We start from the raw sequence: 57671 nt of genomic DNA, 5'->3' as shown, positions 1-57671 counted from the left end.
ATTCTCAAATCGGTATTCCCCCTGAACAATCATTTATAGTCAACAGCACCCGTTAGATCGGGTCCCAAAAATCCCTATACTACTTTATATCGATAAATACATTCTTTTTCTCCATAGTCCAAACGACCTTAATCGTAAAAGGAAATACGAACGTATAAGACTTTATTCTCAGTCCCATTTTCAAAAAAGTCCCGGTTTGATTTTGCATTTTGATAACGGACATCTTGCTTTACACATATATAACCAAAAAGCCCAAAAAAATCTTTGGGCTTTTATTGAATTCAACTATATTTTGATCGAGCTCAGACTCGCTCCCTGTACGAAAAAGCGTTCAATCCCTTTCTCAACAGATGGGTCCGGAATTAACGGTGGCGCCTGATGCGGCTTCACTCTGGCATCGATAATGATCTGGTCACAGCCCCAATGTTTATAGTTGTAACTGCTGTTCACACCGTACATATCATGAGACGGATTACTGCGGGTAAATGTCGCCCACAAGAAGTTGCTGAGATTCGCACTCAGGAAAGAACTATCATCACATAAAACAATCATTGGACAAGAAGACAGATCTCCCTTTTCCTTCAGCATGTCCGTAAATGCCTTCATTTCTTGTTCTGTATCCGCATAACTGGTGAACGGCGCACTCTGAATAGCTATAATTCCTGGCATCACGAACTGTGGATTGTTATATCCCCGAATATCCTTCAATGTCTCCGGCACTCCAAGGCACAACTCCCGTTTCTTCTCCCCATAGGCTGCAAATACAACCTTGCTGCCGCTGTTCAACCCGGTTCCCGAGTAATCCAGCGTATCGATCGTTGTATTGGTATGGAAATGAATGTCCCGCTGCAGATCCATTCGTTCCAGGATGTACGTCAGGAATTCCACTTCACGGTGCGTATCCAGCGGTTGCTGATCTTCTGCTGTGATAAACAAGTACTTCGCCAGACTGAGCTGGCCTGTGCCCAGAATACGACTCGCAATGGTCAGCAGCTCTGTTGGCTGTTTTACCGTCTGGTAGGGCGTATAACGCTCACTTCCAATCGCAAAAAGAAGTGGATGTACTCCTGCTGCATCAACTGCGTGGACTTCTTTTACGCCCGGAATCTCCTGTTTAATGGCATCACCCGTAATTTCGTGAATCAGATCCCCAAATGCGGTATCCTCTTGCGGAGGACGACCCACCACGGTAAATGGCCAGATCGCATTTGGCTTGGCGTACACTTTATGCACTCTCATTAGTGGGAACGGATGGGTCAGACTGTAATATCCAAGATGATCACCAAACGGTCCTTCAGGCTTTGTCTCGTCCGGGTAAATATCACCGGTGATGACAAAATCGGCGTCATTGCTGATGCAATATCCGTCCTTATAGCTGTAGCGGAAACGACGGCCGGCAAGTAGCCCTGCGAAAGTCATCTCACTGAGGCCTTCCGGCAAAGGCATCACTGCAGAAAGTGTATGTGCCGGCGGCCCCCCAATGAAGATGCTCACTTTCAGAGGTTCTCCCTTTTTGACCGCTTTGGCCTGATGAATACCAATGCCGCGATGGATCTGATAATGAAGTCCAATTTCCTTATTCAGTTCATAATCATTACCACTTAGCTGTACCCGGTACATGCCCAGATTGGAGTTCATAATGCCTGGCTTGTCCGGGTCCTCCGAATAGACCTGAGGCAGCGTAACGAATGCTCCACCATCCATGGGCCAATGCTTGATCAACGGCAGATCCGAGATCTGAATCTCTTGCGCGGTTACAGGCAAACTGATGGACTTCTGCTTAGGGAGAGCCTGCCAGGCGGCAAGACCTGTGCTGATATGCTGAAATGGCGTCTTAAGTGCCTTCATTGGATCATCCCGGACAGCCATGACACGCTGTACACCTTCAAGCGTTCCACGGAACATGAATTTGCTTCGTTCCAGTGTACCGAACAGGTTCGAAACTGCCTGGAACTTCGAGCCTTTCACATTTTCGAAAAGCAGAGCTGGGCCTTTCGCCTCATGCACTTTCATATGTATCGCTGCCATCTCCAAATGAGGGTCCACTTCTTCCTTCACGCGAATCAAATGTCCGTGCTGCTCCAGATCATTAATGCAATCTTCCATATTGCGATATTTCATTGGATGGCTCCATTCTGTATATAATAAATTGTTATGTTCATATATTCACATAGATGTGTAAGGGTAGCGGATAGAATAAAACGTTGAATCTACTTCACTCTCGTCACACTACTATTGGATTGATGCTCGCATCTCCTCTATCTTATCAAATCATCTGCCACTAAACAAAACAATATATGAAATCGATCACGCAGCACTCACCAAAAAGCAATATTCAGGCAATAGGAGTCCTGTATCATGCGGACCACGATTGCTTAAATATTGCTTTTTGGGCTTTTTTAAGACGTAGCCGAAGGTCTGGGGATCGTAACTGTAAACTGCGTTCCTTCTCCAACCCTGCTCTCCACATTAATTGCACACTCATGTAATTTCAAAATTTTAATCACGATGGAAAGCCCTAGTCCATTGCCTCTAAGAGCACTGCTCCGCGCTTTGTCTACCATATAAAATCGATCGAAAATATACGGAAGGTCTTCCTCGGGTATTCCTTGTCCTGAATCTCTAATGGATACCTTCACAGATGACGTGGACATCTCGATTGCGATGTGAATGACCCCATCGGAACCTGTATATTTTATCGCATTGTTGATTAAATTCTGCCAGACCTGCTCAAACAGATCTTTATCAACGGTAATTTCGCAAGGCAATAAATCCAATTCAATCCTGATATTTTTGTGCGCCCACTGGGGTTCAGCTAATACGATCGCTCTTCTTAACTGTTCATCTAATTGGAAGGTCGTGAGATTAAACGGATGGTGCTCGGAATCCAGTGAGGCTAACCGAAGTAAATTATCGCTCAGCCTGGACAGGCGTAATGTTTCCTCATATATGATATCCAGATGCTCTTTCTGCTCTTCCAATGGGATAACACCATCTTGCAGCGCTCGTGTGAATCCCCTGATTGATGTTAGTGGAGACTGCATTTCATGAGAGACATTGCTGACAAAATCGTCACGCACCGAGTCTATTTTTTGCAGCTCACGGGCCATATGATTAAAGCTCTCCATCAGCTCACCAAACTCATCTGGATTGTTATGCTTCAACCGGACGGATAGATCGCCTGATGCCATTTTCTTAGCTGCAGCAGTTAACTTTTTGATCGGTTTCACAATGTACCCAGACATGAACATGATTAATAAGCTTCCTATGACTAAGACAGTGAGTAGCGATATAAATAATGTACGTTTCACATTATGAAAAATCGATGAAAAATTAATTTTGATCAGGAGCGCATCTTTCTCTTCATTCATCCTGGGAACACCGACGATTGCCGTTTCATCTTTTTTGGACATCATAAACGCTTTCGTCGAACTTTCATCGAATAATTCATGAACCTTATCATCCGGAAAGGAAGCAAGTACTTCACTTTGTTCGTTCACGGAGTTGATGTCCAAGCCGTATCGTGCAAAGATATCCAAGCTTGTTTTCACTTTTTCCGGATCATCAATCAGGTTTATTATCGTAGCGATATCCTCGGCAATCGTAATCATGGAATGATTCGGTGTGTTTTCCTGAGACCGCATATTTAAGATAAAGGAGAGAATTAAACTGACGATCACAATGCCAAAAAAGGTAACTACGATTCGTAAACGCAGGCTTTTCCTCACGATTTTCATACACTCTCCAGACGATATCCAAGTCCTCTTATCGTCGAAATGATCAGCTCGGGGATCGGTTCAAGCCGTTCTCTTAACCTTTTGATATGCACATCAACGGTACGCTCATCACCTTCATAATCGATTCCCCATATATCTTCTATAAGCTGTGTACGTGTAAATATTTGCCCTGGCAAACTCGCCAGAGCAAACAACAATTCACATTCCTTCTTTTTCAATTCAACCGTTTGTGCTCCTGCATCCACTGTCAAATTGCTCAGATCAATCGTTGCACCGCCTATATGAATAACATTTGATGAAATCTTGTTGTATCTCTTCATTAAGGATTTCACACGCAAGATTAACTCTACAGGATCAAAAGGCTTTACTAAATAATCGTCTGAGCCTGCATTAAATCCTCTGACCTTATCCTTGGATTCTCCCTTGGCAGTCACCATCAGAATCGGAATATCCATATAAGATCGAATATCTTCGGTCAGTTCAATACCATCTACATGGGGCATCATCACATCTACAATTGCTAAATCAATTTTGGTATGAGACAAGATGTTCAGTGCTTCTTGGCCATCCGGCGCTTCCACAACTGAAAACTGATTTTTTTCGAGATAAATTCGGATTAATTTGCGGATATGCGAATCATCATCAACCACAAGAATCGTGTTCATTTATGCATTATCCTTTCCGCAATTTTCAATATTCACTACTTGGTTTTATTCATATCGTAAGGATTCCATCGGGTCGAGCTTGGCTGCTTTGGATGAAGGCATCAAACCAGCGATGATACTAATCACTGTACTTACAACGATTCCGAACAAGATATAATATCCCGAGAGATGAATCAGTTTTGCTCCAAACGCATTGTCCAAAAGAATATTTAATACATAACTAATAATTATCGCAAATACTACCGCAATGATACCACTGAATACCCCCAATAGAGCAGATTCAGAAAAGAAAATTCGCTTGATATCCTTCTTTCTTGCTCCAATCGCACGAAGGATTCCGATTTCCTTTGTTCGTTCCACGACACTAATATAAAGCACAACCAATATCATAATACCGGATACAATCAACGAAATGCCTGCAATACCAGACAGAACGATCGTGGCCATGTTCACATATGTCGTGATATTTTCCATGATTTTTGCCGTCTGGGAGCCTGAGAAGCCCGCATCTACAGCAGCAGCATTAATATCATTGACATATTTCATATCGGTTGCATATGCATTAACCTGAATTGGCCCAATCGTTATTCCATTGTCCGTATACATTTGCTCCAACGTCTGTGATGAAATGTAACCCGGTGATTGCTGCATGGGTGATCTTTGATCTGACGCTTGATATATACCTGATATGGTTATTTCTTTCCCCAAAGTTACCGGTTTATTATTGCCATCCATCTCATTGATATATAGAAACACAGACTTGCCGATCATCGATTCAGCTTGGTCATTTCCGCTTAATTTATTCGCCGTATCGAGGGGTAACAACATCTCATTTTCTACCGGAAGCGTACCCTTTGTTATCATTGCTGGATCAAAAGCATCCGTTAACGTCGTTAACTGCGTGAGTGCCACACTTTGCTTTGCATGAACCATAGTCGATTTGCCTGTAATGGTAGTGATCGTCGCTACATGATCCACATTAGGGAATTTGCGAATGGTCTCAATATCAGCTGCTGTGAACGGTTCACCTGTTGCCATCAAGGCTTCCGGGCCTTGCATATCTTTGGCATCTGCACTGGGCTTCGTTATATCCACGAGTAACGGGTCCATGCTTGAATTGATTTCGTCGTTCATATATGTCGTTATTCCATTACCCAAGGAGAGCATCAGGAGTACGCTTAAAATTCCTATCGACCCACCTAATGCTACCAGTATATTTCGCTTGCCGTTGAGTTTCATGTTTTTGAGAGCCATTTGGAAAGAAGCCAGTAAGCCCAGGTTTCTCGAAGCACCACGGCTACCCTCATAGGTAGTCAAGGAACGATCTTTTAAATGGATATCATCCTTAATCCGCCCCTCCTCAACCTTGACTATACGTGTACCGGAATCGGCCACTTTCTGCGAGTGAGTTACCGCAATGACCAGCATCCCTTTTTGCGCAATACTGTCCAGCAAAGCCAGAATTTGATCCCCGTTTTCCTTATCCAGAGCACCCGTTGGTTCATCCGCCAAAATAATGTCTGGATTGTTCGATAATGCACGAGCAATGGAAACCCGTTGCTTCTGTCCACCCGACAGCTGGTTGGGCCGTTTATTCAGATGATCCTTCAGTCCGACCTCGGTCAAAATATCTATAGCACGCTTGTTGCGTTCCTTTTCACTAGTATCCGTCATTTGCATAGCAATCGTAACATTTTCCAGTACAGACAGATGTGGGATCAGATTGAAATTTTGAAACACAAAGCCGATATTATTCTTGCGATAATCATCCATTTCCTTTTCCGTCATGGTACTTAAGTTCTTACCACGAACAAGGATCTCCCCTTCAAAATCGGAGTCCATTCCACCAATAATATTCATAAGGGTTGACTTTCCGCAACCCGATTCACCAAGGATCGAGACGAACTCTCCTGTCTCAAAGCTCAAATTCACATCGTGGAGCACGGGTACCTTTTCCTTACCATACAGCGTGTATGATTTCTTCACATGTTTAACTTCTAATATAGTCATCTTGATCTCTTCCTCTCCAAGTCATACACCCTGTCTATCTATTGAACATTTCACATTCTAACAAATTTGTGTGAACTGATAATGAACTGGACAAGTCGTGTCTGCCTGGCAAAAGAAAATACACCTGCAAAGACTTGAGTTGAACCATATCAAGTCACTGCAGGTGTCAAAAATTAAATCCCTTCAACAATACGCTTCGCCCGAACCTCTACCTGACGGAAAAGTTCTTCCTCATCTATCGTTAGCAGCTGCCTGCCTCTCATCAACACCCGACCATTCACAATGGTGGTATCTACATCGGCGCCGTTCACGCTGTATGCAAGTAATGATTCCAGCTCGTGAACCGGCTGCAAATGCGGTTTCTTCAGATCAATCAGAATCAGGTCGGCCTTGCGCCCAATTTCCAGCACACCCACTTCATCCTGAAGGTTCAACAGACCTGCACTTCCCCGTGTAGACATGTATAGTACCTCTCTTGCCGACAACCGGGTAGGGTCACCATAATCCAGCTTTTGCAGCCAGGTCGCAGCCTTGATCTCTTCAAACATATCGACGGTTGTCGCACTTCCTGCCCCGTCGGTTCCAAGACCCACGTTAATTCCCTGTGCAATCATCTCCGTAATTGGGGCAATTCCGCAGCCAAGCTTCAGATTGCTGACCGGATTGTGTGCTACTCCACCACGCATGCCTTTCAGTCTGCCAATATCTCTACGATTCAGGTGTACGCCATGGGCAAGCAGTACGTGTAGTTTTTCGAACATACCTGCCTCTTCCAAATACTCCGTTGGCGTCATGCCATAGCGTTCACGAATCTTCACAACTTCCTCTTTCGTCTCAGCCAGATGAATGTGGATAGGCACATTCTCCTGTTCCGCCATCGCAATGACTTCCCGCAAAGGTTCTACTGGGCAAGTATAAGGAGAATGCGGGCCATACATCGTCGTAATTCGACCCTCCGCCTTCCCCGACCAACGTTGTACCAAATCGACCGCTTCCTGTAATCTGCGCCCTCCGTCATCCTCCACGAATACCATTCCGCGTGTGAGCGATGCCCGAATGCCGGTTTCCGTCACCGCTTCTGCGATTTCATTCATGTGAATGTACATATCAGCGTAAGCTGTAGTTCCTGAACGGATCATCTCGGCGATGGATAATTGTGCTCCCCAGTATATATCTTCGGGTGTCATCCGGGCTTCTGCAGGCAGCATCTTACGGTCAAGCCAGTCCATCAGCTTCAGATCATCCGAGAATCCCCGCAGCAGACTCATCGGTGTATGCTGGTGAGCATTGATCAGGCCCGGCATGGCCAGTTTATGTTGACCATCCATAATGTCATCACCCGGTTGAGCCTGAATGTGGGGAGCAATCTCTGCGATACGGTCGCCTACAATGCGAATATCCCCCTTGAAGGGGGAATCGGTGTCTTTCATCGTTAAGATTGTGGCTTGCTGGATTAATATACTCATTCGTTTCACAACTCCTCTAGGTTTGGATTGCCTTACTTCCAAATCCGAGGATAAGCCTTCACGTAACGGCAAGGTCAAGATTAAGTTAATTTTTGAGTCGTCATTGTTCTGAAACTTTGGATAAAAGGTTTGGGATCTATGTTGACCATATAAGGATAGACTCCGGTGCTGGTATGTAGATAGAAAAAACCACCTTCATTCCCCATTCTCCGAAAGGACATGTCGAACACTTCCGTAATATTAAACTCACGGTATTTCGTTACAATCTTGTCCGAGTACAGGATCATGGACCGATCGCTCTGCAGTATTTCCTGTGCGAGACCCGTCACTTCTCTCTGTACTTTGTAATATGGCAATACAGCAATGCAGTTCATGATCTCCCTCCGTTCTAGCATGATTATTTGTTCCATCATATCAGATCGGAGAGCCTGAGCAAAAAATGATCCAACCACATAGATGATTTACGTGATCTTCGTTGTTACTCTCAATGGAAAACGAAGTGCTTCCTGAATGTTCTGCAAGGACAGGCATTGTTCAATGTGGAAAACACCGTGCGGCAGTTCCGTCCGATACATTCGCTCCGCTACCGCCGCCGCAACTGCTGCTGTTGCATCTGCTTCACGTTCGCCAATCAGCAGCTGCTCGACATGGACTGGTTTGCCCTTTTTCCATCCCATTGCATCTACCTTAACTGCAAACATCGGCTCCCCTCCGGGAATAACCCCAAATGCCTTGACCGTACCCTTACGAAGGGAGGGAATACGCAATAGTGAGAACAGACCAATACGTTTGAAGATGGCCATGGATCTGGTCATCCAACGGGAATCGAGACATAACCTGGTGGACACCGTTGGAATACGAAGTGTACGAGCAACGACGTGTTGATCCGAAAAGTTAAACCGATACGCTTTCCTGCGGCCCAGGTCTGCGCCAAAATCAATCCATTTACCATCGTGAAAACTTACCACTTCGGCTGGCTTGCCCTTTTTCATAACCTGATAGGCAGCATTCATCTGATCCACAGTCCACTCCACCGCGGCTTTTCCGTGTTTCTCACCCAGTCCCAACATGACAGTGATGTCCGCTTCGTCCACTTGGTCCATATGGGTACCTGCTTCACGCACAAGCAGATTGGTCATACCAGGCGACAGTCCCACACTGAGCATCGCTGTTGCTTTGGAACGCTGCATTTTGGAATGCAGCCGTTCGACCTGACCCAGAAAATCATAATTGGCCGAAATATCGATATAATCTGTCCCTGCTTTCGCACAAGCCTCGACAAATCGGGTATCTGTCTGGTCCACACACATGATCACCAGCTTGACTGATTGAAGCATACCAGGATTAATGGCTTTTCGTACATCCAATTGAAGCGGCTGGACTATACCACCCGTAGATCGGCTGAATTCCTCAGCCCGGTTCATCCGTGTACCTGCCGCCCATACCTTGCCGGGAAACGAGCGTCCCAATTGCGTACATATCATTTGCCCCACCTGACCATATCCGCCAACAACCCAAATCTGGTCTTTCACAGACTCTATTTTAGTTTCGTTTCGCATAATATCCCTCCACCCAGAATGCTCCGAAATAACATGTAATGTGCGAGAATCCGCATTCTTTCATCAGCTCTACCATTTGTTCAGATGAGATGGGATCCGACTCTCGGCCTAGGGAAGCTGCAAACCGCTCCCATTCATCAGGCTGAATGCCACTACTTAACATGTGATCCTGCCAGGCTTGCATCATGGTTGGATATACAGGCGAATGAAGATCGGCATTCACTGCCGCAATAATGAGTGGCGCTCCAGGCTTAAGTCTGGCCGCAAGGTTGGACAGGAACCGTCTTTTGGACTCGATCCCCTGAATAAAATGCAGCATTAGCATGCTTGTCGCCCCGTCGTATACAGCCTCTTCCGGCAACGCTTCAAGCGTCATGGATTTAAGTTGCACTCTGGCGTCGACTCCCGCTTTCTGGACTCTTCTCTCTGTTAACTGAAGCATTGGCTGAGAAGGATCTACTCCGGTAAACGTCCATCTCTTATGGCGAGAACCAAGCAGAGCTATTTCCTTACCTCCACCGGCTCCGACAATTAGTATTTTAGCTTCGTTGTTATCCGTGATAGAAGCGGCAAGCAGCCGCTCCATCAGATCATGCATATGAGAATAACCCGGAATTTTCAGGGCTATCGATTGTTCATAACGGTTTTCATCCGCCGTATCCCAGCTCATAGGTGGTTGATTGTGGTCCATTGATACTACACTCCTCGTGAATTCAAGTTAGACTTGACTCTTCGTTCGTCTAATTTCATTATAAAAGGATACGCAGAGCGTACAATCCCAGAACAATGGGATATCTGCATGAGGAGAGGAGAGAGAGCTTTATGACATCACGTATGGAACGGAACCAGCGACTCATTACTTCTCTCGAAAAAGGAACCTGGACCTCTCGCACCTACCGGGAAGCTGTACTGAAACAAATTCAGAATATCGTTCCCTATGACGCGTATTGCTTCACAACAGTTGATCCACAGACTCTTCTCTCAACAGGTGCCGTGACGGAAGACGGCATTGAAGCCGTTCATGACCGGCTGTTCGTTAATGAATACATGGAAGAAGACATACATAAGTATGCTGATTTGATTCACAGCGGCGACTATACAGCGATCCTTCATGCATCGATAAGCGAAAACCCTGTATCAAGCGTTCGATATCATAACATCCTTCAACCAGCAGGTTTCGGTGATGAACTTCGAGCTGTACTGGTCAGTGCCGGAGCCTGTTGGGGGTATCTAACCTTATATCGCAGGACGGAAGAACCCGTATTCACGGAGGAGGAGCGACTGAGCATTCAGGCTTGGACACCTTCTATTGCATTGATGTTACGATCCACAAGTCTGACTCTTCTGGACGAGATGAAGAGCGGAAGTCCCTCGGACCCAGGTATTATGATCACATCGGACGCTTTCGAGCTGTTATCCGTGAACGCTCCCGCTCAATATTGGCTATCGCAATTACGTTTACTGGAGCATGTGGGACCAGATGTATTGCCACGTCCAGTCCGTGCTGTAAGTTCGCATTTACAGCGTCAGATTCGTACAGATTCCGATTTGATGGTTGTGCAAGAACCTATCCTTCATTCGCCTTCCAAAGTCTGCATTCAACTCCTGGATGGTCGTTACCTTGTGCTTCATGCCAGCCGTATGCAACAGCTTTCAGGTCCAGATCAGATTGCGATCAGGCTTGAACAGGCTATGCCACAGGACTTGCTGCCTTTACTCGCCGAGAGTCATGGGTTGTCCATTCGGGAACGGGAGTTGTTAGGTTACGTGCTGCGCAGCTATTCTTCCAAAGAAATTGCTGAAGCAATGCATATATCAGCCTACACGGTACAGGATCATTTAAAATCCATTTTTGCCAAAACAAACGTATCCTCCCGCCGTGAGTTAATCTGGTATTTTGTATCCCGTTTCCAGTTGTCTGATGAGCCGGCAATTTGAATGTTATAACCTGGACATACAAAAAGATGCCTTGTCCCATGGGACAAGGCATCTTTGCGCTGCATGATGGTGAAGAACATCCGTTATATCAACACATACTTTAAATTTATATGATTCTAGTGCACCAATCTCATGAGTGAAAACTTAGGACTTAGCGGGCTTCGCAGGTTTGATGTTTTTGTTCTTTACCTCTACAGCCACGGGCTCTTGCGGATGTTCTACCGGATACAATTTGCGGAACAATAACGTCTGCAAGACCAGGAATGAACCGCCGATCGTCCAATACAGCGGCATCGCTGCAGGTGCGGAAAGCGAGAAAAAGGCCATCATCAATGGAGAGATATATCCCATGATTGCGAATTGTTTTCGCTGTTCCGGCGCCATATTGGCTTGTGAAACTTTGGCTTGAATCAGATAAATAATAGCTACCACGACTGCAAGCACATAGTCCGGCGCTCCTAATTTGAACCACAGAAAGGAGTGGGATGACAACTCCGGCGTAAGCCGGATAGCCGTGTAGATACCTGACAGAATGGGCAATTGAATCAGCAGTGGTAAGCATCCGATATTCAGCGGATTGAACTTGTGCTTCTTGTACAGCTCCATCGTTTCCTGTGAAAGCTTCTGCTTATCAGCTGGGTCGTTTTTGCCCTCATACTTTTTCTTGAGCGCATCCATCTCCGGCTTCATAGCATTCATGATCACTCGGGTACCCTGCTGAGATTTTGCTTGTCGCATCATCAATGGCAACAACGCAAGACGGATAACGAGGGTGATCACAATAATAGCTACCCCATAACTTCCATTAAATATCGTTGCGATGTGCTGAATGAGATACGACAGTGGAAATACAACATAATGGTTAAAGAACCCTGGTGTTGATGAATTAATCTCTGAGACGTTGTTACTGCATCCAGCCAGTAGCATAACTGCAAATAGAATTGCAATCAGGCCATAGATCCGTCCCTTGCCAGATGTAAAAGTGAACCCCTTGCTTGTCTTATGTTCCATATATATCCTCCTCGTTGATTTGTAGAACGTACATTCAACGAGGAATGGCAATCTGGTTCATCTTCATCCGGGGATTCTCTTCGTCTGACGATTCGACTTAAAGCTTCAGGTCTGTGTTGTCCGTCCAAAGACAAGGTTGGCAATCCAGGTTCCAGACCACCTCCGGCGCCACCTTCCATCCAGTACTCTGTAATGCCGCAATGCAGATGGGCAATATACGCGTAACTGACTGTGAAAATGAGTCCGAGTGAAAATATATACGGTATCAATTCCTGAAGTTCAAACAAGGGATTCACCCCCTTTATAGGTTAGTTTTTATAGTATAACACTTACATATTGATTTTGCATAAATTCATTGCTGGAAAACAGGTAGATGGATTCATTCCCTTCTCAATTTGGACAATTCTAGCTGTGCTCTATGTCTCGCCGTATTAAAAGAAGCCCACGAACTGTCTGTTTCATCCAGGACGAAGCTCGCTTGACGCTCCAGCATTTCCCCTTTCAAATCCGGGTACTCTCTCTCAGCAAACTCTCGCAGTAGCGGAACGGCATCAGCAGATAAACTCGCCAAGTAGGATGCATCAATATGGCCTGTCTGATGATATCGTTTAATATTAAGCTCTGCAATCCGATTATCCATACCCACATAGTTGACAATCACATAGGCTGCAAGGGATAGTACGATATAGCAGCGGATCAACGGCATAGACGTATAACGAATTCGAAGAGCGGCAATAAGCAGAAGCAGCGCCAAAAAAATCATAAATGCATGTACGAGAAATCGAATGTAGGTATAACCATAAGCCTGTTCATACAGGTTGAGGCGTATAAACGCCGAGTACAGCATGATTGCGGAACAACTCACCAGGACAAAGAGCAGCACCTGATGCACAACAGAACCTATTTTGCCGCTTGAACGCGTGAACTGAAGGGAGATGATCAGGATGAAAAAATTAATGCCTGTTACCAGTATCAGCTCCACAAATCCACTTCTTGCATACTCCGCGTAGGACAAGTCTGACGGAAGATGCCCCTCACCCGCCCCAAAAAGATAAGAAAATTGTACAAGCACAAACAGAACATATACACAGTTGATAACCAACAGCATCGTGCCCACAATGATGGGGTCCAATCTTATAGGTTCACGATGAACTTGAGTAGAGATCGTCTCAGGTGAGATCTTATTTGCTGTCTGACCCTCTATCATTGAGTTCGAGGAAGGATTCTCATGTATGGAATTCACGGAAACGTCTTCTCGCTCTTCGATTTCTGAAGCAACCGTAATTGCTTTTCCATTTTTCCAATGTGCATTTTCTCTTTTCTCCGCTTCATATTGCATAGGCTGTACGAATCCCCATACGTAACTGAACAATAAAACGCCCGCGATGAGAATCCAGATCACTCTCGGAAAACCTGGTGTTAGTGTCAGTTGATTTAACCATACCGGAAAACCGGATAAATACTGATTAAAAATCCCATCTGCTGAGGAGAGCAGTGCTACGACCACGATGAGAATGGGAACGGATGCTATAAGACCAATGAGTACTTTGAAGGCAACCGTTTTCTGCGTTTTACCTAGCCCTCGTCCTCCTGTTTTCATAACAATGCTGGCGACCGTTCCCCAATGACGGATGGATTGTGGCAGCAAATGGTCCATAGCGGTACCGATCAATCCAATGTCCCACCATTGTCTCTGTTTTCTGCCAACCAGATAAGTCATATGTAAGATAATAAGGCCCGGTATGACCAGAAAATTAAGGATACGCAGCGGTTCATTGTCGTATAACAGAAACGTCAGCGCCAGCATCAGCACCACTCCAGCCATAAAAGCATCAATGATGGACAATGGCCGCAAGCGGTCCCTGGCAAATAAGAACATAAAGCCATAAAAAAGGATAACAAAGATGGGATAAGAAACGCCAACCTCCTTGCCATAGAACAAATACTGATGAATGATAGCTAACATTAATGCGGATAGTAGCGTAATTAAAGCGCGGTTGGGTGAAGCCATTATTTTATCAATCATGGGAAAAACCTCCATTAACTTTCTAGACTTCATTCTAGATGATAAAATAAGAATATAAATAGAAATTAAAAACGATAAAACTTCTTATTTTATTATATTGTGTCAGCTACAACCTCCAGGAGGGATCAAAACCTTGAAATTACATCAGCAATATTTGCTGCTTCATAGCCGGTTTGGTCACATGTTAGAACATGAAGTAACGCTCTCTGACCTCGCCGAACTGCTCGATTGTACACACCGTAACACGTTAACGATCGTCAAAAAAATGGTTGCCCACGAATGGATTCGGTGGGTGTCCCAGCGCGGACGTGGACGGCGTTCTACGCTGACCCTGCTTGTTCCGGCTGATCAAATTGCAGCTGCATACATGATGCAGGCCATGAATCGCCGCGAGTTGCAGCAAGCTGCTGAACAGGTTGGTGCTTTCTCCAGTTCTACAACAATGCAGGATCACCTGAACAAGTGGCTGCTTGGATATTCTGGACACCATACAGAAGCTGGCAGCCATAATGAGCGAATTGATACGCTCAGGTTACCGATCCGCCAACAGCTGCATGCCCTTGATCCGCTTTATATCAATTTGCTGGCTGAATCTTTTGTCACCAGTCATGTGTTCGACGGGCTGGTTCAACGTAATGAACATGGAGAGATTGTTCCCTGTCTGTCCCACACCTGGGATGTCAGTTCAGATCGGAAGACATGGTTTTTTTATTTGCGTAAAGGGATTACTTTTCACAATGGACATCTGCTGACAGCCTCAGATGTGGTGTATACATTTGAACGACTGCAATCCTCAGAACGACGGACATTATACCGCGATGTGAGCAAACAGATTCTATCGATTGAAGCAGCAGATCCCTTGACCGTTTGTTTCAAGCTTAAAGCCCATCACGAATTGTTTTTGCCCTTTCTTTCGACAAGCCGTGCGGCGATTGTTTCACAAGCCACGTTCGGGCAACATAAAGATGGAGACAATGAACCTGATCTACCGATTACCATGCCAAAGCCTGTAGGAACAGGCCCTTTCAAGGTCACAACCTGGGATAATCACCTGTGCAGACTTGAAGTTTTTCCGATGTATTTTCAAGGCAGAGCCCATCTGGACCGGGTAGATATTCTACAAATTCCGTGGAGTGCCCCTGAACATTTGGATGAAAAGCAAGATATCGAATCTCCCTTCTTCCACCTTGTTCATAATCCATCCTCGTCTGAGGGTAGGGACTGGACACAGATTAGTGCAGGTGTGATGGTACGCAAATTAGTTACTTGTAATACGCAAAAAACCGGACCGCTAAGCGATCCGGGTGTAAGAGCACATGTTCAGGCGTGTATTACTAAATTGTATGTGAATGACATAAATGAAAGTAATGAAGGTGATCCAGGAGATGCTGATAAACTGTTGATGAATGCAGAAGAATTGACTTATTTGTCTCAGCACCCTACTTTTGATCTACCTATACCCTTGCACATCACAACCATTCCTCAGTATCGGATGGATGCTAGACGTTTGGCATCGTCATTGGAAATATACGGCTTCACATGTACTGTCCGCATTGGCACGATGGAGCAATTCAAAGGGAACCTGAGACTGGAATCCGATCTGATTCTCTTCTCCCTGATTCGGGACCGAGACGAAGAATTACGCAGATACGATCTCTATCTCACTTTATCTGAACATCTGGAGGACTCTTCCAAGAAGAGTATACAAGAGATGCTGCAAACCGTTGTTGCTTCGCAAATATCTGCAGACCGAGCTGCCGAACTGGACCGGATTGAACAATTTTTGGTGCAGCAGAGTTTATTGTTCCATTTAACTGAAAAACCTGTGGAGACTGCCTACCTGCCTTCCGTTCGTGGCCTCTCCTTCAACAGCCAGGGATGGGTAAACCTCAGGCACATCTGGTTCCCGTGAATAATCATTTAACGAGCATTACAATCCCTTCGTTTCAAGATGCGGTAATGATTTTGCATGCTTATGAACTGGTCATTGGGTCGGCATCCACCTTCTGCCGTATTTTTTCATTTTTCTTGGAAATGGTATCCTTCCGACGGTACACACCGAGAAGTAAACCGAGCATGGCATATTCGAAAAGCAGGTGATTTCCATATCCTATTAAAGGAAAAACAATGCTAAGAATTGGAGCCTTCCCGGTAGTCATCGCCAACGAATAGATGATTTGCAACGCAAACATGGATGTGATACTGAAAATTATCATTCGACCGAAATCATCCCGAATGTGAGGAAGGATCTTCACCATACTGGCAACAAACCAGATGATACCCACCAATAACAATATTCCGGCTGACCAGCCAAACACATCAATGAGCAGCACACCTGGGTAATCTAAATAACTCGTTTTAAACATGTCGAACGTTGTATCAATTCCATTCCCCCACCAGCCGGCTGATTGAATAATTTCAATAATGGAATTGTTGCTATAGCCACCGTAAGGGTCATCCTGAAGATTCAAAACGACAGAAAGCCTCTTCAGGCGTCCGTATTGATCTGCAAAAAACAATAACAATACAAAAATACTTCCTGTTACAACAGCACCTAAGGCTGTATAAAGCCATTTTCGCGTGAGCCAGCCAAATAAAATAATGGACATTGTGCCAAACAGAAACATGCGAACCCAGTCCGACATTTGAAACAATAGCACTACAGGTAACGCTACCAGAGCAATGTAGGTCAATATGGATTGCATATTGCAGTTTGAACGAAGCTTGTCCTGCACAATTGCCCCTATGGCAAGTGGCAAAATCCACACTGAAGCAGTGGTAAGGTCTATTACAAATCCAAGTGGTGCAATCAGGAATCTGCTCATACCATAAAAATCCGTAGATATCATTGGATTAATCCACAAAAGGGCATTAAGCAGAATATAGATCCACCAAGCAGCTTTTTTCAACTTACGATAATCAAAGTAAATAAAGAACAACATCAACATTACACCTATAACGGTATACACCACATGCCCCCGATATAAGGACTGATACTTTTCATCTGCGACATTCGTCGTAAAAATCCATATCAGTAACAGGCTAGTTATAGACAAGCCAATTAATCCAACTAACAACCCCCAATGCATACGATGACGATGCAATCTATGCATACTTTTGCCCACCACTGCAGGATCACCCATCTGCTCTATGGCGTATGCAGCTGCCTCTTCTTGGCTCAGTCCCTCTTGCTCCTTGTCCAACATCATTTCTTCCATGTGGTTGCCAAGCTCATCACGCAGATCAGTATGTACTTCACGTGCCTTAACCTGACTACACAGTTGATCAAGATAATGTTTAATCTTCTCATGTCGATCCGTCATGTTAAGCCTCCCTCTCCAAGCACCCGATCCACGGCACCGCGGAATAAAAGCCACTCGGCTTTTTTATGCTGTAACGCCTCCACACCCTTGTCACAGATGGAATAATATTTACGTTTCCTCCCTTCAACCTCCATCCAGTAGGACTCCACCCATCCCTCAAGCTCCATCGCGTGAAGAATAGGATATAACGTACCTTCCTTCAAACTAAACACACCTTCGGATTGACGATGGAGTTCCTTGATCAATTCATAACCGTAAAGCGGCTGTTCCTTCAATAATGTAAGAATCAATGTCTCCGTGCTGCCTTTAATCATTTGTTTGTTTACCTGCAAAGCTGCCACTCCCTTTTGTTCATGCTTCCACGTTTAATAACAATAACCACTTTTTTAAAACTTCAACATGAACCTAATAAAACACTTGGCTACATACATCGGAAATCTATGCATAGTAAAACTAGGTATAATATTACCTGATTCTTCCTTTTCTGTCTAGCTATCAATTGGAGGCGTTTATGATAAAATAAACAAGTCATTTCACACCAGGGGTGTCATCATGAAATCTCTTATTCGTACTCACACATTACATATTCTTTCTATCGACTATGAGGAGGCAATTCAAACCATGAGCAAACTGATTTTCTTTCTTGGCGGGGCCGGGAGCGGCAAAACAACCCTTGCCAAAGCCCTCTCGCGTAAACATAAAACTGCTTTCTTTGATATGGATATCCTGCTGCGTCCAGCTGCTGAAGCAATCATGACCCTGCAGGGACTCGATCCATCCGATCGGGATTCACCGGAATACAAACGGCTGTGTCGTGACTTGGGATACCGAATCACGATGGATGCTGCACTGGACAACGTGCAATTGGGTATCGATACGGTGGTTGTAGGGCCTTTTACCAAAGAAATCGGAACTCCGGACTGGATCGAGCAGGAACTCGCGCGGATTGGACGTTCCCTTGATGATACGGATGTACGTGTGGCCTATATTTATCTTGCAAATGAAGCGTTATATCGTGAACGGATTACAGCCAGACAATCCCCGCTGGATGAGTGGAAGCTGGAGAACTGGGATGCCTTCACAGCCTCACTTGCCCGTAAACAAGTAGCCTGGCCGTTACCTGCCTCAGCCGTGGCTTATATCGATAATTCCGGTGAGAGCCCTGATATCGCTTTTGCTGAAGTCGAACAACGAATGTACGAATAAAATATGAAATGGAATGGAATGGAATGGAATGGGATGACCGTTCACTTCTCCAATCTCTTTTCATGCTGCTTATACGCTCAATAAAACTAATCCACACCCAAAAAGGGGTATTTGTCATGTGACCCGCGCAGGTCCAACGTGACAAATACCCCTTTTTACAATGAACTATGGTCAAACATCTGAACCTGACTCGTTACAAAAACTGCTTCATAATATACTCTTGCTCCAGAGGAGTAATAACGGTGCGATCCACGGGTGGACCTTCTGTCAGATACTCTGCCACTTCAGCCACACGATTGGATTCCAGTTCCGCTGTAAATACAAGATTGGCCATCCCTAATGTCTCTACCTGTGTTCCCCGCGCTTTAGCGTGAAGCATAAATAAGGTATATAAATCCGGTGGTTTCAACTCCGTCATTGCCCAGGCGATCAAAGCCAAGTCGGCTTTGTTGTCCCCCACCGGAGGATGCGCTTTAGGCTGTCTTTTTAGTCCAAGATCGCACCACAAAATGCGCCGCTCCTGCATATCAATAATGGCTGGAATACAATTACGGGAATCTGCCGTCAGATCAATTCGCTCCTGCACCGTGGAAGGTTCAAATATTTCATCCGACTGTGGCGCCTGACGCATCATCCAGCCAGCATAACACTCCGGCAAATCCTGGATAGCATTATCCTTGAATGTGTTAACCATAATTATAATATAACGTGCGCCTAACCTAGAAAGGGAAGGCAAATGCAGATCCATATACTTCGCCGCTCCATCTGGTACAGTCACCATAAACCCGCTATTTGCAGCTACATATTCATTTGATTGCAGAGGGGTCCGGGGTGTTTGGTCCACATAACGCCAATCCTCATCATACAGTACACCGGACAGATCGGAATTCACACATTCGATTCGCTCCTCACCGCCTAAGCCTTCTCTCCACGACAGAAAAAAACGAACGGTATCTCCTGTGGGTAACGATATCCATGACGCACGCGATAGAGCCCGAAGAGATTCGCTTTCCCTGCGTTTTCCCGATGGAACTGAAAATTCTTGAAGTCTTTCATCAATGTAGACATTACCGAGTGGTGGAAGTACGGCAAACCGTTTCAACAGTGTATGTTCTACCGCCGATATCATCGCATGAACATCCTCAACGTTGAGGGGCGGCAGCGGCTGAGTGGAGACATACAGATTTGCCGTGTTGCCTTGAGGGAAAAAGCTCCTCCTGACCTGAAACTGCATCCGTGTGCCGAAATGAGCCATCACTTGCAGTAGCGCCCTTGTTGATACCTTCTCTTCCACAGTTTCCATTTTGCCGATCACTTGCTGTACCGGAATACCTGAACGTATCATTCGGTCCAGTTGACCAACCATCTCTCCCGGACGTTCGACGAGCGTCTCCAGAATAAGCATGTTATCCTTCTGTTCAAATGCCCGCTCTACTCTGCCATGAAAGGTAAGTGGTCGTTCCCCACATCGCAACTGGTCCAGCGCCACTACTGCTCTTGGATAACGGTGACGATATTCACCCGGATGCAGTCGCTCGGCCAATCTCTGCCAGCGCCCTTTATATCGAAACAAATCCTCCAACGGGTCCGAAGCACTCTCCAATAAAGCAAGTATTATCCGACGTTCAGATCGGGTAAATGAACGGAAGCGGGTATTCTTCTTCAGACTGACATCTCCATTAGAACACGCTACAGCCAACCGCAATATATCTGTTGCTGTGTGTAATTGCCGCTGGAGTTGCTCCACCGAAGCACGCCCCGCCTTTAATAAAGCCGCGCAATACACGGCTGCATTTTCCCTAACAGGTATTTGGCCTGCCTCTGGCTCAAATGCGGCCCAGCCTTCGTACTTTGTTGCAAACCAGATCAACTGCTCTCTTGCAACTGGCGTTAACGAAGCTTTTGCTGTAAGCAGGTCCATTCCCACTTGGTAAAAATCTGCTTCACTGCCGAGATGAATTACACGCAGCCGCAGCTTGTTGAGCAGTAATATGCGCTGCTCCTGTTCATGAGACTGCTGTCTCCAAGAATGCATCAGAGCATTTAAATAAAATTTACTCTCCTGAATATTCATTTTTCGCTTGGGAAATCTCGGATACATGAGGGTTTCCTTTAAATTGATTCCTTTTATCTGTCGAAGCTCGTCCATCAGCCGTTCGAACCAGGAAATGAATCTATCACGTTCCCAGCTGCTCAGCACATCCATCAGTTTCGTCGAAAACGTATATCCCAGCGATTCCAAATTTCTCAGTGCAGTCGCCAATATACGCACAGGCAGCTTGCCCTCGCGCTCTGCGATGATCACTTTCAAATTCCTGCTGAAATAGATTGAGAATAAGTCCATCACTTGTACTCTCCCACATGACGATAATATATTCAGCATTGGTATAACTTGGCCTAACTCGTGGCGATTCTTCATATGTATGACACAATCCAAAAAACTAAAAAAATCAGGGAAGCGGTACCCCTAATACCATTGTAAGAGTTCAGAAGGAAGGGATACCATAGCCTGATTAATGCATATTATATCTTATAATTGCCGATTAGAGAATATCACATCGGAAAGAGAGCGCCAGAAACCACTTAACCCGAAAGGTAAGATTATTCTGACCGCTCTCTTTTTGTTTATTTTTCACCGCTATTCTCTTGCCGATTATCCGTGCTGACGTGCCGCTTGACGTCCGGCGATACGAGCTGTAATTAACTGATGACTCTCATCAATCTCTTCCGGTGTGCAGGCTGCCTTCAACTCATATACTTTGACTGGAGAACGATCAATGATGTCCAGAAATGAATCAAAAAATGCCATGTCCTTACTATGTATATAAGGACACCAATGATCCGACAAACCTACCGTCTCATGAATATGGACCCCGACGACATGGTTTATCAATTCATTTGCTTCGCGTACATTATTATAGAGCCCCATACGGTCCATCATCATACCGTGACCAATATCGTACCACAAACCGAGTGGTGCACCTTTCATACCGTGGATAATCGCGCCCGCCTCCTGCAGCGTCGGCATCTGGTAACAGCGTGATCGAGTTTCAATGCCAAAATTCACTCCGTAGCCGCGCTGTTCAGACAACTCACACACTTCTTCCAGACTTTCCTGAATCCGTTTCAGGTAATGTGTGCTGCTCGCCTCACGCTTCTCCAGCATCTCTTGCCACAACGATTGATAGTCCGAGGAGTCTGGCCCTAGATCGTGATATATCTTTTTCAATGCTTCATCAATGTTATATTCAAACGGCACCTCGCCTGGATGCACGACGACTGCCTTCGCACCATACCGGTGTGCATATTCAGCTGAACGGAGTAACAATTCAACGGCGCGCTTACGACGAGGCTCATCGTCGAAACCGAGCAGAACCGAGTCGGTTCCATAATCCGGATCAGCTACATGCGGAAACGTGTTGTGCACACTGGATATACCGATTTCCCCCCGCTCAATCATCGGTTCGATCGTTTGCAGCATTTCGTCCGTCACGTTATAGTTCAGCTCCACCTGTCTGAACCCTAGAGATTTGATCTCCTCAATCATGCCTTGACCCGTAGTATGACGTTTGATGTTCCAGCAAGTCGAAAATGAATATTCCTTTTTGTCGGTAAACATGGCGTTGTCCTCCTAATATGCAATGTTCAACCCGTTCAATGTCTGATGAATCTTCTCTATTTTTAAATCAGCCTAGCTGATGTTTAATTCAAATCTCATTTTGTTCGCACTTGCCCCAGGTACATAACGATAGATGATTTCAGCATGATTCACGTAGAAAAGTACAGAAGGCTCTGGAGCCTCGGCTTTCACGTCACACACCAAACCCGGGAAACGCCATTGTTCTTGTAAAATGTCCTGCTGCCGAATGGATGGTCCTCTGATCTCAAAATAAATCTCGATCTCATCCGCCGTGTCCAGATCTACCTCAATAACTAACGAATCTTTCGTCACATCAGCTTCAAATGTTAACCCACGCAAATGGGTGTTCCATCCCTCCCCCACTTCACGACGAGCCAGTCGAAGATCATAACGTTCACCAGTCTCCGATTGCCAATGAATAGTCGCAGGGTACATCTGCCCGTTAGTGTTGCGGCTGCCGGACATCGCACCCATCATTCGATTCGCGCCAATCCAGGCTTTGGCTGTACATAAATTGCGATTGGCATGAGGCTCATCACGTTCGCAAAGCTCCATGAACTGTTTTTGCACAAGTCGATCACCCTGATGTGCCTGGAAATAAGGCACCGCTTCAACCGGCACATCTACACCCACAAGCGCTATCAAAGGGTCATGCCCTGATTCACAGTTGATCCCTGCAAGATGCTCATACCCTTCTCCGAACAAAAGGTAAAGAAATACGCCTATCGAGCTGTGCTCCCTCATCTCCATGTCATATGCCCTTGCAAACGGTCCGGACAAATTCTCCAGGTTGGCATTATAATAGAGTGCAATGTTATTCCACAATCCAGCCTCTATCTTATGCCCTATCTCGGTCAACCGCTCCGTGAATGCATATTTTCTCCACATTCCCAGTACAGACAGATCAACCCCGTAATAGGTTGTTGTGTTGAATTCGGCAAAAGTACCACCAAATTGGTCGAACTCTCGAAGGAAGGCTTCAGCCTGTTCATCCGAATGACGAATCCATTCCGTACGGTTGAAGCGGTGTCCATAATAATGGGTAATGAAGATATGCATCAGTTCAATATTGGTATTCATCGGGATGGCGTCCGACATACGACGATCAATGGAAGCCTGCACGGCCAGTTCCATTGCTTGATCCATTCGTTCCAGCAGCGTTCCTGGCACAAGAGTGGCGAATTCTGCGGTCATGATGGCACACACACACGCAATAAACTCACGCCAGTTCGGATCATAACTGATCCAGACGGGTGGAAGTATCTGATTCACCGCATCATGAAAAAGCTGTTTCATCCGTTTTCCATCTGCCTGATCAGTCAGAATTGAATCCGCATCCTGCAGATCATGGATAAACTGTGCAGACACCTTTTCAAAGGTACGTTCCAGGAAATATGCCGTGCCTGGCGCAAAGGATTTCCAAGCGTAGTGGCCCACAGGTGGATGAATTGCATCCGGTCTGGTCCGAAAGGTTCCGTGATAAATTTCATCGGGTGCATCATATTGCATATCAAGCACCTTGTGGAACACCCGAACAGCGCGCTCCACATCACCCGTTTCATTTCGCACCAACAAACCGAGTGCATAATGCGCACTTGACCTTGTGCTATGTTGCGATGAATTCTCTTCAAAACTCCTCATCAAATCCAGTTCCTTGTCATAGAAGTTATCCATCATTAACATAGACTGGTTTACAAGAAACTGCTGTTCTTTGGACATCTTTTCAACCATTCGCTCTGTCATGATTCCATTTCCCTCCTGAGAGTTTAGCCTTTTACCGCACCTACCATTACACCACTAATGAAGTAACGCCTTATTCCAATGCCTCTTGCTGAAGATTCAGCATCGTCTGTTGCAAGGCTATCTGCACTGCTCCAGTCACTACAGCCCGCTCGCCCAGCTCTGAACAGATCAGTTCCGGCTTCACCGGGAACTGATCAGATACGATCTGTCTGAGACACGGCAACAATACGTCCCCATTTCCCCCAATACCTCCGCCAAGTACAACGAGATGTGGAGCAAGGACGACACAGATATGCCGCAGAGCCGATGCAATCATTTGGCTGTATGGTTTCAGAATCTGCACAGCCTGTGTTTCTCCACTTCGCGCAGCTTCGAACAGATTCTCAGGAGTGAGATGTTCACGAAGATCTTCTATACCAGAATGAGGGTCTTCAAGAAGACTGGCATCCAACTGACACTTGGCCAGTTCCATCAAACCATCAGCAGACAGGACATCTTCCAATCGACGCCCCCCTTCCAACAACATCTCCGCGAGCTCGCCTGTCAACCCGCCCATGCCTCGTAGCAATTGCCCGTTCACCATGATGCCTGCACCTGTTCCAGTGCCGATGGAGAAAAAAACAAACAGATTGGAATCCGCTGCTGCTCCCCTCCTGAACTCACCAAGTGCGGCCAGGTTCACATCGTTCTCCAGAATCACTTCACACGGGAAGACTCCCGACAATGATTCAAGCGAGAGCAACTTTTCCATTCCCTCTAACGGGGCAACGATTCGATCAACATCTCCAGATTCGGGCAGTACAACACCTGGAATGCCAAAACCAATACATCGAATCTGCTCCCAATTCAATTGATTTTCTGTCAGTAATTCATCCATATGGCTTCGTAGCACATCAAGGATTGCCATCCCTGCTCGATCATCAGTTTGACCGGATAACGTTGGATACGTTCTGTAATCCATAATCTCACCATTCAGATTAGAGAGTGCGATCCGAATTCGGGTTGCCCCAATATCGATGCCACAGACATAATAAGCCGTTTCGTTGAATCGAATGAGTGTCGCTTTACGACCCTGGGCATTGTCGGCTCTACCCGTTTCCAGCACCAGGTTTCGTTCAATCAGATGTTCAACCGCCGACGACACCGTAGGTTTGCTGAGTCCCGTATGACGACTGATATCTGCCCTGGACATCCCACCAGAAGCGATCAGCGCATCCATGATCAGATTCTCGTTCAGATTGCGAATATATTGCGGTGTGCCAGCCATTTTATCGCCTCCTTCTATAGTTAGTTAAGTTTCTTAACGAATTAAATTTAATATATCATCGGCTTTATAACGTGTACAGCTTTTTGTCTGTATAGGATCAGATGATTTTAAAAATCAAAGCCTGATCTCATCGCGGTCCTTTAATTTCAACTTTGCACCCTATAAATCAAAAAAAGCCGCAGGTGATAAACACCGCAGCTCCTTACTTCCTTATATATACGTTTTATTACGATTTGGACAACTCAATGAACCCTTCACCAAATACGTCACGCACATCATGGATCGTTATGAAAGCAATTTCATCCTCCGCTCGCACAATCTTCTTGAGCATTGGAACTTCTTGTTTGCTAATGACAATATATAAGATCTCTTTCGGGTTCTTCGTATAATAGCCATGACCAGACAGGACGGTGACTCCCCGATCCATCTTCTCAATGACCTGTTGAGCAATGGCATCCTGTTTCGTAGATATAATGGTGACTGCTTTTTTTGGATTGAGCCCTTCAATAATGAACTCCATCGTTTTCGTGCCGATGAACAGCATGACAATCGTACACATCAACCCTTGCGGCCCGATAATGAAGAACGACGAGAACGCCACGATCAGATCGAAGAATAACAGCCCATAACTGATGTTCCAATCCAGATATTTGTTGGCAAGTCGGGCCAGAATAACCGTTCCCGCCGTAGTGCCGCCTACTCTAACAATCAAGCCGATACCCAGACCGGCAAATAATCCACCAAAAATGGTATTGATCCAGAGCTCGTCCGATGCAATCGTCCAGCTCTCGGTCAGGTGCAGGAACAACGAGTTGAACACCACCGCAATAATGGTATACACCGTTGTGGTTCTGTCCAGAAACTTGTACCCCACAATCAGCAGAATACCATTCAGGAGCAAGTTCATCAGTCCTGGAGACCATTCAAAAAGGTAATACAAAATAATTGTAATGCCCGTAACGCCGCCTTCAGCCAGATCATTCGGGATGACGAACAGGTTCACTGCAAGTGCAAACAGAAATGCACCCGCCATAATAAATAGAATATCCGTTATTCTTTTCTTCATCATGCACTCCATCCAATCCATCAGAAAATCAACCTATCAACCAATTTCATAAGTTGTCATAACCACTCAATGATAGATTCTACCATGCCATGAGCAAAATTTGTATACATAATACAAATTGTTGCGCGAATTGTACAAAGGAATCTGAAATTGCTGTTATTTTAGGCTCTACAGAGCCTATTCACTTCACCACCCATGACAAATGTCATGGGTCATCATTGATATTCATCATTACAGTGTACTGACACTTATGACTTACTGCACTGGATGCATTCTTATACAATGATAAAAACGCCTCACTTGGAGACATCTTCCCAGGAAGCGTTCGGTTATAACTGATTACAGTTATTGACCATCGAAGGAGGACATAAGTCTATGAGCAGAACCAAAGAAATGGCCCTTAAAAAAGAAGTAACCCCTTATGAGAAAAATAATCTTCGCCTGAGTATTCAACAATTAGTGAATTCCATACTGCCATTATTATTATTATGGGCCGCAGCGTACTATAGCTTGTCCGTGTCCTACTGGTTGACATTTCCGATAGCCCTCGTAGCCTCGGGATTTGTTCTTCGAACGTTTATCATCTTCCATGACTGCTGTCATGGTTCATTCTTTAAGAGCAAACGTGCCAACGACATTCTCGGCACCATTACAGGTGTATTAACGCTCACACCGTACCTGCAATGGAAAAACGAGCATTCCATTCACCACGCAACCAGCGGCAATCTGGACAAACGTGGAGTTGGCGATATCTGGGTGATGACAGTTGAGGAATACAAAGCCGCTTCCCCTTGGGGTCGTTTGTTCTACCGGATTTATCGTAATCCGTTTGTCATGTTCGGTATTGGACCCATCTATGTGTTCCTTTTTGCCTACCGCTTTAACCGTAAAGGCGCAAGACGCAAAGAACGTATGAATACTCACCTGACTACAGTGTTGATCGTAGCGCTCTACGCCTCCATGTGCTGGTTGATCGGCTGGCAGGCTTTTGTTCTGGTGCAGGCACCCGTCTTTTTCTTCTCCGGCTTCTTCGGCATCTGGCTGTTCTACGTACAGCATCAATTTGAAGATACGTACTTTGAAAATGAAGATGAGTGGAGTTATGTGAAGGCTGCTGTAGAAGGTAGTTCATATTATAAATTGCCTAAACTGCTGCAATGGATCAGTGGCAATATCGGGTTCCACCATGTGCATCACTTGAGCCCACGTGTACCCAACTATTATTTGGAAGAAGCCCATAACGCAACACCGCCATTGCAGAAGGCTACAACGATTACGCTGCGTTCCAGTCTGGCTGCCCTGCGATTCCGTCTGTGGGACGAAGAATCCAAGCAATTTGTCAGTTTCAGAGAGATCAAAAACTTAACTCGCAAGCCTTACGTTCAACCGCCTATTCGAGTAAACAACCAAGCGAGTCTGACAGAGAAGCCTTAACTCTGTCGGATTCGTTTTCTTGTATTCAAGCTAAAGTCGTGCTACAGTCAGGCTAAGTTTGAGTACAATGCAAGTCCGAGGAGGAGAATTTTCATTCAAAAGTGGATGCAGCTCTTTTATAAAAATACAGGTTTGAATCCGTATGTATGGCTCGTCTTTTTCATCCTACCCTTCTATTATATTTCACAATATTCCAAATTGTGGCCCATGGTGGCGGGAATTTTCATCATTCTGTTCTTCTTTGTTTGTTATCTGCTTGCCTTCATCACAAAGGGCTGGCAGGTGTATATGTGGATTGGACTGTTGATCGCCATATCGATTACGATGACCATCGCCTATGATTATGCCTATTTCTCATTGTTTCTTGCTTTTTTTATTGGGAATATTAAAAATAAAGCTGGTTTCTTCACCCTCTATTCGGTGAACCTGGCAGCCAGTTTTCTAACCATTAATTATAGTTTCATCAAACAGAGCACCCTATTGCTCAGTCAGTTCCCGTTTGTATTCATTACTCTTATGGCATCCATACTGCTTCCGATCAGTACGTATAACAAAAATAAGCGTGAACAGCTGGAAGGCCAACTGGAGAACGCCAACAAACGGCTGGATGATCTTGTGAAAATGGAAGAGCGGCAGCGTATCGCACGTGATCTGCACGATACCCTTGGACAAAAGCTCTCTCTCATCGGTCTGAAAACCGATCTGGCGAAGCGTCTGCTTCGCATGAATCCTGATCAGGCCGAGATTGAACTGAACGATCTGAGACAGACGGCAAGTACCGCACTAAAGGAAGTTCGGGAAATGGTAACGACCATGCGTGGCACACAACTGGTGGATGAACTGTTTCGTGCCGAACAGATTTTAAAGGCCGCTTCCATTGAATATGTACTTGAAGGCAATCCGAAGTTGCAGGATACGTCACAACTAAACGAAAATGTACTCGGCATGTGTCTGAAAGAAGCCGTTACGAATGTCGTCAAACACAGTCAGGCAGCAGTATGCACCATCCGTATCGAGGAAACACTGTCCGATAATATAATAACGGTGCAAGATAACGGGGTCGGAATCGAACGTACCCGCAAGCAAGAACGGCGCGGTACCGGAATCTTGGGGATGAAAGAACGACTTGAATTTGTGAACGGTTGTCTGGATATTCGTTCGGGAGCAGACATGGAAGGTACAGGCATTGTCATCCATGTTCCCAAGCTGGTCCGCAAACCGATAAAGGAGGTTGAACAATGATCAGGATCGTAATCGCCGAAGACCAGCGTATGATGCTCGGAGCCTTGTCTTCCCTGCTCAATCTGGAAGAGGATATGGAAGTGGTAGGTCGCGCAAGCAATGGACAGGAAGCTCTTGCTCTCGTCAGAGAGCTTACACCAGACATCTGTCTGATGGACATTGAAATGCCTGTCAAAAGTGGCCTGGAGGCCGCTGAGGAACTTAAAGGCCTGAACTGTAAAGTCATAATTTTGACAACCTTTGCCCGGACCGGATATTTCGAGCGTGCTTTGAAAGGCGGTGTACGCGGGTATCTATTAAAGGATAGCCCGATTGAGGAACTGGCCGAAGCCATCCGTCAGGTCATGAATGGTAGACGTATTTTTGCACCCGACCTGGTAGACGAGGCTTATGTTCAGGAGAACCCGCTGACCGAACGTGAAAATGCCGTTCTCGGCCTGATGGCAGACGGTAAAAATACAAAGGAAATAGCCGGACATTTATTCATTACAACCGGTACGGTGCGAAATTACATCTCTATTATCCTCAACAAGTTAAATGCAAGTAACCGCATTGAAGCCATCACCCGTTCCAAAGAAAAAGGGTGGTTCAAATGAAAGTACCGCTTTAACCCAATGAAACATAAATAAGCAAGGCACACCGTACCATCGGTGCACCTTGCTTATACAAGGATAGGCTGGTATGGAGCATTCGCTCCGCGCCAGCCTGTTTCCTTTTGAAGCTTTATTTTGGATCCATGTTTATTTCACAGAAACAACCATACCCAAAGCTTCCAGTGGCACCTGCTCGGTCTGGAGCTGATGAATCTGCTTGCCGTCTTGCCAGGAGATCGTTACATTGACGCTTTTACCACCGCTCGGATACTCCACGTTAACGAATCCCTTATCCTTTGGTGCAGGCAGTGTGTGGGACTCCAGGTATTCAACCATTCTCTTCGCAATCCCCGGATTATTCATGTTATCTTCGGAAACGGATCGAATTTGAAGCGTCCATCTACCTTCTGTCCAAGTCAGATACTGACTGCCCGCCGCGCCTTCAGTCATCCCCTTGATGCCATGTCCCAGATCCACAGTCATGTCCTTAGGAATGTTTTTCAAATCTGTCTCAGGGAAAATATCGGTACTGTTCGGATCTTTATACGTCTTCACTTCATAGGATGCCAGAACAGGCACCTTGCTGCCAGAGGCCGTCAACGAAGCATCATTCACCGCAACAGACTGGTCAGTGGAATAAAAGTTGATGTGGAACGCATCTGAAGTATTCGATGTGATCGATGCAGTCAGATGTTTTCCCTTTTCCAGGGAAAATGAAGTAGGTAACGAAGCGTTCTTCATCTTCAGCTGACTGCGAATGTCCTGAATGACATCGTTCGCACTTTGCTGGGGTTGACCGCCACTGCCCGTTTCCGAATTCGATGTCCCGCTTCCTGCAGAACCTTCGGTCTCCGTTGTTCCTGTGGTATCTGTTCCGCTATCTTTCGTTCCATTGGAGAAATCGGCTCCTCCACTGCCTGACTGAGCCTGCTCGCCAGCCGCGGGGGACGTGTTGTCCGCTGATGATGGTTTGGTAGCCTGGCCACCACACCCCGCAAGAGCAAGCAGCACTGCTGTCGTCACAGGGATCGTCATCCATAATTTAGGTTTGTTCATGTTGTTGTCCTCCTTGAAGCTGTTATTGAGATTAGCTTATTTTTTTACCTAGCCATCATTTTAACGTTTGTCATTCCAGAAATTCACGGGCTGTTCTTTCTTCGTCAGCACTTCAAACTGGTAGCCTTCTGCTTTCAGTGTTTTTAACACTTGCGGAAGTACTTTCAATGTCGCTTCCTGGTCGTGCATCAGTACTACAGGGGTGGTTCCGTTCTTTTGCACATTATGGATCTGCTTCATCACGCTGTTGTAGACTTTCTGATGATCCTTCTTGTATTTCCAATCTTCGGAATCAACATTCCAATCCCACAGATGGAATCCACCCTGCCCCAGTAGAACATTGCGATATGCGGATTTGAGATACGGCTTGCTGCCGTACGGAGTACGAACGAGACTGGTTTTGACACCTGCCACTTTATTCAAGCTTTCATTGGCCTGCTGCATCTCTTTCAAACCACTGTATGCGGATTTATAAAATTTACCGGGAACATGCGTTACGCCGTGCAAGCCCAATCCATGTCCGTCTGCAACAATACGCTTGGTCGCCTTCTGAAACTTCACCATCTGAGGTCCCAGCATGAAGAATGTCGCCTTGGCGTTGTACTGATCCAAGATATCCAGTAATTGTCCCGTGTGGGCGGTCGGCCCATCATCGAAAGTTAGATATATGATCTTGGAGCTCGCTTTATTTCCGGCATTCTTGGATGCGGATGGTGCAGCTGAAGCCGATTGCGGCAATAGCAATGGAATAATCAATAGAATAGCAAGTGCAGTGATGAACGTTTTACGAATATGTAGCATAATAAAAGTCTCCCTTATGTCTTGTATTTCCCCGGGTGTCTATGTTTCTCTCATTGCAGCCCTTGGCGATAATCCTAATACTATCAAAAAGAGTGCGTCCCATTCTCGCTTCAAATGCTACGTTCGAGTTACACTTTTGTCAGATTACCCAAAAAAATAAAACGAATTTGATAGATTTGCTCGAAAAAGAACATCCGTCGGGATAGATCCATATTGACATATATTCTATTAACCCAAATTGTGGTTTCTGATAGATTCATTTCTGGAATTTAAATGAAGCAAGCGAAGAAGCTTAAAATGGTATAACAAAAAAGCCTGCTCAAGAGCAGACTTTTCATATGTAGATCAATTTTCTTGTCGTTCGGATCAATCCTGATTGCTTTGCTTCGTCTCCTCTTACTCTGCAGGAGCTGTAAACGAACGTTTACCAAATTCAGCGTCCAGCATGTAGAAAGCATTGCTGTCTTTTTCGATGCGGCGCAGCTTCTGGATGATATTATCAAACAGAGCTTCCTCTTCGACCTGCTCATCGATGAACCATTTCAGGAAATACATCGTGGCATGTTCACGCTCATTGAGAGCAATGTCAGCCAGATTGTAGAATTTCTTCGTATTTTGCTGCTCGTGTGCATATCCGTGTTCAAACACGTCCAGCATGGAGGAATATTCATTCTTCGGCTCTGGCAATGCAGCAAGGGTTGCACGTTGTCCGCGGTCATTCAGGAATTTGTATATTTTCATCGCATGGAACCGCTCTTCCTCAGCTTGTACGATGAAAAAGTTGGCAAATCCGTCCAAGCTTTCGCCGGAACAGTATGCGGCCATCGCCTGATATACGTGAGCCGAATAAAATTCGAAGTTCATCTGTTCGTTCAAAGCTTCTGTCAACTCTTTACTCATTAGGGATACACCTCATTCTTTCTCTAGGGATGGTTTTATTTTATCATAACGTCCACACGACTGATATCGAAATTTCTACAAAATTCGCCAATGACTGATTGCATCTCTTCCTATATAATTACATAGTTCTCGCTCTAAAATTATTTCATTCTGGAAGGCAGGCCATTTTATTTCATGAACACATCTTCTTCGCAGCTCAAAAAAACGATAGGCATGCCGCAAGCTGTTGCGCTTTATATAAGTGCAGTTCTCGGTTCAGGTGTCCTGATTGTACCCGGACTTGCTGCCGAACTCGCAGGACCGGCTTCACTTCTCGCCTGGGGAGGCATGGTGCTGCTCATTCTTCCGCTTGCCCTGTCCATGGGATTACTTTCGGCCCGTTACCCCGACGCAGGCGGTGTATCACACTTCGTTACCCTCGCTTTTGGACAACGGGCAGGAGCCATAGTTGGCTGGTTCTTTCTAATGTCCGTTCCCATCGGTGCTCCTGTAGCTGCCCTTACAGGTGCAGGCTATATGACAGCTGCGCTGGGACTCGGGGAAGGATACAGAACAGCGATTGCCGCCCTCATGCTGGCGGTTGGACTGATCATTAACATCGTGGGCATGCAGGTCGCCGGAAAGGTACAGATTGGGGTTGTGCTGGCGATTCTTATCGTGCTTGTCATGGCATTTGTGTTCGCAATTCCGAATATGAAATCCATACATTACACACCCTTTATGCCGAGTGGCTGGGTCAGCGTGGGACAGGCTGGAGCCATTCTGTTCTGGTGCTTTATCGGTTGGGAAGCTGTATCTCACCTGTCTGAAGAATTTACTGATCCCCGCAAGGCCGCTATTAAAGGCGTAACGATTGCAGCCATCATTGTAGGTGTGCTCTATTTCCTGACTGCACTGGCAACTGTCGGAACTCAAAGCTATCTTCATGGCGGCGCAGATGTCTCCCTTGTCTGGATCATAAGTCAGGCTCTCGGTTCCTGGGGAGGATTACTTGCTGGACTGACTGGCATATTTATTTGCACCGCTACGGTCATTGCATACGCTGGTGCCGCATCCCGTGTTGCCTATGCACTGGCAAGACAAGGATCTGCCCCGCAATGGATGTCCCGCTTATCCAGTCGGTACCATACACCCATTGCTGCAATCGGCTTCCTGGCCATCTGTTTTACTCTGGTGTTGTGCATATACGGATCAGGTCTCGTGTCACTCACGACATTGATTCAGCTGCCCAATGCAACCTTTATTCTCACATACCTTGGCGGATGCGCAGCCGGAATACGTTTACTCAAGGGCAGTCGTACTGGGGTAACCATCAGTTGGATTTCCTTTGTGGCGACGGCCATTGTGTTCCCTTTTGCCGGGTGGGCCGTTCTCTACCCTGTGGTGATCGTTGTCCTCTATGGCCTAGTCAGCCGCAAACAACAAGACAAAATATAAACAAAAAAAGCTCTGCCGGTATGGCAGAGCTTCCTTTATTCATCTTGAATAAATCATTATACCAGGAACGCTTTGGAGATGATAACCAACAGGATGAACAGAACCAGAATGGCACCTACAGAAGTAAAACCTCCGTATCCGTAGCCTCTTGCTTCTCCACCTAATACTTCGCTCATTGACCGTACCTCCTCTGCAACAGGTATGGGTTATCTTATGCAGGGAGAATAGATTTGACAGGGCTGATGCCCTGTTTCAGATCCAGTTTATCATTTTTTCTTCTTTTCAATACCGTGGAGAATCAATACGCATAATATCAAGGAACGGCACTTTGGCCGTAAATTCTTCCTCTGTATACTCCACATGCACTAGCCGGGTACGTGAATCCAGCTTCACAATAACCCCTTGAACCTGATCTTCCTTGCCCCATACGGTCAGCAACACTTCCGAACGTTCATGAAACGCTTCAACTAATTGGTTCCCCAGCTCTTCCAGTTCAAACTCGTCCCGGGTAGGTCTTTTTGCAACTTTTGCTTTTGCCAATGTAGCGGCCTCCTCTATAGCTAATCCGACGTCCCGAATCCACGGGTTATTTGCCGAGGTCATATTTAATTAGTATACCATTCATTCCCGTTCGTGTAATGTCGGGACTCCATAATGAAGCAAAAAAAACCTTACATTTACAGAGAAAGCTATTGTTTCCCTTCATTCATCGCCATCTTCAACAATAATGGTGTATACATTCGAAATGGACTTTCCTGAATGCCTCTGACCGTTCCACTCGTAAGTATACATTGCAGTTACGGTACCCTGCTGGATTCCCAGTTGTTCAGCGGAGGATATTTGTGCAACGTAAGTAACCCATCTCTCCGCTCCAGGTTCCATCTCACCCAAATGTAAATATCTTGGTGAAGAATACTCTGAAATGATCGCTCGATCGGATACTTCTGCTTCCCCAATCCATTTGGCACCTGGAGGGAGCACATCACCCAACTGCACCCGTGCAGACCAGGTTCCTTTATTGGTCACATGTACATGAAAAGTTACATTTCCTCCCCTTTCAATCAAGTCGGGCTTCACTTCCACATGGACCGAAATGATGGGATGCTTCAACTGAATGACAGCCGAATTGGAGGTAATAATTCGTTGCACAGAACGAGAATCTGGCAAACGAAAGGTATAGCTCAGGCGAGCCTGATTCATCAGTTCGAAGACTCCAGGCACACCCTGATCCTGCTCTGCAAGATTCACTTCAAATTGGATATTAACCGTAGATCGTGCAGTCAACGTTCCGATATTAATGCCTTTGACCGGACTTGTTCCACGCCGCTTCACACCGTTCCACCCGAGGCTTCCCTCAACATAGCGCATACCTGACGGAAGAAAATCTGTCACGATAGCATCTACTGCAAAAGAACCTTCATTGTGTACCGTTATTTGGTATTGAACGGTATCCCCAGGAGTTGCGATGGATGGATTCACACTTTTCGCAATCGATATTCGAGGTTGAATGACGTTCAAAGTTGCTACGTTCGAGTATACAATCTCCAACGTGTCACCTGAAACGTACTCTAGAGTTGCCTGAATTGTTAAATTTTCAGCTATGCTTCCTCCCGTGACCTGTACTCGAAATTGAATTGGAACAGATTCTTCGGGTAGCACCTCGCCTATCATAATTCCGGAGTCAGGCGTCGTCTCGGGAACAAAAATCTCATTCACAATGACACTTCCCGGTAGAAATTCAATACCTTTGGGTAATGGGATCGTTACCCTGGCATCGTTTCCTATTATAAAACCCGGGTTACTCACCAAAAGGTTGTAAGTGACAATATCTCCGACAAAGGTTTGCACACGATCTGCATTCAAAACCAACGACAGACTTGACGACACCAGGTTTACTTCTACCACGTTGGAGTTCTCTTCCCCCTCAACCATTCGTCCATCCGGCGTCACAAACGTATAACGTATCTTCGCTTGATTCACCAGTTTCAAGGCCTGAGGAAGACCGACGATGATCACCTGAAAATGAATTCGCAACGTCGCACCAGGTACGATTTCCTGCGCTGGAATCCCGCTCTCTGGCGAAACTCCCGGCAGCGGAGTGCCATCCAGGAGTACACTGTTGGGGAGAAGTGAAGTTTCCGACGAGAGCGAATCCAACACATGGACCATGGCAGCACAATTACCCGAATTCACAATTTCAATCAGATAGGTCAGTGTCTGCCCCAGAGCAGCCTCAGCAACATTGCAAAACTTGTGAACCTCCAGCCTGGGACCGATCCATGGTGTAACTACTGTATTAGAGTAGGCCACCTGTTCCAGTTCAGTCGTACCCGAGCTGAATCGAACCAGTGACTGATTCTGTAGCATGTGGGACAACGGACCGGAAGATTGGCTCATATCACCACGACCTCCACTCTGAATGTAACGGTAACCGAAGCACCAGCAGCAATCGAACCAAGCGTTATTCCTGTATTCGGATTCCCAGTAGGCCTTGCCACCCCATCCACCGTAACACTTCCCGCCACAAATACGGTGCCTGTAGGTACAGGGTCTACCATAACCACATTATTGACCACCTCGATGCCACTATTGGTTACAACAATAGTATAGGTGATCACATCGCCAACAACAGCATCAACTGCACTCGCGCTTTTGACCACAACGACATTGGGTGCAGATACAGGAATCACCAGAACGTTAGAGGATACCGTGCCCGTCAACTGACGTCCATCCGGCGGACTAAATGTATAATTCGCTACCGCCTGATTGACCAGCTGCTGATTCTGCGGCAATGAATCCACAGTAACTTCCAGCGTGACCGTTACATTAACGGACCCTCCTGGAGGTATTGCACCAACAACGATCCCTGATTCCGGATTCGCCCCAGGCTGTGGAACACCATCAATCAGGACGCTGTTTGGAAGTAGGACTGCTCCATTCGGAATATTATCCGTAAGTGTCAGATTGGCTGCTAAATTCCCACTGTTGGAAATGGAAAAAGAATAGGTGATGATGTCACCGATGGTCGCATTGGACGTACTCGCTGTTTTGGTTACGGCAATAATTGGCTGATAAATTGGCGTTACCACGGTATTCGAATAGGCAGCTCCCGAGAATACACCCGATGTGAAACTTACCGATGACTGACTGCTCACTTGCGGTGGTGCAGGCAGCGTGTTGACCCGAACCGCATACGATACAGATACAGATGCTCCAGGTGCCAAAGAACCAAGAGCTATACCCAGTGTCGGGTTAGCCGAGAGACGCTGAACGCCGTCAACCAGGACACTGCCCGTGACAAAAGTAACAGCCGAACTAATTGGATCAGTTAAGACAACATTGTTGACAGGATCAATTCCGTTATTGGTTACGACCATCTCATATACAATCGTATCACCCACTACAGCATCAATTACCGGTGTCGTCTTGACGACACTGACATTTGGAGCAGACACCTGAATATTGAGAGCATTGGACGTAAGACTGCCTGCCAGTGTTCTTCCATCCGGCAGCGTGTAGGAATAGGTTGCTGAAGCTTGATTGGTTATGGCCTGGCTTAAAGGGAGGGTGATGATCACGACCGAGAACGTGACTACAGTTGTTGTGGAGACTACACCCAGTGGAATCCCTGAAGCCGGATCGGCTCCTGGTGCTGAAGCCCCATTAATAATGACGCTATTCGGCACAAGTTCTGTTCCTGCCGGAATGGTATCCGTTAACGTGACAGATGCCCCAAAGTTCCCTGCATTGGTGATCGCGATGCTGTAAACGACAGTGTCCCCTACCGTTGCAACAGCATGGTCTCCCGTTTTGACTGCCGACAGAATCGGTTGGTATACCGGGGTAGTGACCGTATTAGAAAATGTAGTAGCTGAAAACACACCTGATGTAAAGCTCACCGTAGACTGATTGTTTAATACTGCACTGGATGGGAGTGCTGTAACCTGCACACTAAACACAACGGTCACGGTAACTCCAGGCGCGATGGAACCAAGCGTTATTCCGGTTGAAGGATTAACACCCGGTCGAGGAACACCATCAATAAACACGCTGTTTGCTGTAAGAACAGTACTTGCCGGCAATGCATCCGTGAATACCACATTACTGACAGTCGCTATTCCGTTATTAGTTACTGCAATGCTGTACGTTACGACATCACCAACAGATACAGCCGTAGATGTCGTAGATTTCACTACATCGACATCGGGAGCCGACACTGAAATGGTAAGTATATTAGACAAAACAGAACCCGTGATGTTGCGTCCGTCAGGCAGCGTGAAGGAAAGAGCAACCGAAGCCTGATTCACCAGCTGTTGCGGGGTCGGCAAAGTATCAATAACTACGGAAAAGGTAACCGTTGTTGTTGCCCCAGCAGCAACAGTGCCCGCCGGAATGCCTGTTGCAGGATTGGCTGCAGGTAATGGCTGACCATTTACAATCACACTGTTCGGAACAAGAATGGTTCCTGCAGGGATATTGTCCGTCAGGTTAATCTGGGCACCATAGTTCCCCTGATTGTTGACGGTAACTGTGTAACTTACGGTATCCCCAACGGTAGCATTTTGTGTACTCGCCGTTTTTTGTGCGGAGAGAATAGGTTGGAACACCGGTGTTACCACAGTATTGGAGAACGTTGTGCTTGAGAATGCCCCAGAGGTAAAACTCACTGTGGATCGATTGCTTAATTGTCCACTTGACGGGATCGCATTGACATTGATACTGAAAGTGACAGTAGCGGACGTTCCGGGAGCGAGCGTACCTAGCGATATCCCCCCTGCCGGATTGGAAGCGGGCTGCACTACCCCATTTATAGTGACACTACCTGCAACAAAAGAGGCCCCCGCAGGAATTGGATCCGAAAACTGAATATTGTTCACCGGTTCTATTCCGCTATTCGTTACCAAAATGGAGTAAGTAACTGTATCCCCTATGGCAGCCGCAGTCGAAACTGTACTTTTAACTACGGCAACGTTTGGCGACGAGACTGGAAACGTCAGTGTATTTGAAGTGGCTGTCCCTGTTAGCGTTCGCCCGTCAGGAGGTGTGAATGTATAAGATGACGTCGCAAAATTGCTAAGTTGCTGTGGAGATGGAAGCGAATTTACAACAACCGCAAAAGTAACAACAGCTGTCGCTCCCGCTGCCACAATGCCTACCGGAATCCCCGTTCCTGGTGTCGCTCCAGGCTGTGGCACACCAGATACCACGAGGCTGTTGGGTACAAAAGTTGTGACAGCAGGAATCGTATCCGTCACTGTAACGTTTGCCTCCAGATTGCCTGTGTTACTGACAGTTACTGTGTATACAACTGTGTCGCCTACGGTCGCATTTACTGTATTTGCTGTTTTGATGAGTGAAATTTGCGGTTGTATAACCGGAGTCTGTGTTGTATTGGATGATGATGACCCCGAAAATGAACCGGATGTGAAGCTGACCGTCGACTGATTGTTAATCTGTGAAGGGATCGGCATAGTAATCGTCACCTCAAAAGTTACGGTAACCTCGGCTCCTGGAGCCAACGTACCGATTGGAATGCCGGCGGTCGGATTGGAGAGCGGGAAGGAAGTCCCGTTCACAATGACGCTTCCGGGTACAAATGGGGTATTCGGAGGAAGAGGGCTGACATATACCACATTGTTAACGGCTACTGTTCCGTTGTTACGAATAACAGATGTGTATCGAATGACATCCCCGACCACGCCGTAATCTACATTGTCACTGTTTACGATCGTGACATTGGGCAAGGATACGGGAATATTAACGGTATTTGATGACGAAGAACCGGCAACTGTTCTCCCACTTGGAAGAGTGTAAGCAAATGATGCAACCGCTTGATTAGTCAACTGCCTTGAATTAGGCAAACTTGTGACCGTGGCAACAAAGGTGACCGTTACGTTCGAGCCTGCAGCGATCGACCCCAAATTAATTCCTGTTACCGGGCTAACACCTGGTGTAGGTACGCCATTAATAATGACGCTGTTTGTACTGAATACAGCCCCGGCAGGGATCGGATCAGTCAAGGTAACCGTTGCAGTAATATTGCCTGAATTGTTGACTTGGATGGAGTAATTAAAAGAGTCCCCTACCGTTAAATTCGAGGTACTCGCAGTTTTTGCTACTTGTATCACTGGTTGGTATATAGGTGTATTCACCGTGACAGATGATGAAACGCCATTAAAGCTGCCTGATGTAAATGCTGCACTTGCCCGGTTGCTGACTGAACCTGTGGACGGAACGGATGTCACTCTTGTTTGATAGGTCACCGTAACACTGCTCGAGCTGTTCAATACACCGACAGCAATGCCCGAAAGTGGACTTGCATTTCTTGCAGCAGTTCCATTAATTGTGACACTGCCGGAGACGAATTCCGAACCGGTTGGCGAATCCGAGATCACCAGATTTTGTACCGCACTGCTCCCTGCATTTGTTGCAACAACCGTGTAGGTCAGTACATCCCCTACAGTGGCGTCCGGCGTGCTTACTGTTTTGCTTATGGATATATTGGGGCTTGATGCAGGTATGCGAACGACATTGGATAAACTGCTTCCTGAGAGATTTCGTCCACTCGGAAGCTGGTACGTATAACTAGCGGCCCCCTGATTCTCCAGCGTTGGCGGCGATGGAAGTGTCGTGAGTGAAGTTCGGAATACAATCGTTGATGTTGCTCCTGGCAGCAAACTTCCCAACGTTATCCCGGTTAATGGGCTGGCCCCAGGACGCGCAGTCCCATTCACGGTTACCGAATCCGGGATAAACGTCAAACCTGAGGGTATCGTATCGGTTACATTTACTTGAGTCGTTATGGTTCCGTTGTTCGTTACCACAAGTGTGTATGAAATCTGATCTCCCAGTGTCGCATTGGTTTCGCTCGCCAACTTGTTAATGCCGATTGCCGCCTGGTATACAGGGGTTGTAATGGAATTGGAGTTGGAAATCCCCGTGAACGCACCTGAGCTATAAGACACGGAAGCCCGGTTGACCAGCGAACCTGAAGCGGGCAGCGACTGCACATTAACCTGAAATGTCACCGTGGCAGAACTTCCGGCTGCCAACGTTCCTAGCGAAATTCCACTGCTCGGATTGGCCGATGGTGCGACAGTTCCTCTGACGGTCACACTGCCAGGTACGAATGTAGTTCCAACAGGGAGAGCATCCGTGAGTACCACATTGTTAATCACCTCGATACCGCCATTGGTAGTAACTACGGTGTACGTATACGTCTCTCCAACTGCAACATCAGTGACTGAAGCCGATTTTAATGTTGTTACATTGGGCAATGTAACGGGAATCGTCAAAGTATTCGAGGCTAATATGCCGTTAATAGTTCGACCATCAGGAGAGTTAAAGGAATAGGAGGACGTGGCCTGATCCACCAGGGTTGGAGGCGTTGGCAAGCTTGTTACAAGTACTTGAAAGGTTACAGTATTTGTACTTCCTGCCGCGAGACTCCCCAAATTAACGCCAGTTGCAGGATTCGCGCCAGCGATCACATTTCCATTCAGTCGGAAGCTGCCCGCCACGTACGAGCTGCCGCTCGGGATGTTATCTGTTAATGTAACGTTGGCAGCAACATTCCCCCCGTTGTTTACCTGAAGCGTATACGTGACCTGATCACCCACTGTGGCATTGGTTGTACTCGCCGACTTCACTATGGACAGGTTCGGTGAATAAACAGGAAGAGTAGAGTTATTGGACGGTATTACTCCCGTAATCACTGAACCCCCAGCAACACTTTGGAACGTAAAGGCGGCATTCGCTGAATTCACCAATTGTAATATGCTTGCATCCTGGGCAATGAGCGCACGATAGGTTACAACAATACTGCTAGAGAGGTTTAATGAACCAAGCGGAATGCCTGCAGTGACATCGAGTGTTGGGCGGGACACACCAGCGACGGTTACACTCCCTGGAATGAAGGTGAGACCTACAGGTAATGAATCAGATAGCACAACGCTGGCGGCACTGGCTGTACCTGCATTACTGACAGTAACGGTATAGAGAACGCTGTCCCCCGCTACCGCACCGGAAGCAGCGGAAGCCTTGGCTACTGTAATTTTGGGCGCATTAATATCAACCTGAATCGCATTGGCGTTGACAATGTAAGCATCCCCGGAGGTCGTTAACGTTAACACCGCAGAAGACTGGTTGTTGATCAGTCTCGCTGACACATCCACATTGGTAATATCCCAGCCTTGACGTCCGCCGATAATATTGGTACCTGGGGCGCCGTTCGTCTGGTTCCGCGTGCCGAAAGTCCCTGTTGTATTAAGCGTTCCTGTATCGCCATTGATTTGGGAAGCAAAAAAGTTTGCAGCCAGGTTGTTTGGTCCAGACAACGCAACCGAAGTTGCCGAGGTTGGCCCGAATAATGCCTGATCCCCGGTCCTATTCGCGTCCCCCTCCTGCGCACTGAACAATGCCCTTCCTCCCAATGCACCTGAAAGCGGAGTGGCAAATCCAGTCAGTGTGGTAACCACTGGCGCCGAGGTAGATTGGACAAGTACACCACCTGCACGCAAGGACATGTTGCGAAAGGGCAGGCTGGGGTTCTGATAAATGACTCCAAGTGTCCAGCCTGCATGATTGGCTGTAGCATCATTGGTGATGACAATCGTTCCTACAACTGCTCCGATGGTATATGTACCGGCTCCCCCATTTTGTACAAGCGAAGTAACATTGGCTGAACGCACATAACCAGAAGCGCCGTTCCCCAAATCAAATTGATTATAAGTAGCCGGGTCAGGAGTAACACTGGATGTACCTGCTGGTGTAATAAACGTAACCGGATTGTTGATTGCAGCACTCAGATTGACTGTCCCATTGATGTAACTTCCACCCCAGATCAATTCTGCATACAAGACAGTGCTGCCAGCAGGAAGAACAAGTATCGCCGCTGAACTGTTGCTCTGGTACAGACTCGTGGTTCCTAGCGGATAGGTTCCGTACTGGACGGAGGCATTCGTTGTCGTAAAAGCTCCAATACTGTCCTGTGTTCCGGGTACTCCGGCTGTGTCCGAACGACTCAGTCCGAGCGTATTTCCTGTAAATGTAATTGCTCCCGTAGCATTAACGGTTGAACGAACGATAAGAGGAATGGATCTCACCTCCCCTTCATCATAATTGGAATCATATGAATTGGAGCCTTCACACACAGTCTATGAGCCTGATTTGGATTTTTGTTTGTCCTACAAAAGAACTTTATGCGCTTTGTCGTTATGTAAGGTTTGTTTTCATAAAAATAATTAAATGATTTGCGTTTCGTGCAATGTGTTTTATAATTAAAATATACGAGAGCGGCGTCTGTCGTATCATTATGATGCAGTCAGCGGTGATATATTGAAGAGTCCACATTCACACAGCAACCATATCCCAACCGAGTACGAATTCAAGCATTCCAAATGGATCAAAAAAATGCTTCGTGCTTACTGGGTCGTCGTTTTAACGCATGTTGTCATTCAAATAGGCTGCTTTCTGTTTCTCGATTATGATCGCACTCCGGAAGACTTCATGATCCATGTATTGTTTTTGCCTACGTTAGCCAGCGCTTTCGCCATTCTGATTGCTAGTTGGGTGGAACGCCGTTTCAGCTTTTTCTCCTTCTATTCCATGTCCATGGCCAGCACGGTGATTGCCTGGACCATCATTCGTGTCAATTACGATATCCGCATTATACTGGCCATATGTCTGTTGCCGATCTTTGCTTCGGTTCTGTTCTTCAACAAGAGACGGGTATGGACGGTGTGCCTCATGCAGATGATTGGTTATATCATCGTACTCTGCGACCCAGACTATCGGCTGTACTTATCTTCGTTTGACATGGTATCCATTCCGGCATTTCTCATTGTAGGTACATATGTTGCACAGTTAATTGTTACGAGCGGCGTTGAGGTACTGGATGATCTGCAGGCCAGTATGCTCGCCAAGCAGGATCTGATTGTCCGAAACGCAATTATGACCAAGCAGTCCAAGACAGACGGGTTAACCAATCTGTATAATCAAAGCTCCTTTAAGGACTACTATGAGAAAGCGTTTGAGTATGCCAATAATGGCATGAGTCTACATTTAGCTCTGATTGATATTGATAACTTTAAGTCAATTAATGATACATATGGGCATCGAGTGGGAGACGCCATTCTGGAGAGAGTCTCTCTGGTCATTCAGGAGAACATCACATCAAGCGATATCGCGGCGCGTTACGGTGGAGAAGAATTTGCACTGTTAATGTTTGAGCAGCCTTTCGAGCAGGCATATGCCTTGGTGGAACAGATCCGCAAGAAGATCGCACGTCTCGTTCATAAGGAGCTTGAAGGCGCTTATATTACGGTAAGTGTCGGACTCAAAAGCTACAGCGCCCATCTGTCCAAGGACAAGCTGTTTGAGGAAGTGGATGCGTGTCTCTATGCCGCCAAACGAACGGGGAAAAATAAAACGATGACGTCCCTTGATCTGGTTTAGTCCTCAAAAAAACGCAAAAAGTAGTGCTGCTCACCGGGAACCGGCTGTACAGCACTACTTTTTTTTACTGAAATCGTCACTCCGAATTTATCGGTTCACTCTGCCCATTCCCAGCGATGTGTATTTTGCTCCAGCTTTGGGTGGAGCTTAACAGGCTCTCCATCAATAATCAGTCGTACTTCTTTAATCCAATCTTTGAACGAATCAAATGATGCAAACTGATTTGCCATCTCCACCGTGAGATACAAGAAATGGGGAGCCGGATATTCCTCTGCCATATGACGCAGGGCTGCTTCGATCGGCGTATACTTCTTTCGCTTGCCTTCCCAGCCTTCGACCCGTACGCGGGAGGATGCATGCTCCCTTCTCCAGTTATGAAGACGGTCTTCCCTTTTGTAAAAAGGCTGCACACCATCTTTGCTCATCCGCTTCACTGTATTCTCATGCAGCGGATAAAGCACAAGTTGCACAAAAGACCGTGTGTCCGCAATAGCAGCGGCACGTTCAAGCTGCTCATCCGTTACGTGCTCAAATGAATCATAGAAAATCAACGTGCCTTTCCGGGTAGCCGGCGGTGGTTCATAGCCATAGGGTACATTGGTATATTTTCCAGACATCTCATCGCTCCTTGCCTGTATGCTGAACAGTGACCTGCTACGTTACATTATATTATTCTCTACCTGTGTTCTTCCATTCTGGATAGAATGTCATTCTATTTTTGCCTGCACGTTTCGATTCATACAACGCCTCATCTGCCATGCGAATAATTTCACTCGGATTACCACTGTTGGCAGGATATTCAGCACCGCCAATGCTGCAGCCAATATGAATCCGCTCATATTCGATAATAAACGGCTTGTTTAGTATCTGTATAATATCTTCTGCATAAGCACGTGCTTCTCCTCTAGAATCTTCTCCCACTGAGCGGAAAACAATGAGGAACTCATCTCCGCCAAGCCTGACTGTGATCCCCTTATCCTGCTTAAAACTGGATAAACGCTGTGCCACTTTTTGCAGCAGAATGTCTCCGGTCTGGTGACCGAGCGTATCATTCACGCTTTTGAAGCCGTCCAAATCAATATACAGGAAAGTCAAGGTATGATCTGTACTTTCCGATTCGAGTGATTCCTCCAAATATACTTCCAGCGCAGTTCGATTGGGCAGACCCGTCAGTTGATCATAATGCGCAAGATTTTGCATGACCACCAGCTCTGAATCCTTATTCCTTAGCGAATTCAGCATATCCCTGAGGGAACGCGACAGCACTTCAATTTCCCTGAAGCCCCGATTTTCCGGAATCTGTACTTGTTCTCCGGCACCAAGTCGATTCGCTACCTGAGTCAGCCTTGCAATCGGAGCGGAGATTTGGCGGGAGATTAGCCAGCCAATCAGCGCGAACAGAACGGTAACAGCCAGTCCTGCCCATACATTGAACCAAAGCATATCTGATACGGAAGAAAACGCCGTTGATTTGAGCTGACGAATAACTACGGTCCATCCAAGACCCGGATAATCCAGATGGCCCTGACTGGTTGCAAATCCTGTAACATATTCTTGCCCGTCTGGCCACTCTTCTATGGACCAGGTGCTTTTATTCTGCCTCGCCGTTGTAATACCCGTTAGTTTCAGTGGTTGGCCAATCCATTCTTTTGGACCAAGCAGCACCGTATTTTCCTTTTGGCTGACAATAAACATCTCAATGTCCTTTTCCTCATGTTTCAACGGTTCCAGGACACTTTCCTCTACTTCCTTCGCCCAAGCCCAACTCAAATGTGCGGCCAGCACGCCAGCAATCTCTCCGTTCTTGTATTTCACCGGAAAGCTGATATCGACAAATTGCAGTGGTTCGCCAGTTGGGTTGGGAAGCAGCTTCGCCAGAAGGACAGCATCATGAACATCTCCAATAAATTTACCCTTGATGCCCTCCTGGTACACAGGTCTATCCGATAAATTTTCACCATGCAATATGCCGTCTGTGGAAGCCAGCACTTTTCCTTTTGGATTTATGAATCCAACCCATGAGAAAGTGGGAAAGCTATCTTGAAGCTGATTGAGCAGCATCTGCATTTCGGCAGGTTCGAAGCGGTCCTCCAGGGCAATCATTCGCCCCAGCAGTTCCAACTCCCCTGAACGCGTCCACATGAAACGGTCCAGCTTGTCCGAGGTCTGAGAAGCTGTGCTCGTCAGCGAGTGACCAATTTCGGTTTCCACAGCGACAGAGGATTTCTGGCTGAGAATATACCCAATCGTCAATGTGACTAGCAGGGATAAAACGCCAAAGGTCATGGTTAGTACAGTTTTAAGTTTAAATGACATCATTGCCTCCAATAAACGGTGAAACCAGCTTGCTTTTTTCAACATCATTCCTGCTGTTAAGAACTACGGGATGTCACCTGTTCGTTTTTATCTTTATCGGAAATAATGTCTTTTTTCATTATATAGATCCATACAATATGGGGACGCTATTCGCACCGTGTTTCTTCCATTCAAAGAATAGTCACGATTCTGTATATACATACTTGGGTTATGAATATAGAGAGCAAGCATGCTCACAGAGCCATATGGGCACTGTTTGCCACAACAAAGAGCATTAGAAATTCAGTCATTGGGGGTGTAATGTTGAGCCTGCTTCATGTTGTTGTAATTCTGCCTTTTGCCGCTGGGATTGTACTCGCCATGCTGCATCGATTCTTCCGTAAAATACATATGGGATGGCTGGTTTTACTTGTCCCGGCCCTATTATTTGTTTATTTTGCGAGCCTCGTACCCGCCGTGTCTCAGCGGAATACGGTATCCGGGTATATCCCCTGGATTCCGTCACTGGACATTGGATTTAATCTATATCTGGATGGTCTAAGTTTGCTGCTGACACTGTTAATCACCGGAATAGGAACACTGGTGGTCCTCTACTCCATTTTCTACATGGATACCAAAGAAGCCTTAAACCGCTTTTACTTGTATCTGTTGATGTTTATGGGAGCCATGCTTGGCGTGGTGCTGTCAGACAATATGATTGTGTTGTATGGATTCTGGGAGTTGACCAGTATTACGTCTTTTCTGCTGATCGCTTTTCACTACAAACGTAAAGAATCCACCTCAGGCGCACAGAAATCGTTCCTTATTACCGTATTTGGCGGATTCGCCATGCTTGCCGGATTCATGCTGATGTACCTCATGACGGGTACGTTCAGCATCCGGGCAACCATTACGGAATGGGGACAGATTCAGGATAGTGCACTGTTCTTGCCTGCTCTTGTGCTGATTCTGATCGGAGCTTTTACGAAATCTGCACAGTTCCCGTTCCACATCTGGCTGCCTGACGCCATGGAAGCTCCAACACCCGTCAGCGCCTATCTGCATTCGGCGACCATGGTAAAGGCGGGGCTGTATGTCGTCGCCCGGTTTACACCCATCTTTGGTGGACAGGGATTATGGTTCTGGCTTGTCACCGGGGTTGGACTGCTCACCCTTTGTTATGGATCATTCCTTGCCGTGAAAAAAAATGACCTTAAGGCGATCCTGGCCTATTCTACCATCTCACAGCTTGGTCTGATCATGTCTCTGCTCGGCGTTGGCTCTGCGGCCATCTATTTCGGATATGGCGAATCCTCCGCGATGTACACGGTTGCCATTACGGCAGCACTGCTTCATCTGTTCAATCACGCTACCTTCAAGGCGGCACTGTTCATGGTCGTTGGCATTGTGGATCATGAGACAGGCACGCGGGATATAAGGAAACTCGGCGGACTTGCTTCATTTATGCCAGTGACCTTTACGGTAGCGCTCGTCGGAGCACTCGCCATGGCCGGAATTCCGCCGTTTAACGGATTTCTGAGCAAGGAGCTGTTCTTCCAGGCTATGGTGGAAGTAACACATCTCCGCATCTTTGGACTCGGATCATGGAGTGTACTCTTGCCTGTCTTCGCCTGGCTCGCAAGTGTGTTCACTCTGATCTATGCGCTTATTATTGTGTTCAAAACGTTCCTCGGTCGCACCCGCAGCGAGATCCCTGCCGAGAAGCTGCATGAAGCTCCCGTTGGCATGTTGATCCCTCCGGTTATTCTTGGGTTACTCGTGATCATATTCGGTCTATTCCCGAATTTGCTGGCTGGATCATTAATTGAACCGGCGATGGCTGCTGTACTTCCATCGCTGCTGAACGGGAATGAGCACTTTGATGTTCATTTCTCCCTATGGCATGGCTTCACACCGGAATTAATCATGACTCTGGGTGTAATCGCCCTCGGTATTACATTGTACAAACTGCTGCCGCGCTGGAGAACGATTTATGAGCACTACCCACAAGGGTTAACGATAAACAATATGTACCATGTCATACTCGATAATCTTCAGCATTATGCACGCAAATGGACGGAAGCCTATATGAATGGCTCGGTTCGTAATTACCTGGTATACATTTTCTCGTTCACCGTTGCATTGCTGGTTTATGCCTTTTTCCGCTCAGGGGAAAACATCACCTGGAATTTCAAGGGCAACGCCCCGTTCTCTTTCTATGAAGCAGTACTGCTCGTCGCACTGATTGCAGCAGCGGTTTCGATCCCTTTTGCCAAGAACAGACTATCTGCAGTCATTATGACAGGCGCAGTGGGTTACCTCGTCACTTTGCTGTTCGTGCTGTTCCGAGCGCCGGATCTGGCATTGACCCAGATGATTGTCGAAACGGTATCCGTTGCACTGTTCCTGCTCTGCTTTTACCATCTGCCTGAACTGCAACGGGGCAAATCAAGCCGCCGCTATCTTAGTGTGAATATGGTCGTTGCCATTGCGGTAGGCGTGGTCATGACCTTTGTTGCATTAGCTGCGAGCGGAACCGCGTCACTGGAGAGCATTTCCGACTTTTTCATTCAGGAAAGCTACAATCTGGCTGGCGGCAAAAATGTCGTCAACGTGCTGCTGGTGGACTTCCGTGGTTTCGATACCCTTCTGGAGATTATGGTACTCGGGGTAGCTTCATTGTCCATCTACTCCATGATTAATCTGAATCTCGAAGCGAGGGACCTTGGTGCTAGACTGAAATTCCGCAAGAAAGAACAGACTGAAGAAACCGAAGAAGATACGGATGACAAATCGGACAATACGAAAAAGTATGGCAACCGTGAACGCAGCTCGTCAACGTGGGATACCGTTCCACTCCAGAGCAACGATGTGTTGTTGCAAACGACGACCAAAGTTGTTGTCTTTATCATTCTGACTTTCGCGCTGCATTTGTTCTTCGCAGGACATCATAACCCGGGTGGCGGGTTCATTGGCGGTCTGGTCACCGCTGCGGGTCTCGTGTTAATTGCGCTGGCATTCAGTACAGATACTGTACGCAAAGCGTTACCTATCGATTTCCGCACCATGACGGCCATCGGGCTGGGCATTGCCTTATTGACTGGAGCAGGCTCGTTTTTGTTCGGCGCACCTTTCCTGAGCCAGACCTTTGGTTACTTTGAGCTTCCAATACTCGGAGAAACGGAACTTGCAACCGCGATGCTGTTTGACCTCGGCGTATACCTCGCCGTCCTGGGCGTCACCATGACTATCATTCTACAGATCGGGGAGGATCGCTGATATGGAAATATTGATGTGTGTGGCCGTTGGCATTTTGTTTGCAGTCGCCGTCTTTTTAATCTTATCGCGGAGCCTGCTCCGAATTGTGCTCGGCATGTCCATACTCACTCACGGGGTGCATCTGCTGCTGATTACGATGTCCCGTCTCAAAACTGGAGCACCGCCGCTGCTTGGGGAACACGCTGAACGCTACGTCGATCCACTTCCCCAGGCGCTAATATTAACATCCATTGTCATTAATTTCGGACTTACCGCCTTTTTCTTTGTACTCTCCTATCGATCCTATTTGAAGCTGAAAACAGACGATATGGAAGAAGTAAGGGGGCGTCCTTATGAATAATCTCGTTGTTCTGCCCATTCTGCTGCCACTGATTACCGGGGTTATAGCCCTTCTGTTCTTCCGGCGGATAAGCATCCAGCGGGTTGTGAGTGTTGTTGGCCTTTTGCTGACAGCAGCCGCTTCAATCATGCTGATTACTCAAGTGGCACAGTCCGGCATACAGACACTCAATATGGGAGGTTGGGAACCACCCTACGGGATTGTACTTGTTGCAGATATGGTATCGGCCTTGCTCGTTGTGGCCGCTTCGATCATTGCACTGGCGTGTCTGCTCTATGCCTTCCGCAGTGTGAATAAGGAACGGGAAGAACATCATTTTTACCCGTTCTTTCATTTCCTGATTGCGGGCGTGAACGGTTCGTTTCTTACCGGAGACCTGTTTAACCTGTTTGTCTGCTTTGAACTGATGCTCATCTCTTCTTATGCGCTGATTGTATTAGGAGGTACGGAAAGACAACTACGGGAAACGATCAAGTATGTCTTGATTAACATTGTTTCTTCAGCGCTTTTTGTAGCTTCGATTGGCTTCCTCTATTCTGTTACCGGCACATTAAACATGGCCGACTTGTCCAATCGGATCGCCGAAGTTGGGCAGAGTGGAGTCATCACCTTGATCGCTGTCCTCTTCCTGATCGTATTCAGCATTAAGGCCGGACTGTTCCTGTTCTTCTGGTTGTCCGGCTCTTACGCAGCCCCTCCGGCAGTGGTCACCGCCCTATTCGCCGGTTTGCTGACCAAAGTTGGCCTGTACGCCATTGTGCGAACATTCACACTGATTTTCTATCACGATCCGGACTTCTTCCACACCCTTATCGGCTGGATGGCTGGAGCAACGATGGTTCTAGGGGTAATCGGGGCAATTTCCTATCGTGACGTCAATAAAATTCTAATCTACAACGTGATCGCAGGGGTGGGATTTGTAGCCTTCGGGATGGCTGCTGCCAGCCGTCCTGCACTGGAAGGTCTGCTCTTCTACATGCTGCATGATATGCTCATCAAAACACTGCTATTCCTGCTCGGGGGCGCTCTGATCGCGGTCGCAGGCACCTCCAAGCTCGACAATATGGGCGGGCTGATTCACCGCTATCCACTGCTTGGCTGGATGTTCTTCATCAGCGCACTTGCGCTAGCAGGTATTCCGCCGTTCAGTGGATTTCCTGGGAAATTGTTGCTATTTGAAGGCGGGTTGCAGGCAGGTCTGTACGGACTGACAGGCATCGCCGTCCTGTCCAGCCTGCTGATGTTGTATTCGGTTCTTCGCATCTTCATCCAGGCGTTCTGGGGTGAACCGCCGACAGGCGCAGTGAGAAGACCTTATGCCGTGAACGGCCTGCTCATCCCTGCCGGAATTCTGTTTGTGTTCATCATCGCGATGGGCGTGGGGGCTGAGGGCATGTTCCAACTGACCTCCCGCGCAGGCGACATTCTGCTGCATCCCAATGTTTATATTGATGCAGTGTTGAAGGAGTAGATGCGTATGGCCTTTCAGATTGTACTGAATCTGATCATTGCTTTTGTATGGATGTTTTTGAATAATGCGTGGAATGGTGTTGGCTTTCTCACGGGTTATCTGCTGGGTCTGCTATTGATTGGGAGCATGAGACGGTTCTTTCCGCAACGCTTCTATATCGTTCGTGTCTGGGCGATCATCAAGCTGATTGTCTTACTGTTCAAGGAACTGGTGCGGGCCAGTATTGAAGTTATTCGCCAGATTGTGAAGCCGAAGCTGGATATTCGACCCGGCATATTCACCTATCAGACACAGCTGTCCTCTGACTGGGAAGTTACACTCCTTTGTCTGCTCATCTCACTGACGCCAGGTTCCCTTCCACTCGAAATTTCAGGGAATCAACGCAAATTGTTTATTCACGCACTGGATATCAAAGACGAACAGAAAATGAGTGATGATATCAAAAATACGTTCGAAAAAGCCATTATGGAGGTGACACGATAATGTTATCCTCACTGTTATTCATTTCCTTGCTTATTCTTTCCCTCGCTATCCTGGGTTGTCTCTACCGGGTGCTGAGGGGACCCTCCATGGCCGATCGAATTACGGCACTGGATACGATCGGCATTAACGTCATTGCCATCGTTGCTGTTCTATCCATGATGCTTCATACCCAAGCTTATCTGGATATCATTCTGTTGATTGGCATTCTTGCTTTTCTAAGCACAGTTGCATTTGCACGATATATTGAACGGGGGGCGGTATTCAAAAATGAAGGAGATCGTTGATGGAACCGCCGGAATTGTCATTGGGCTCATTGTATTGCTGGGCGCACTATTAAGCGCATTTAGCGCATTCGGACTGATCCGACTGCCAGACGTATATTTACGGGCACATGCTGCCACCAAAAGCACTACACTCGGCGTGCTTTGTGTACTAAGTGGAACGTTCCTCTTCTTCTGGTATTTCGATAACTATATCAGTGCTCGGGTATTACTTGGCATTGTGTTTGTATTTATCACAGCACCAGTAGCCGGACATCTCAACGGACGGGCTGCCTATCGCACAGATGTACCCCTATGGGAACAGAGTGTCCAGGATGAGCTTGAACCACTTTTGAAAGGTAAAAAGGTCAACCATGAAGCCAAGGATATGATGGAATAGTCACCAGGTTTACAATCAAATCCCCCCGGGACATGCCGCGGATTATGCGACCGTCCCGGGGGGATTTCTGGGTTAAATGCTTAAGCTTAGTCCAATCTATGTTTGTGGAGCAGTGGAACGTAGCTATATTTTAACCGAATCAGAATCCATTCAGTCCCTGTCTTTTCAGATCCGCAGCAACGATTCGTGCAAGCTGGGCAGCCCCTTCACGATTCGGATGCAGCGTGTCACCTGACATATACAAGGCCAATGTTGCAGCCGGTCCTATGGAAGTGAAATATGCGGAACTGAGTTTGTTCAGTTCTACAAGCGTTACTCCCTCTTCCTGAGCCAGTGCACGTGTAGCTGCATTGTACCAGCGATTTTCCGCAGTATGCACATTCGCTGAATTGAAATCAGTTGCCCGACCCTGAGGTGTCGATAGAACGACGGTGGCTCCTTTATTTTTGGCCTGACGGACCATGTCACGCATGATCTCTTTAAACTCCGCTTCCGTGGTATTGTTCTTGGCATTGGTATCATTAATCCCTAATTGCAAAATAAAGTAGTCCCCTGGCTTAATATACTTCAGAATCGCTTCCATCTGTCCATCATCGCGGAAGCCTCTTGCAAATTGACCACTAGAGGCCATATTGCGAACCTGAAACGTACTGGTATTCACGTAGGAAGGAAACAGCTGTCCCCAGCCACCCTGTACACTGCTGCTGAGCGGATAGTAATTGCAGACCGTTGAATCGCCGCCAATATAGATCGTACGGTTCGTCACCGTCTGATTCGAAATTTTCCGGATTTCAAGTGCGCTGAGTGTAAATGCAGTGCCTTGTTTCCCTTCCGTAACCAACAGATTTAACTGTCCATCCGTCACCGGAATTTGGAATTGATCGGTCGCCCCATTACCCGTCATATTAATGATCTGGTATACGCCTTCTGCCGCCACACTCGATCTGGCTGTATTGCCCAGGACTACCTTCACCTCGTAAAGACCGTTGGACAGATCCACATTAAACGTATTCGTACTCTTCGTTCCAAAAGTTACAAACTGTACGGCATCGCTTGCAACACCTGTTCCAGAGGCAGAAACATTACGCATATTGGCAGGTGTATTGAATCCATAACCTTTCGCTGAAGTGTAGGCCTCCGTTGCCGACACACCTGTGTAACCGTTCTCAACTGCACCCGCGCCAAAGTCAAATTTGTACTCATTCGCGGCAGCTTGGACGACCTGTCCTCCATTAGCTGCCAAAGCCCCTCCAATCAGACTAGTAAACAGGGTAAAACAGAGCAAATACCGCACGGATTTTGACCATTTCATAACTAAACTCTCCTCTCAAAGCTTCATTTATATAGGATTGCCCTACAGAACGTTATCCAGCCAGTCATAGGCTTTCGCTCCACTGATCTCATGACCTCCTGTAAAAAAGTCTGCATCGAGCCATTTCTGTGCTCGCGCCTGTTCATAGATCTCTGTCAATCGTGCATACGCTTCTTTTGCTGTTGGCAGCGGAAATACCTGATCTTCACTTCCGGCTTCAATAAATAGCGGCCTCGGTGCGATCAGCCCTATGATATCCGGCAGCTCTGCCTCCCTCAGAATTCCTGGAATGTAATTGTCGAGACAATGATTTCTATCCAATATGCTGCCGTGGAATGTACTTGCGTAGCCGCTCACGACAGCCGCACGGCAGCGTTCATCCAATGCAGCAGTGAATGCCGTCACGAGTCCGCCACCCGAGATACCCATGCTGCCGATACGTGCCGGGTCAGCTTCAGGACGTGTGGTTACATAATCCAGCACACGCATCGTTTCATAGATTCGGTGCCCAGCAAGCGTCTGCCCTGTCATGAGCAGATGGGCGGCAATTTTGGTACAGGAGCTTGCGCCGGGTGGTGCGTTTCGATCCTCCTCCAGCCTGCGGTCACCAAATCCAAGCAATTCAGGCGCCGCAACCACATATCCACGCTGTACAAGAGCGACGGCAAAGTCTTTATGCAAGCCAGGCTCTCCACTACGCGGTGAACCGTCGGGTTCCATACCTGAGATCTCCCTGCTGCCATAACCGTGACCGTGGCAAGCTATAATAGCTGGGCGCGATGCTTTGGTAGCGCTTACTACATTTGGTATTAGCATATAAATGGGCATACGCAAACCAGCATAGGTCGTAATCTCAACCCGCTCCCGTATGTAGCCATCACATGAGGTGCGTTCGAGCAATACGGGATTCAGCTCCGCCGCCACGGACGGGAACCCACCCAGCCGATCAATAATCCGTGCTCGCAACTGGCTGCGCCATTGCTCAAGAGATTGCCCCCTCTGATAGGCGGAGCGACCACGCGGGCTTGTTTGTTTTTGCAGATAAGATTCAATGTCTGACATTACCGTTTCTCCCTCCTGTGGATTCAATTGATATATAAATTGAACTAAAGAATATTTACACTTGCCACTCCGATGACAGAACAACCTTCCGATCGCTTTTATGCCCAGATTTTTTGAATTCCCTTTTTCAAAGGGGAACATCCGGTGATAAAGGCGAGGTGTATGCTTTCCGATGCAGCTTTCTTTCTTCCATAAAGCTTGCAGCTCCGCTTCTTCAGGTTATTTCTGTTCTCTCCGTTCTCGTGTACATGTTTTGTTCAATTTATATAAACGTATGTAAAAAGATATATGTTGGACTTGTCCAGTCTATTATAAATCACAGTACAGTCGGTAAATTGAACATTATTGCCTGTTTTGCGCTGAATTCACACTATTTTGATGAAAAAAAGGATGTTCTCGCGTACCTGATCTTCAGGCTCCGAGAACATCCTTCTTAATCTGGCCTTTTATTCCCTATGCCCTGGTAGCCACCAGTTCCATCTGCCCATCAGTTTCATGAGTGCAGGTACCAGCACCAGGCGGATCATGGTTACATCAATGAACACCGCCGCTGTTATTCCGATTCCCAGCTGTTTGACACCCGCTACGTCAGCAAAGGCAAACGGTACAGTCACTGCCAGCAGAATCGCTGCCGCCGATGTAATGAGACGTCCAGTTGAAGCCAGTCCTTGCTGTACGGCCAGATCACTATCCCGTGTTCGTCTGTAAACCTCCTGGATGCGAGTCAGCATAAATACGCCATAATCCATCGAGATACCGAAGACAAGCCCGGCAATGAATACAGGAATCATAATAGCAATAGCAGATGGTTCCATGCCAAGATGGCCCTGATTAAATACCAGTACGAGCACGCCGAAGGAAGCAGCCAAGCTGAGCAGATTCATCAAAATGGCTTTGATTGGAATGAGCAATGACCGAAATGCTACGAGCAATACGAGATAATTTGATACCACAACAAACACCAGCACTTTGGGCAGTTGTCCAGAGATCTCTTGCATGATTTCATGTTGCATGACTGCTTCTCCCCCATAACGCAGGGGTACGAAGGGATTGGAGTTAGCGTTGCCCTTTGCCCTCATCTGTTCCAGCCAGGATGCTGCCTCATCGGAACCCGGTGCTCCGTGAATGGTAGCCACCATACGAATAGAGTAGTCGGACACATATGAACGCTGCCATGCAGGCTGCTGAGATGTGGTTTCTTTCAGCGCTTCACGTAAAGATGGTGATGGAATGTTCATTTGAGGTTTGATATGAGCTTGACCTGAGAGCTTGTCCGGCAGCATGATTCCCCATGCGGACTCAACAGCCACCACATTCGAATCCTGCTGAAGCTCTCGCATTTTACTCAACGCCATCCGCCAGTGGTATGAGGTCAACGGCTCTGAAGTTCCACCAATTACAATCTCTACAGCAGAGACGTTCTTTTGTCCAAAAACGCTCTGGATCTGCTCAGTCGCCTGCCGAGACTCCATCCTGTCAGGCAAGGAAGAAGCATCGGGGATGGCCAACTCCAACCGGGTAACCGGTAGAACAAAAATAAGCAGCGTACCCGTTCCAAGCAGCGCCATCCGAACCGGCCGTTTCATAATCATGCCTGACCAGAATGCCCAAATCGAGCGTGACGGCAACGATTGTTGATGCTGGCCCTGTTTTGAAGAGAAGGAACGCCCGGAATGTTGTCTAAAGATTCGCTTAGAAAATAGGGATAGTATTGCTGGCAGCAGTGTTATATTCAGCAGAACCGATATGATGAGCACAATAATGGCTCCAAGGGATACACTCAGGAACATCGGCAATCTAATCCAGAGCAGACCGAGCAGTCCTAACAGCACACAAGCCACAGAAAAAAATACGGCTCTTCCCGCTGTACGCAGCATTCTCTGGAGAACCTCTTCGTCACCCAAACCTGGCTCTTCACTATTCTGACCTTGCTGGAGTTCTTCCCTGTATCTGCTGAGAATAATCAGAGCAAAGTCTGTGCTGAGCGCCATTCCCACCATCGGAATAACGTTGATCACAAAGTTGGAGAGCGCCAGATGGTAACCCATCAGGGATGTAACTCCCATTGCCGTTATGACGCCGGATACTCCCATAATGACTGCAATCAGCGCTGCATAAAGACCTCTGAATGCAAAACACAAAATGATGAAGGCAAGCGGCAATCCCACAACCTCTGCACGTTCCAAATCTCGAA

At 46.8% G+C, this 57671-nt stretch carries 45 protein-coding genes (2 of these 45 cut by a window edge); 14 read left to right on the top strand and 31 right to left on the bottom strand.

The window, feature by feature from the left end:
- From BMY78_RS08965 to BMY78_RS08925, 9 genes are all read right to left on the bottom strand, one after another.
- On the bottom strand, window positions 1-8 hold the 5' portion of the coding sequence (locus BMY78_RS08965; RefSeq protein WP_090896920.1) for an HD-GYP domain-containing protein. It extends 1084 nt beyond the left edge of the window; only the first 8 of its 1092 coding nucleotides appear in the window; it begins with the start codon at window positions 6-8; the stop codon falls past the left edge of the window.
- Window positions 9-285: 277 nt separating this feature from the next.
- Window positions 286-2121 carry a UbiD family decarboxylase gene (locus tag BMY78_RS08960; RefSeq protein ID WP_090896915.1) on the bottom strand — a complete coding sequence of 612 codons (1836 nt, stop codon included), beginning with the start codon at window positions 2119-2121 and terminating at the stop codon, window positions 286-288.
- Between the two features lie 278 nt (window positions 2122-2399).
- On the bottom strand, window positions 2400-3737 hold the full coding sequence (locus BMY78_RS08955; protein WP_090896912.1) for a HAMP domain-containing sensor histidine kinase: 1338 nt from the start codon (window positions 3735-3737) through the stop codon (window positions 2400-2402).
- Complete coding sequence (locus tag BMY78_RS08950) at window positions 3734-4402, bottom strand: response regulator transcription factor (protein ID WP_090896909.1); 669 nt, start codon at window positions 4400-4402, stop codon at window positions 3734-3736. Before BMY78_RS08950 ends, BMY78_RS08955 begins: the two co-directional genes overlap by 4 nt.
- Window positions 4403-4447: 45 nt before the next feature.
- Window positions 4448-6412, bottom strand: coding sequence for an ABC transporter ATP-binding protein/permease (locus tag BMY78_RS08945; RefSeq protein ID WP_090896907.1), 1965 nt, complete (start codon window positions 6410-6412; stop codon window positions 4448-4450).
- A 173-nt stretch (window positions 6413-6585) separates the two neighbouring features.
- The gene (locus BMY78_RS08940) at window positions 6586-7878 is read right to left on the bottom strand and encodes an amidohydrolase (protein WP_090896904.1); all 1293 of its coding nucleotides are present in this window, start codon (window positions 7876-7878) and stop codon (window positions 6586-6588) included.
- Between the two features lie 80 nt (window positions 7879-7958).
- Window positions 7959-8252 (bottom strand): hypothetical protein, encoded by a 294-nt coding sequence (locus BMY78_RS08935; RefSeq protein ID WP_090896901.1) that lies wholly within the window; start codon window positions 8250-8252, stop codon window positions 7959-7961.
- An 87-nt stretch (window positions 8253-8339) separates the two neighbouring features.
- Complete coding sequence (locus tag BMY78_RS08930; protein WP_090896898.1) at window positions 8340-9437, bottom strand: saccharopine dehydrogenase family protein; 1098 nt, start codon at window positions 9435-9437, stop codon at window positions 8340-8342.
- Window positions 9421-10128 (bottom strand): class I SAM-dependent methyltransferase, encoded by a 708-nt coding sequence (locus BMY78_RS08925; RefSeq protein ID WP_090896894.1) that lies wholly within the window; start codon window positions 10126-10128, stop codon window positions 9421-9423. Before BMY78_RS08925 ends, BMY78_RS08930 begins: the two co-directional genes overlap by 17 nt.
- 131 nt (window positions 10129-10259) lie before the next feature.
- Here BMY78_RS08925 and BMY78_RS08920 point away from each other — a divergent pair, with 131 nt between their 5' ends.
- Window positions 10260-11375 (top strand): helix-turn-helix transcriptional regulator, encoded by a 1116-nt coding sequence (locus BMY78_RS08920; protein ID WP_090896891.1) that lies wholly within the window; start codon window positions 10260-10262, stop codon window positions 11373-11375.
- Window positions 11376-11519: 144 nt separating this feature from the next.
- Here BMY78_RS08920 and yidC read toward each other — a convergent pair whose 3' ends face one another.
- From yidC to BMY78_RS08905, 3 genes are all read right to left on the bottom strand, one after another.
- Window positions 11520-12386, bottom strand: coding sequence for a membrane protein insertase YidC (gene yidC / locus BMY78_RS08915; RefSeq protein ID WP_090896888.1), 867 nt, complete (start codon window positions 12384-12386; stop codon window positions 11520-11522).
- Complete coding sequence (locus tag BMY78_RS08910; RefSeq protein ID WP_177185688.1) at window positions 12323-12673, bottom strand: hypothetical protein; 351 nt, start codon at window positions 12671-12673, stop codon at window positions 12323-12325. Before BMY78_RS08910 ends, yidC begins: the two co-directional genes overlap by 64 nt.
- A gap of 92 nt (window positions 12674-12765) precedes the next feature.
- Window positions 12766-14412, bottom strand: a complete 1647-nt coding sequence (locus BMY78_RS08905; RefSeq protein WP_177185687.1) for a DUF4153 domain-containing protein — start codon at window positions 14410-14412, stop codon at window positions 12766-12768.
- A 133-nt stretch (window positions 14413-14545) separates the two neighbouring features.
- Between BMY78_RS08905 and BMY78_RS08900 the strand changes: the two genes are divergently transcribed.
- A complete protein-coding gene (locus tag BMY78_RS08900; RefSeq protein WP_090896880.1) occupies window positions 14546-16324 on the top strand; it encodes an ABC transporter substrate-binding protein in 1779 nt (592 codons plus the stop codon).
- A 61-nt stretch (window positions 16325-16385) separates the two neighbouring features.
- Here BMY78_RS08900 and BMY78_RS08895 read toward each other — a convergent pair whose 3' ends face one another.
- Both BMY78_RS08895 and BMY78_RS08890 read right to left on the bottom strand, forming a co-directional pair.
- Window positions 16386-17735: an FtsW/RodA/SpoVE family cell cycle protein gene (locus BMY78_RS08895; RefSeq protein ID WP_090896877.1), complete on the bottom strand. Its 1350-nt coding sequence runs from the start codon at window positions 17733-17735 to the stop codon at window positions 16386-16388.
- The gene (locus tag BMY78_RS08890) at window positions 17732-18067 is read right to left on the bottom strand and encodes a PadR family transcriptional regulator (RefSeq protein WP_167434819.1); all 336 of its coding nucleotides are present in this window, start codon (window positions 18065-18067) and stop codon (window positions 17732-17734) included. Before BMY78_RS08890 ends, BMY78_RS08895 begins: the two co-directional genes overlap by 4 nt.
- A 289-nt stretch (window positions 18068-18356) precedes the next feature.
- Between BMY78_RS08890 and BMY78_RS08885 the strand changes: the two genes are divergently transcribed.
- Entirely contained in the window at window positions 18357-18941 is a 585-nt protein-coding gene (locus tag BMY78_RS08885) for a P-loop nucleotide/nucleoside kinase family protein (RefSeq protein ID WP_090896873.1), read from the top strand.
- 193 nt (window positions 18942-19134) lie between these two features.
- On the opposite strand, the gene BMY78_RS08880 is transcribed toward BMY78_RS08885, so the two are convergent.
- The 5 genes from BMY78_RS08880 to BMY78_RS08860 form a co-directional block, all read right to left on the bottom strand.
- Window positions 19135-21285, bottom strand: a complete 2151-nt coding sequence (locus BMY78_RS08880; RefSeq protein WP_090896871.1) for a hypothetical protein — start codon at window positions 21283-21285, stop codon at window positions 19135-19137.
- 309 nt (window positions 21286-21594) lie between these two features.
- Window positions 21595-22560, bottom strand: coding sequence for a sugar phosphate isomerase/epimerase family protein (locus BMY78_RS08875; protein WP_090896868.1), 966 nt, complete (start codon window positions 22558-22560; stop codon window positions 21595-21597).
- Window positions 22561-22632: 72 nt separating this feature from the next.
- The gene (locus tag BMY78_RS08870; protein ID WP_090896865.1) at window positions 22633-24324 is read right to left on the bottom strand and encodes a hypothetical protein; all 1692 of its coding nucleotides are present in this window, start codon (window positions 24322-24324) and stop codon (window positions 22633-22635) included.
- Between the two features lie 70 nt (window positions 24325-24394).
- Entirely contained in the window at window positions 24395-25591 is a 1197-nt protein-coding gene (locus BMY78_RS08865; RefSeq protein WP_090896862.1) for an ROK family transcriptional regulator, read from the bottom strand.
- A 226-nt stretch (window positions 25592-25817) separates the two neighbouring features.
- Window positions 25818-26657, bottom strand: a complete 840-nt coding sequence (locus tag BMY78_RS08860; protein ID WP_090902208.1) for a YitT family protein — start codon at window positions 26655-26657, stop codon at window positions 25818-25820.
- A gap of 375 nt (window positions 26658-27032) precedes the next feature.
- On the opposite strand from BMY78_RS08860, the gene BMY78_RS08855 reads away from it, so the two are divergent.
- From BMY78_RS08855 to BMY78_RS08845, 3 genes are all read left to right on the top strand, one after another.
- Window positions 27033-28091, top strand: coding sequence for a Delta(5) desaturase DesA (locus tag BMY78_RS08855; protein ID WP_090896858.1), 1059 nt, complete (start codon window positions 27033-27035; stop codon window positions 28089-28091).
- A gap of 93 nt (window positions 28092-28184) precedes the next feature.
- Entirely contained in the window at window positions 28185-29333 is a 1149-nt protein-coding gene (locus tag BMY78_RS08850; protein WP_090896855.1) for a sensor histidine kinase, read from the top strand.
- Complete coding sequence (locus BMY78_RS08845) at window positions 29330-29929, top strand: response regulator transcription factor (protein WP_090896853.1); 600 nt, start codon at window positions 29330-29332, stop codon at window positions 29927-29929. The genes BMY78_RS08850 and BMY78_RS08845 overlap by 4 nt, the downstream gene beginning before the upstream one ends.
- A gap of 144 nt (window positions 29930-30073) precedes the next feature.
- On the opposite strand, the gene BMY78_RS08840 is transcribed toward BMY78_RS08845, so the two are convergent.
- The 3 genes from BMY78_RS08840 to BMY78_RS08830 form a co-directional block, all read right to left on the bottom strand.
- Complete coding sequence (locus BMY78_RS08840; RefSeq protein ID WP_090896850.1) at window positions 30074-30982, bottom strand: hypothetical protein; 909 nt, start codon at window positions 30980-30982, stop codon at window positions 30074-30076.
- Window positions 30983-31042: 60 nt separating this feature from the next.
- Window positions 31043-31783, bottom strand: coding sequence for a polysaccharide deacetylase family protein (locus tag BMY78_RS08835; protein WP_090896847.1), 741 nt, complete (start codon window positions 31781-31783; stop codon window positions 31043-31045).
- Between the two features lie 396 nt (window positions 31784-32179).
- On the bottom strand, window positions 32180-32683 hold the full coding sequence (locus BMY78_RS08830) for a ferritin (RefSeq protein ID WP_076291009.1): 504 nt from the start codon (window positions 32681-32683) through the stop codon (window positions 32180-32182).
- Between the two features lie 174 nt (window positions 32684-32857).
- Between BMY78_RS08830 and BMY78_RS08825 the strand changes: the two genes are divergently transcribed.
- On the top strand, window positions 32858-34120 hold the full coding sequence (locus BMY78_RS08825; protein ID WP_090896842.1) for an amino acid permease: 1263 nt from the start codon (window positions 32858-32860) through the stop codon (window positions 34118-34120).
- Window positions 34121-34176: 56 nt separating this feature from the next.
- Here the strand turns inward: BMY78_RS08825 and BMY78_RS08820 are convergent, their stop codons facing one another.
- From BMY78_RS08820 to BMY78_RS08805, 4 genes are all read right to left on the bottom strand, one after another.
- On the bottom strand, window positions 34177-34296 hold the full coding sequence (locus BMY78_RS08820) for a hypothetical protein (protein WP_024631887.1): 120 nt from the start codon (window positions 34294-34296) through the stop codon (window positions 34177-34179).
- 106 nt (window positions 34297-34402) lie between these two features.
- Window positions 34403-34660: a YolD-like family protein gene (locus BMY78_RS08815; protein ID WP_090896841.1), complete on the bottom strand. Its 258-nt coding sequence runs from the start codon at window positions 34658-34660 to the stop codon at window positions 34403-34405.
- Window positions 34661-34822: 162 nt separating this feature from the next.
- Window positions 34823-36517, bottom strand: a complete 1695-nt coding sequence (locus BMY78_RS08810) for a COG1361 family protein (protein ID WP_090896838.1) — start codon at window positions 36515-36517, stop codon at window positions 34823-34825.
- Complete coding sequence (locus tag BMY78_RS08805; RefSeq protein ID WP_090902205.1) at window positions 36514-43224, bottom strand: DUF7507 domain-containing protein; 6711 nt, start codon at window positions 43222-43224, stop codon at window positions 36514-36516. Before BMY78_RS08805 ends, BMY78_RS08810 begins: the two co-directional genes overlap by 4 nt.
- A 232-nt stretch (window positions 43225-43456) precedes the next feature.
- On the opposite strand from BMY78_RS08805, the gene BMY78_RS08800 reads away from it, so the two are divergent.
- Window positions 43457-44575 carry a GGDEF domain-containing protein gene (locus BMY78_RS08800; RefSeq protein ID WP_090896836.1) on the top strand — a complete coding sequence of 373 codons (1119 nt, stop codon included), beginning with the start codon at window positions 43457-43459 and terminating at the stop codon, window positions 44573-44575.
- 95 nt (window positions 44576-44670) lie between these two features.
- On the opposite strand, the gene BMY78_RS08795 is transcribed toward BMY78_RS08800, so the two are convergent.
- Both BMY78_RS08795 and BMY78_RS08790 read right to left on the bottom strand, forming a co-directional pair.
- The gene (locus BMY78_RS08795; protein ID WP_090896833.1) at window positions 44671-45192 is read right to left on the bottom strand and encodes a hypothetical protein; all 522 of its coding nucleotides are present in this window, start codon (window positions 45190-45192) and stop codon (window positions 44671-44673) included.
- A gap of 52 nt (window positions 45193-45244) precedes the next feature.
- Entirely contained in the window at window positions 45245-46894 is a 1650-nt protein-coding gene (locus tag BMY78_RS08790) for a GGDEF domain-containing protein (protein ID WP_256222020.1), read from the bottom strand.
- Between the two features lie 300 nt (window positions 46895-47194).
- On the opposite strand from BMY78_RS08790, the gene BMY78_RS08785 reads away from it, so the two are divergent.
- Genes BMY78_RS08785 through mnhG form a run of 6 tightly spaced genes read left to right on the top strand, consistent with a single transcriptional unit; the run spans window position 47195 to window position 53103 of the window.
- On the top strand, window positions 47195-50149 hold the full coding sequence (locus tag BMY78_RS08785; protein WP_090902197.1) for a Na+/H+ antiporter subunit A: 2955 nt from the start codon (window positions 47195-47197) through the stop codon (window positions 50147-50149).
- A 1-nt stretch (window position 50150) separates the two neighbouring features.
- Window positions 50151-50489 carry a Na(+)/H(+) antiporter subunit C gene (locus tag BMY78_RS08780; RefSeq protein WP_090896831.1) on the top strand — a complete coding sequence of 113 codons (339 nt, stop codon included), beginning with the start codon at window positions 50151-50153 and terminating at the stop codon, window positions 50487-50489.
- A complete protein-coding gene (locus BMY78_RS08775; RefSeq protein WP_090896828.1) occupies window positions 50482-51960 on the top strand; it encodes a Na+/H+ antiporter subunit D in 1479 nt (492 codons plus the stop codon). The genes BMY78_RS08780 and BMY78_RS08775 overlap by 8 nt, the downstream gene beginning before the upstream one ends.
- Window positions 51961-51966: 6 nt before the next feature.
- Window positions 51967-52443, top strand: a complete 477-nt coding sequence (locus tag BMY78_RS08770) for a Na+/H+ antiporter subunit E (protein WP_090896826.1) — start codon at window positions 51967-51969, stop codon at window positions 52441-52443.
- A complete protein-coding gene (locus BMY78_RS08765) occupies window positions 52443-52727 on the top strand; it encodes a Na(+)/H(+) antiporter subunit F1 (RefSeq protein WP_053782045.1) in 285 nt (94 codons plus the stop codon). Before BMY78_RS08770 ends, BMY78_RS08765 begins: the two co-directional genes overlap by 1 nt.
- Entirely contained in the window at window positions 52711-53103 is a 393-nt protein-coding gene (gene mnhG, locus BMY78_RS08760) for a monovalent cation/H(+) antiporter subunit G (protein ID WP_062324636.1), read from the top strand. Before BMY78_RS08765 ends, mnhG begins: the two co-directional genes overlap by 17 nt.
- 139 nt (window positions 53104-53242) lie before the next feature.
- On the opposite strand, the gene BMY78_RS08755 is transcribed toward mnhG, so the two are convergent.
- From BMY78_RS08755 to BMY78_RS08745, 3 genes are all read right to left on the bottom strand, one after another.
- Complete coding sequence (locus tag BMY78_RS08755; protein WP_090896822.1) at window positions 53243-54415, bottom strand: rhamnogalacturonan acetylesterase; 1173 nt, start codon at window positions 54413-54415, stop codon at window positions 53243-53245.
- Between the two features lie 42 nt (window positions 54416-54457).
- Window positions 54458-55477, bottom strand: coding sequence for an alpha/beta hydrolase family protein (locus tag BMY78_RS08750; protein ID WP_090896819.1), 1020 nt, complete (start codon window positions 55475-55477; stop codon window positions 54458-54460).
- Between the two features lie 446 nt (window positions 55478-55923).
- A protein-coding gene (locus tag BMY78_RS08745) for an MMPL family transporter (protein WP_090896817.1) crosses the window boundary here: on the bottom strand, window positions 55924-57671 show its 3' portion. The gene runs 508 nt beyond the window's last position; only the last 1748 of its 2256 coding nucleotides appear in the window; the start codon falls outside the window, past its right edge; it ends in the stop codon at window positions 55924-55926.

The organism is Paenibacillus sp. OK076 (assembly GCF_900110055.1).
Classification (GTDB): Bacteria; Bacillota; Bacilli; order Paenibacillales; family Paenibacillaceae; genus Paenibacillus.
This window is presented reverse-complemented; position numbering and strand designations above follow the sequence as displayed.

What these genes read in the sequence shown, in the direction of transcription:
- BMY78_RS08770 (WP_090896826.1), top strand. Translation starts at nt 51,967, where the DNA reads ATGGCCTTTCAGATTGTACTGAATCTGATCATTGCTTTTGTATGGATG.
- BMY78_RS08840 (WP_090896850.1), bottom strand. Translation starts at nt 30,982, where the DNA reads ATGAACAAACCTAAATTATGGATGACGATCCCTGTGACGACAGCAGTG.
- BMY78_RS08865 (WP_090896862.1), bottom strand. Translation starts at nt 25,591, where the DNA reads ATGGCTGGCACACCGCAATATATTCGCAATCTGAACGAGAATCTGATC.
- BMY78_RS08860 (WP_090902208.1), bottom strand. Translation starts at nt 26,657, where the DNA reads ATGAAGAAAAGAATAACGGATATTCTATTTATTATGGCGGGTGCATTT.
- BMY78_RS08810 (WP_090896838.1), bottom strand. Translation starts at nt 36,517, where the DNA reads ATGAGCCAATCTTCCGGTCCGTTGTCCCACATGCTACAGAATCAGTCA.
- BMY78_RS08755 (WP_090896822.1), bottom strand. Translation starts at nt 54,415, where the DNA reads ATGAAATGGTCAAAATCCGTGCGGTATTTGCTCTGTTTTACCCTGTTT.
- BMY78_RS08945 (WP_090896907.1), bottom strand. Translation starts at nt 6,412, where the DNA reads ATGACTATATTAGAAGTTAAACATGTGAAGAAATCATACACGCTGTAT.
- BMY78_RS08895 (WP_090896877.1), bottom strand. Translation starts at nt 17,735, where the DNA reads ATGACGGATCGACATGAGAAGATTAAACATTATCTTGATCAACTGTGT.
- BMY78_RS08835 (WP_090896847.1), bottom strand. Translation starts at nt 31,783, where the DNA reads ATGCTACATATTCGTAAAACGTTCATCACTGCACTTGCTATTCTATTG.
- BMY78_RS08925 (WP_090896894.1), bottom strand. Translation starts at nt 10,128, where the DNA reads ATGGACCACAATCAACCACCTATGAGCTGGGATACGGCGGATGAAAAC.
- BMY78_RS08960 (WP_090896915.1), bottom strand. Translation starts at nt 2,121, where the DNA reads ATGAAATATCGCAATATGGAAGATTGCATTAATGATCTGGAGCAGCAC.
- BMY78_RS08950 (WP_090896909.1), bottom strand. Translation starts at nt 4,402, where the DNA reads ATGAACACGATTCTTGTGGTTGATGATGATTCGCATATCCGCAAATTA.
- yidC (WP_090896888.1), bottom strand. Translation starts at nt 12,386, where the DNA reads ATGGAACATAAGACAAGCAAGGGGTTCACTTTTACATCTGGCAAGGGA.
- BMY78_RS08955 (WP_090896912.1), bottom strand. Translation starts at nt 3,737, where the DNA reads ATGAAAATCGTGAGGAAAAGCCTGCGTTTACGAATCGTAGTTACCTTT.
- BMY78_RS08780 (WP_090896831.1), top strand. Translation starts at nt 50,151, where the DNA reads ATGGAAATATTGATGTGTGTGGCCGTTGGCATTTTGTTTGCAGTCGCC.
- BMY78_RS08940 (WP_090896904.1), bottom strand. Translation starts at nt 7,878, where the DNA reads ATGAGTATATTAATCCAGCAAGCCACAATCTTAACGATGAAAGACACC.
- BMY78_RS08750 (WP_090896819.1), bottom strand. Translation starts at nt 55,477, where the DNA reads ATGTCAGACATTGAATCTTATCTGCAAAAACAAACAAGCCCGCGTGGT.
- BMY78_RS08765 (WP_053782045.1), top strand. Translation starts at nt 52,443, where the DNA reads ATGTTATCCTCACTGTTATTCATTTCCTTGCTTATTCTTTCCCTCGCT.
- mnhG (WP_062324636.1), top strand. Translation starts at nt 52,711, where the DNA reads ATGAAGGAGATCGTTGATGGAACCGCCGGAATTGTCATTGGGCTCATT.
- BMY78_RS08930 (WP_090896898.1), bottom strand. Translation starts at nt 9,437, where the DNA reads ATGCGAAACGAAACTAAAATAGAGTCTGTGAAAGACCAGATTTGGGTT.
- BMY78_RS08795 (WP_090896833.1), bottom strand. Translation starts at nt 45,192, where the DNA reads ATGTCTGGAAAATATACCAATGTACCCTATGGCTATGAACCACCGCCG.
- BMY78_RS08825 (WP_090896842.1), top strand. Translation starts at nt 32,858, where the DNA reads ATGAACACATCTTCTTCGCAGCTCAAAAAAACGATAGGCATGCCGCAA.
- BMY78_RS08935 (WP_090896901.1), bottom strand. Translation starts at nt 8,252, where the DNA reads ATGAACTGCATTGCTGTATTGCCATATTACAAAGTACAGAGAGAAGTG.
- BMY78_RS08885 (WP_090896873.1), top strand. Translation starts at nt 18,357, where the DNA reads ATGAGCAAACTGATTTTCTTTCTTGGCGGGGCCGGGAGCGGCAAAACA.
- BMY78_RS08820 (WP_024631887.1), bottom strand. Translation starts at nt 34,296, where the DNA reads ATGAGCGAAGTATTAGGTGGAGAAGCAAGAGGCTACGGATACGGAGGT.
- BMY78_RS08875 (WP_090896868.1), bottom strand. Translation starts at nt 22,560, where the DNA reads ATGTTTACCGACAAAAAGGAATATTCATTTTCGACTTGCTGGAACATC.
- BMY78_RS08870 (WP_090896865.1), bottom strand. Translation starts at nt 24,324, where the DNA reads ATGACAGAGCGAATGGTTGAAAAGATGTCCAAAGAACAGCAGTTTCTT.
- BMY78_RS08905 (WP_177185687.1), bottom strand. Translation starts at nt 14,412, where the DNA reads ATGATTGATAAAATAATGGCTTCACCCAACCGCGCTTTAATTACGCTA.
- BMY78_RS08845 (WP_090896853.1), top strand. Translation starts at nt 29,330, where the DNA reads ATGATCAGGATCGTAATCGCCGAAGACCAGCGTATGATGCTCGGAGCC.
- BMY78_RS08855 (WP_090896858.1), top strand. Translation starts at nt 27,033, where the DNA reads ATGAGCAGAACCAAAGAAATGGCCCTTAAAAAAGAAGTAACCCCTTAT.
- BMY78_RS08920 (WP_090896891.1), top strand. Translation starts at nt 10,260, where the DNA reads ATGACATCACGTATGGAACGGAACCAGCGACTCATTACTTCTCTCGAA.
- BMY78_RS08880 (WP_090896871.1), bottom strand. Translation starts at nt 21,285, where the DNA reads ATGGACTTATTCTCAATCTATTTCAGCAGGAATTTGAAAGTGATCATC.
- BMY78_RS08790 (WP_256222020.1), bottom strand. Translation starts at nt 46,894, where the DNA reads ATGATGTCATTTAAACTTAAAACTGTACTAACCATGACCTTTGGCGTT.
- BMY78_RS08830 (WP_076291009.1), bottom strand. Translation starts at nt 32,683, where the DNA reads ATGAGTAAAGAGTTGACAGAAGCTTTGAACGAACAGATGAACTTCGAA.
- BMY78_RS08775 (WP_090896828.1), top strand. Translation starts at nt 50,482, where the DNA reads ATGAATAATCTCGTTGTTCTGCCCATTCTGCTGCCACTGATTACCGGG.